We start from the raw sequence: 57,671 nt of genomic DNA, 5'->3' as shown, positions 1-57,671 counted from the left end.
CGTCTTTTCCGCGACTTCCTCGATGTCCATGCCGCCTTCGCTCGACGCCATCACGACGACCTTCTGCGACACGCGGTCGATCACGATGCCGACATACAGCTCCTTCTTGATGTCCGCGCCTTCTTCGATCAGCAGACGGTTGACCTTCTGGCCTTCCGGACCGGTCTGGTGCGTCTTCAGCTGCATGCCGAGAATCTGGTTCGCGTATTCGCGCACTTGCTCGAGCGACTTCGCGACCTTCACGCCGCCGCCCTTGCCTCGGCCGCCCGCATGAATCTGGGCCTTGACGACCCAGACCGGGCCGCCCAGCTCTTCCGCCACCTTGACGGCCTCGTCCACCGAGAACGCCGGCTTGCCGCGCGGTACCGCGACTCCGAATTTCCGCAGGATTTCCTTACCCTGGTACTCGTGAATCTTCATGCGTGATTCCTTCAGTCTGTGAGTTGGCTAAAAAAGTCGATTGACGATCGCTTCTTCTTACGATTTAAGCGTCCGCTCTCATTCCTTCGCACCGTCCGAGCCTTCGCGCGCGGGGCGGCTCGCGCCGTACCAACGCGGATAGAACTGCCGAACCGCTTCCCCGTCGAACCGCAGCGCGTGACAGCGGCCGAGCTGGAACGGCGGCTCGGCCGCCGCGCGATCGCGCCCGTCGGCTTCGCCGCCCAACTGCTCGCGCACATCCCATACGTCGCCCGCGAACGCCTGGATCGCGGCCGTCGGCAACACCCCGCACAGCTCGGTCAGGTGCGAGCAGCCGGCGACGCCCGACAGCAGCCGGGAGACGTCGCGACGGAAATGGCGGAAGAGATTGAGTCCGATGAGGACGCGGTAGGCGGGTTTGGCGGTTTCGCATTGACCGGGATAGGGCACCCAGTCAGACGACGCGTCGGCGTCGACGATGGTGAGTTCGCGATCGATCGTCACGCGCAACCAGAGTTCGTGGATCGGCAGGCCGTCCGGTCTGACGCCCGACGCCAGCGTGACGTCGCGCGGCTTGTGATCGGTCAGGCAGGCTTCGATGTCCCACAAGCCGTCGGCGCGCTCGTAGGCTTCCGCTCGAATTGCGCGGCGATGGCGCAACTGTCGGGGTACGGGCTCGGGTAGCGGCATGCGGGAAGGTGAAGCCGAAGAGGGAAACTCGTGGATTCTAACATACCGGCCGCACGGTCCCGGTCTGGCCCCGCGCGGGGCTTCGGGGGATTTTGAGGGGCTGGATTGGGGTGGTTCGCGGTCGGTGGTCGGTGGTCGGTGGTCGGTGGTCGGATGGCAATGTAACGATTGATTCGCCGGGCTATCGCAAGGCATTTGAGCTTGCAGCGTCGGCTCGATGCCGGACGCGAGCGCGCAAGACCGGCTCGCCGCGCTCAATCGCCGCCGAATTCGTTGACGTCGCCTTTCAGCAGCTTCGCGATCGTTACGCTCGAAAAACCGCGCATCGCGAGGAAGCGCGCCTGCTTTGCGCGCTCCGCGGGTGTTTGCGGCGCCGCGCCGAACTTCTTGCGCCAGACCGACTCCGCCCGCTCGAACTCGTTCTCGCGCAATTGCGCGCTGACGGCCTCGACGAGCGCGTCGCCGACCGCATGTCGCTTCAGCTCACTGACGATGCGCGCCGAGCCGACGCGCGCCGAGCGCCGATGCACGAGGCTTTCTGCAAACCGCGCGTCGGACAGCCAGCCCTCCCGTTCGAGCGCGTCGAGCAGCGACTCGAGATCGTCGCCTTCTTCGACGTACGGCGCGAGCTTGCGCGCGAGTTCCGCGCGACTGTACTCGCGGCGCGACAGATACGCGGTCGCACGCCCTTTCAGTGAGCGCGCGGGACGTTGCGACGCCGACGAACGCTCTGCGTCTTCGGGCGCGGACGAATCGAAGCGGAAAGGCGATGTCCGCCGCTTCGACCGGCCCCCGGCCTGGCTCGTGCGCGTATAGACGTCGCTCGCCGCTTCATCCCCGCCCGCCGCCGCCGAAAATGCCGCCGATGCACGCGAACGGCCGCCGGCGCGCAAACCGCCGAACGCCCGGCCACCGCCGGACGCATCGTCGTTCGCGCCAGCTACACCGGCCGACGCACGCCGCCGCGCGACGTCGTGCGCGTCGAACGACTCGTTCGAATCGAACGGATCGTCCGATTCGAACGCAACCGATCGCCCAAACGAAACGAGGGCATCATCGGATGCCCCCGCTGCCGGGCGGCCAGCCGGCCGCCCCTCGCTCGAAACCGGCGCGCGCGCTTCGCGTTCGATGCGGGCCTCGTCGGCGGACCTTGTCCGCGCGCTGTGCCCTACCTGCTGCGAATCCGCGCCCTCCCGGTGCTTGCGCATTACTCCTCTTCGTCCATGATCTTGGCTTCGGAGCCGCCATCCTGCGGCATGGCGACAACGCCGAGCGACTCGCGAATGCGATTTTCGATCTCGCGCGCGATTTCCGAATTCTCGCGCAGGAATTCACGCGCGTTGTCCTTGCCCTGGCCGATCTTCTCGCCGCTATAGCTGTACCACGCACCCGCCTTGTCGACGATCTTCGCCTGCACGCCGAGATCGATGATTTCGCCCTGACGCGAAATGCCTTCGCCGTACAGGATGTCGAAGATCGCCTCGCGGAACGGCGGCGACACCTTGTTCTTCACGACCTTCACGCGCGTTTCGTTGCCGATCACCTCGTCGTTCTTTTTGATCGAGCCGATCCGGCGGATGTCGAGACGCACCGACGAATAGAACTTGAGCGCGTTGCCGCCCGTCGTGGTTTCCGGGTTGCCGAACATCACGCCGATCTTCATCCGGATCTGGTTGATGAAGATCACGAGGCAGTTCGTACGCTTGATCGAGCCCGTCAGCTTGCGCAGCGCCTGCGACATCAGGCGGGCCTGCAGGCCGGGCAGCGCGTCGCCCATCTCGCCTTCGATTTCGGCCTTCGGCACGAGCGCCGCGACCGAGTCGATCACGATCATGTCGATCGAGCCCGAGCGCACCAGCGCGTCGACGATTTCCAGCGCCTGCTCCCCCGTGTCCGGCTGCGAGATCAGCAGTTCCGGCACGTTCACGCCGAGCTTCGACGCGTACTGAACGTCGAGCGCATGCTCCGCATCGATGAACGCCGCGGTGCCGCCGAGCTTCTGCATCTCGGCGACCACCTGCAGCGTCAGCGTCGTCTTGCCGGACGATTCCGGCCCGTAGATTTCGACCACACGGCCGCGCGGCAGGCCGCCGACGCCGAGCGCGATATCGAGACCGAGCGAGCCGGTGGACACCACCTGGATATCCTCGACCGCTTCGCCGTCGCCGAGCCGCATGATCGACCCTTTGCCGAACTGCTTCTCGATCTGCGCGAGCGCGGCGGCGAGCGCCTTGCTCTTTTCGGCAGTCAGCCCGGAGCCTTTCTTGCTTTCTTCCATGAATCGTCCTTTGCTATGATGAGCAGCGTCTGATACGGACGCACCGGCTTTGACACGGCCAGCAAGCCGTTAGGTGCGCGAATGCAGATACTGTATAAAAAAACAGTGGTTTGTGCAAGCCCGCGTTGCGGGCAGGCATCGCCCCATATTTCGGAGACAGCCGCGCGCAGCGCCATCGCCGCGGGACGGCAACCGGTTGCGCATCATGCGAATTCTCATCGCCGAAGACGACAGCATACTCGCGGACGGCCTCACCCGGTCACTCCGCCAATCGGGCTATGCCGTCGACCACGTGAGGAACGGCGCCGAGGCCGATACGGCCTTGTCTATGCAGACGTTCGACCTCCTGATCCTCGATCTCGGCCTTCCCAAGATGCCCGGCCTCGACGTGCTGCGCCGCCTGCGCGCGCGCAATTCGAACCTGCCCGTGCTGATCCTGACGGCCGCCGACAGCGTCGACGAGCGCGTGAAGGGGCTCGACCTCGGCGCCGACGACTACATGGCGAAGCCGTTCGCGCTGAACGAGCTCGAAGCGCGCGTGCGCGCGCTGACCCGGCGCGGCGCGGGCGGCGGGCCGACCGTCGTGCGGCACGGCTCGCTGTCGTTCGACCAGGTCGGCCGGATCGCCTACGCGAACGACCGCGTGCTCGACCTGTCCGCGCGCGAACTCGGCCTGCTCGAAGTGCTGCTGCAGCGGATCGGCCGGCTCGTATCGAAGGAACAGCTCGTCGATCATCTGTGCGAATGGAGCGAGGAAGTCAGCAACAACGCGATCGAAGTCTACGTTCACCGGCTGCGCAAGAAGATCGAGCCGAGCGGCGTGCGGATCACGACCGTGCGCGGCCTCGGCTACTGCCTCGAGAAGGCCGCGCCCGCCCCGGCGAACGACGCGCCGAACGCAACCGCGCCGCAACCGGCCGAAGCCGCCGCGAGCCAGTCGCTGCGCTGACGCCACCAAGGAAGGAGCGGCCGATGGCCACGCCGGCCCATTCCGCGCACACCGCGCACCGTCCGGCCACCGCCGCGACCGATGCGGACGCCGCGCGCGACGCGCGCTACGAAAACCCGTTCGCGCCGCCGGACGAAGGCGACGCCGCCGAAGGCCCCCGCCCCCGCTCGCTGTTCGGCGAGATTCTCGACTGGATGCTCGCGCCGCTCCTGCTGCTATGGCCGATGAGCATCGCCGTCACCTACCTCGTTGCGAAGACGATCGCGAACGGCCCGTTCGACCGTGCGCTCGAGACCGACGCGTACGTGCTCGCTCGGCAGATCACGCCCGTGAACGGCGTCGCCGAGCTGAAGCTGCCGCAGACGACGCTCGACTTCCTGCGCGCCGACAATGTCGACAGCCTGTACTTCCAGGTGCTCGGCACGCGCGGCGAGCTCGTCGCGGGCGAAGCCGACCTGCCGCTGCCGCGCGACGACGACCGCCCGCCGCCCGGTGTCGTCGTGTTCCGCGACGACCTGCTGCGCGGCAACGACGTGCGCGTCGCGTACACGACCGTCGCACTGCCGGGCGCGACGGGCTCGCAGCCCGTGCTCGTGCAGGTCGGCGAGACGCTCGACAAGCGCAACGCGCTCGCGAACGACATCATCAAGGGCGTGATCCTGCCGCAATTCGTGATTCTGCCGCTTGCGATCCTGCTCGTCTGGTTCGGGCTGTCGCGAGGGCTCGCACCGCTCACCGCGCTGCAGGCGCACATCCGCGGCCGGCGCCCGGACGACCTATCGCCCGTCGAAGCGCAGCGCGCGCCGCCCGAGATCGAGCCGCTCGTCACATCGTTCAACGACCTGCTCGCGCGCCTCGAACAGAACATCACGCTGCAAAAGCGTTTCATCGCCGACGCCGCGCACCAGATGAAGACCCCGCTCGCCGGATTGCGCACGCAGGCCGAATTCGCGCTGCGCCACGAAGTGCCGGACGACGTCGCGCGCTCGCTCGAACAGATCGCGACGAGCTCCGAGCAGGCCGCGCGGCTCGTCACGCAACTGCTTGCGCTCGCGCGCGCGGAAAACCGCGCGACGGGGCTCATGTTCGAGCCCGTCGAAATCGCGCCGCTCGCGCGCCAGGCCGTGCGCGACTGGGTGCAGGCCGCGCTCGCGAAGCAGATGGACCTCGGCTACGAAGGCCCGGACAACGACGCCGGGCCGCTTCGCATCGACGGCCATCCAGTGATGCTGCGCGAGATGCTCGGCAACCTGATCGACAACGCGATCCGCTACACGCCGACGGGCGGCCGCATCACCGTGCGCGTACGCGCCGACCGCGCGGCGGGCGTCGTGCATCTCGAAGTCGAGGACACGGGCCCGGGCATTCCGGCGAACGAGCGAGAGCACGTCGTCGAGCGCTTCTATCGGATCCTCGGCCGCGAAGGCGACGGCAGCGGCCTCGGCCTCGCGATCGTTCGCGAGATCGTCGCGCAGCACGGCGGCACGCTGACGATCGACGACAACGTGTATCAGATGTCGCCGCGCCTTGCAGGCACGCTCGTGCGCGTGAGCCTTGGCTTACGGCAAGAAGCCCCGGAATAACCCTTAAGAGCCGCTTCACGCGCCGTTCAAAAAATCACGAAAACGCACGTTGCCAACAAAATAAAGGAAAAAGAAAGGCGAAGCGCAACATAGCGCGCAAATTGCCGTTGCGCCATTTTGACTCGCCGAGTCAGTGCGCCGTAAGTTTGCCCTCCAATAATCGACACGGAGCCGCCCCGAGGGGCGCGCGCCCTTATATCAAAATTGGAGACATTCATGGCAACGGTAGGCGGACAAATTGCGCACGCGCCGATGACAGGCGACGAAAAGCGCGTGATCTTCGCATCGTCGCTCGGCACCGTGTTCGAGTGGTACGACTTCTATTTGGCCGGCTCGCTCGCGGCCTACATCAGCAAGAGCTTCTTCTCGGGCGTCAATCCAACCGCGGCGTTCATCTTCACGCTGCTCGGCTTCGCGGCGGGCTTTGCCGTCCGGCCGTTCGGCGCAATCGTGTTCGGACGCCTCGGCGACCTCGTCGGCCGCAAGCACACGTTCCTCATCACGATCGTCATCATGGGGATCTCGACCTTCGTGGTCGGCTTCCTCCCCGGCTATGCGACGATCGGCATCGCGGCGCCGGTGATCTTCATCGGGATGCGGCTGCTGCAAGGCCTCGCGCTCGGCGGGGAGTACGGCGGCGCAGCGACCTACGTCGCCGAGCACGCGCCCGCGCACCGGCGCGGCTTCTACACCGCCTGGATCCAGACGACCGCCACGCTCGGGCTGTTCCTGTCGCTGCTCGTGATTCTCGGTGTGCGGACCTCCATCGGCGAGGAGGCGTTCGGCGCGTGGGGCTGGCGAGTGCCGTTCGTCGCGTCGATCCTGCTGCTCGCGGTATCGGTGTGGATCCGGCTGCAACTGAACGAATCGCCGGTGTTCCTGCGCATCAAAGCCGAAGGCAAGACCTCGAAGGCGCCGCTCACCGAAGCGTTCGGCCAGTGGAAGAACCTGAAGCTCGTGATCCTCGCGCTCGTCGGCCTGACGGCCGGCCAGGCCGTCGTCTGGTACACGGGCCAGTTCTATGCGCTGTTTTTCCTCACGCAGACGCTGAAGGTCGACGGCGCAAGCGCGAACATCCTGATCGCGATCGCGCTCCTGATCGGCACGCCATTCTTCGTGTTCTTCGGCTCGCTGTCGGACAGGATCGGCCGCAAGCCGATCATCCTCGCCGGCTGCCTGATCGCCGCGCTCACCTACTTCCCGCTGTTCAAGGCGCTCACGCACTTCGCGAACCCGGCGCTCGAAGTAGCGACGCAGAAGGCGCCGATCACCGTCGTGGCCGATCCGTCGACCTGCTCGTTCCAGTTCAACCCGGTCGGCACGTCGAAGTTCACGGACTCCTGCGACATCGCGAAGAGCGCGCTGGCGAAAGCGGGCCTCAACTACGAGAACATCGCGGCGCCCGCGGGAACGACCGCACAAGTCAAGGTCGGCGACACTGTAATCGAGTCGTATGACGGCAAGGCCGCCGACGCGAAGGCAAAGGGCGCGGCGTTCGACAAGACGCTCGCCACGACGCTGAAATCCGCAGGCTATCCGGCGAAGGCCGATCCGGCGCAGCTCAACTGGCCGATGACGATCGCGATCCTGACGATCCTCGTGATCTACGTGACGATGGTCTACGGCCCGATCGCGGCGATGCTGGTCGAGATGTTCCCGACGCGGATCCGCTATACGTCGATGTCGCTGCCGTATCACATCGGCAACGGCTGGTTCGGCGGCTTTCTCCCGGCGACCGCGTTCGCGATCGTCGCGGCGAGGGGCGACATCTATTCGGGGCTGTGGTATCCGATCGTGATCGCACTCGTCACGTTCGTCATCGGGCTGCTGTTCGTGAAGGAAACCAAGGATTCGAATATCTACGCGCAGGATTGACGGAGCGTGTCGCGGGCGGATCGTCCGGCTGACGGCGGGCGGGTGGCGGGGTGGTCGGCAGGCAGTCGCAGGCGGACTGCCCGGTTCGCGGAACGGTCGAGAATGAAGCCCCCGCGATGTGCCGGCCCTTTTGGGAGAAATCGGCAAAAAGGGCTTGACACCTCCCGCACCGATCTCCATAATTCGCCTTCTATTGGCGAATTAGCTCAGTCGGTTAGAGCGACGGAATCATAATCCGCAGGTCCGGGGTTCGAGTCCCTGATTCGCCACCATATAAAACAAGGGCTTAGCGTTCGCGCTAGGCCCTTGTCACATCTAGCGGGCAACAGCCTATCAGCTCGCCGTTCTACTCATTCGCCAGACTCCTGCCGCCCAAGCTGCATCAGGCGATGATGCAACGAGATCTTGTCACCCGTAGCCGGTGAAATATCCCCTTCACGCCAATCGGGCATCGATACCTGCCCGTGCAGGACGCCCGCCGCAAACAGCCATTCGGCCATCTGTTTGGGATCGCTGGTAACGAAGGTTTCGCCGGTCGTCAGCACTGTCCCGATCAGCTCGTCCTTCGGGTAGTCGTAGACGACACGAGCACGGCAAAGGCCCGCGCCCCACTTCTCGTTGTCCGTATGACGCTCGACGATGAACGAGCGCGATGGCTCCACCTTACCCTGTGCAATGTCACGAGCTTCGCCCGAGCTATGCACCAGCTCATCGAAAAGCTGCTTGTCCATCGTCGTGCTCCCCCTAGATTCGCGGCCGTTTTGACCGCTACTGGCCCGCGTCAGGAAACGCAACCAGCCCCAATCATCCACTGCTAACACCGCCATTTTCGAGACACGCAACCGGATTCAGCCGACGTGTCTCCGCGAGATGCGGCTTCGAACAACTGGCTATGCATGAGTTCCCTTCGTCTTGTTATGCGCAAAACCGGACGATACCACCCACTCGGATTTCAACAGAGGCTAAACACAATTCATCGAATGTGAACAGACCCTAGGTTTGCGAGCGCGCGATCATGCGCATCGCGAAAAAAGCCGCCGATTGACGAAAATGTCGAGGGTCGCCGCAACGGAGCCAATCGGATCTCATGCAAAGTCGCGAAGCGCGCTGCGGCTGCGACGGTTCATCAGAACATCCACGCCGAAGCATGCCGCGCGCAATGGACATCACACCGTCCAGCACGCATACGTGCACACCGAATCGTGAAGACGTTTGACGACGCCAAAGCGCGGTCCCAGCGCCCCCTCCCACCGCGAATCGGCTCACGCCCGCCCGGGCATCGCATCCAGACGAAATTGACAAACGAGCTCGCCGCCTTCAGCGAGTTGTTCGAGTTGGGCACGCGTCATCGCGACAAGACGCGCCGCCAGTTCGTCCGATATGCCCAGCATCGACTGGCCTCGCTCGCCGTTCTCGTTCAGCAGACGCTGCGCGAGCCGGAGATACCGCTGATTGAATTCCGCGATCTCTTCGAGCACGTCCCTTTTTCCTTCCATGCCTGCCCCGTTTCGATGATGAACGCGCACGACGCCGCAAACGTTCGCGCAGACGCGATGGTTTATCCAATGCACGTCCGCAAGCGCAGACTAACGCATGCGGATCGCGGCCATCCGACAAAATGCCGCCGCGCTCCGACAAATGGCGAGTCGCTAGCGCATCCGAGACGCCATGGCGTCTCATGGGCCGCCCGAAGACGTCATCGATACAACGTGCGCCCCGCATCGACATGTCGTCTGCGACCGACTTGCAGTAACCATCGGTCAATTGCTACGCCGAATCAGACAGATCGATAGGCGTGCTTGCGCGTCCACCGTCATACTCGCTCCTGGTCAGCCGCTCCCCCGGGCGGCGAACCTTCCGATAGTTCGGAATTGGCCTGCCTGCACGCGCCGTTGCAGGCGGGCCTTTTTTTCGTTCGCATCGAGCCGCACACTTCGCGACATCCTCGCACCGAACACGCGCATCGCACACGCCGTTGCGTCCTACAACGTTTCGCTTCGCAAATCCCTTCGCAGATTTGATTGAATCGACATCGCGAGAAGTTTGTCCGATTGAACCTATATTTAGCGTAGCCAAACAATTCGAACGGCCCTACCATCGCTTTACCACGCACAAGTCGTCGGCGTCGTTCGTTCATAAGAGCGTCCCGCCGGCTCGCGCGCAAACGTTTAACTTCTTCGATGGAAGGTTCGACGCTCGATGCTGAAAGTCACAAAAGCCGTATTTCCCGTTGCCGGCCTCGGCACCCGCTTTCTGCCCGCGACGAAAGCGAGTCCGAAGGAAATGTTGCCGGTCGTCGACAAACCCCTGATCCAATACGCGGTCGAGGAAGCGATCGCGGCCGGCATCACCGAGATGATCTTCGTCACCGGCCGAAGCAAGCGCGCAATCGAGGATCACTTCGACAAGTCGTACGAGATCGAGGCAGAACTCGAAGCGCGCGGCAAAGAGAAGCTGCTGTCGCTCGTGCGCAGCATCAAGCCGCGCAACGTCGACTGCTTCTATGTGCGCCAGGCCGAAGCGCTCGGCCTCGGCCACGCGGTGTTGTGCGCAGAGAAGCTCGTCGGCGACAGTCCGTTCGCCGTCGTGCTCGCGGACGATCTGCTCGACGGCCGCCCGCCCGTGCTGCGGCAGATGATCGACGTGTTCAATCACTATCACACGTCGGTCGTCGGCGTCGAAGAGATCGCGTTGCAACACTCGAAATCGTATGGCGTGATCGACGGCAAGCGTTGGGAGGACGACCTCTTCAAGCTGTCGGGAATCGTCGAAAAGCCCGAGCCTGCGGTTGCGCCGTCGAACTTCGGCGTCGTCGGGCGCTACGTGCTGAAGCCGCGGATCTTCGATCATCTGCGCTCGCTCAAGCCCGGCGCCGGCGGAGAGCTGCAGTTGACCGACGCGCTTCAGTCGCTGCTGAAGGACGAGCAGGTGCTCGCCTATCGGTACGACGGCGCGCGCTTCGATTGCGGCAGCAAAATCGGCTATCTGAAGGCGACCGTCGAGTTCGCGCTGCGTCATCCGGAAGTCGCGACCGAATTCGAGCAGTATCTGAGCGAGCGCTTTCCCGAGCTCGTCGCGGCGTAACGCGCTGCGTTCATTGTGCGCGAGCGGCGGATGCGGCGCGACGGCGCGCCGTATGTGCCGTATGTGCCGTATGTGCCGTATGTGCCGTATGTGCCGTATGTGCCGTATGTGCCGTATGTGCCGTATGTGCCTTACGTGCCGCCCGTCGGCGGCTCACAAGCGAAGCGCGCGCATCCGTTGCAGCGACGACGCTCGACGAACGAACCGCGGCTTCCCGCATGAGAAAATTCTGCATCGCTCATGCATTCATCGTTCCATGAAGCGCCGGACGTTTCATACGGATCGCGAAATGTCCGGCCATTGCCCGTTAATTTCGCTACTTCTTGAACACGCCGACGACGTCGTCGCCGTCGAACACGAGCAGCGCGTTGATGTGCCGCGCCTCCATCAGCAGCAATGCGTCCTCGACGCGCGTGCCGACGCGCACCATCGCCGGATCGATCGACATCAGATCCGCCGCGACACGGCGAAACAACGCATCGCCATGTGTCTCGACTGCGCGCCGGATGTCGCCGTCGGTGATGATCCCCCAGCCCGTTTCGCATCGAACGATCGCAAGCCCGAGCCGGCCACGCGTCATCGCCTGCAGCACGTCGATCGCCTGCGCGTTCGCGTCGACGAACGGCAAGTCGTGCGCGGCCATTTCGTCGTCGACCTTCGACAGCAGGCGGCGGCCAAGCGAGCCGCCCGGATGAAACCGCGCGAAGTTCTCCGGCCGAAAGCCGCGCGCCTTCATCAGCGTGACGGCCAGCGCGTCGCCCATCGCGAGCGCCGCCATGGTCGACGACGTCGGCGCGAGCTGAAGCGGACACGCCTCCTGCTCGACGCCGACGTCGAGATGGCTGTGCGCCGCCTTCGCGAGCGTCGATCGCGCGTTGCCCGTCAACGCGACGAGATGGTTGCGGTTGCTCTTCAGAAACGGAATCAGCTTGATCACCTCATCGGTTTCGCCCGAATACGAGATCGCGAGAAACGTGTCGGCCGACGTCACCATGCCGAGGTCGCCGTGATACGCCTCCCCCGGATGCATGAAGAAGCTCGGCGTGCCGGTGCTCGCGAGCGTCGCCGCGATCTTGCGCCCGATGATTCCGGATTTGCCCATCCCGCACACGACTACGCGGCCGCTGGAATGCAGGATCGCGTCGACTGCGTCGCCGAACGACTCGCCGATGCGAGCGGACAAGCCCGCGAGCGCCCGCGATTCGATGTCGAAGACTTGTCGCGCGGAATCAAGATAGTTGTGATGGTTCATCGGAGAGCAATCGAAGGCCATGAGCCGTGTTATTGGATGTATTCGAGCGAGTCCGCATTCGTGGACTTGGCGCAGCACACCGGAGCGGCAACGTACCGCGCCGCGAGATCATTGAACGATGTCATGCATTCCCCATCGATCCATCAGCGGCCGATACGCTTCGTCGAGCGACAACCCCGAACGCATCAGCACGTGCTCGGCCACTTCGCGCGCGACGCCCTCGCCGCCCGCCCGCGAGACGACGTAGTCGACGCGCCGCTTGACGAGCGCGTGCGCATCGGCGGGCGCATACGAAACGCCAACCGCCTCGATCACCGGCAGATCGTTCACGTCGTCGCCGGCAAAGGCGATCGCATCGTCGGCGAGCGCATCCTCTGCCTTGATGCGTGCGTAGCCCGCGCGCTTGTCGTCGCAACCCGACACGAACACGTCGAAGCCGAGCTGCTGCGCGCGCCACGCGAGGGGCGCGCTGTGGCGGCCCGACAGAATGCCGCTGCGAATGCCGTGCGCGCGCAGCAGCGCGATGGCGATGCCGTCCTTCGCGTGAAAGCTCTTCATGAACTCGCCGTCGCCCGTCACGTGCAGCCGGCCGTCGGTCAGCACGCCGTCGACATCGAACAGCACGAGCCGGATCGCGCCGCGATACGCGGGCGCGCTCATCGGATATCGAGCGCCGGCATGCGCTTGACGAGATCATCGATCGCCTTCATCTGCGACAGGAAGCCTTCGAGCAGATGCAGCGGCAGCGCGCTCGGCCCGTCGCAGCGCGCGCGATCCGGATCGGGATGCGCTTCGAGAAAAAGCCCCGCGATGCCGACCGCCATGCCCGCGCGCGCGAGATCGAGCACTTGCCGGCGCCGGCCGCTCGACGCGTCGCCGAGCGGATCGCGGCATTGCAGGCTATGCGTGACGTCGAAGATCACGGGGCAGTCCGTCGTCTCCGCCATCTGCCGGAAGCCGAGCATATCGACAACGAGATTGTCATAGCCGAACGAGCTGCCGCGCTCGCACACAATCACCTGATCGTTGCCGGCCTCCCGGCATTTCGTCACCACGTGCTTCAGTTGCGCCGGGCTCATGAACTGCGGCTTCTTCACGTTCACCGGCTTGCCGGTCTTCGCGATCGCGACGACGAGATCGGTCTGGCGCGCGAGGAACGCGGGCACTTGCAGCACGTCCGCGACCTCGGCGACCGGCGCGGCCTGCTCGATTTCGTGGACGTCGGTAATCACCGGCACGCCAAAGCGTTCCTTCACCTCGTCGAAGATCTTCAGGCCCTCGTCGAGCCCGACGCCGCGATACGAATGGATCGACGAACGGTTCGCTTTGTCGAACGACGCCTTGAACACGAACGGGATCCCGAGCTTGCGCGTAACCGCGACGTACTCGCTGCACACGTCGAGCGTCAAGTCGAGACTCTCAAGCACGTTGATCCCGCCGAACAGCACGAAAGGTAGGTCGTTGCCGGCCGTCACGCCGGGACTGATTGCTACGTTCATAGGTCAAATCTCCGAATAAATCGTCCCGTACGCGCTGCGCGGCGATTTCGCACGGCAGGCCCGCGTTCGGGACGGCGAATCATCGAGACGCGCGCGCAAGATGCGCCGCGTAGACTGGCGCCAGTTGCCGGAAAAAGCGTTCTTCGCCGAAGCGCTCGCGGGCTTCGCGTCGCGCCGCGACGGCAAGGCGCGCGCGCAGCGCCGCATCGCGCTCGATCGACGCGAGCAGTTCGACCGCGTCTTCGGCGCCGCGAAATATCGCGCCAGTTTGCAAATGCCGTATGACATCGACGTTTCCCGCGCATGCCGACGCGACGACAGGCAAGCCGAGCAGCATCGCTTCGATGACCGACACGGGCATGCCCTCCCATGACGACGTCGACAAATATACGTCCACGCGCCGCAATCCTGCGACGACTTCCGCTCGGCCGAGCCAGCCGGCGACCTCGACGCCGGCGTAGCGCAGTTCCGTCTTGAGCGCGGCGTCGCCGTCGCCGATCCAGATGAAACGCATGCTCGAGCCTTGCAAGCGGCGCGCGATCTCGGCGAACAGCCGCGGATTCTTCTGCGGGCGGATGCCGCCGACCGTCGCGACCCGCATCACCGGCTCGCGCGTATCGGCCGAATCGGCGTTCGCGGGCGACGGCATTGCGCCGACCGCGTTCTCGACCACCACGACCGGCTGCCGCAAGTGCGCGCGAACCGCATCGCGTTCGCTGTCCGAGCAAGCGATATAGAGGCAACGCTTCACGCACGCGATCCGTTCGAGCGCGACGAACGCCAGCCGCTTCAGCGCCGAAATGTCGCGGCGCATGAACGAGATGCAGTGCGGGCTGTAGAAGAACGCCGCCTGCCGCAACGCGAACAGCGACGCGATTCGCCCGAGGAATCCCGCGAACGAAGAATGCAGATGCACGACGTCCGGCCCGATGCCGATTAGCGTGCGCCGGAGTTCGAGCAATGCCGGCAGCAGCGGCACACCCTTCATCTGGATGTGGCGCAACTTGACCGTCGCGTCGAACAGCGCATGAAAATCCGCGGGCGTATCGGGCCGGATCGAATAGACTACGTGCACGTCGTGTCCCTCGCGCGCGAAGCGATTCGCGATCAGGCACACCATCGACAACGTGCCCGTCGCGCTCGATTCGAGAACCTGGACGATCTTCATCCGCGCGCGCCCGCCTCGCGTCGCACCATCCTTCGACGGCATCGCGCGGCACCGTTTTTCCGCGACGTCGGCCGTCATCGCGCACCTCGCATCGAAGACACCGCGTCGAGATGCGCGGACACGCCCGATTGCGCGATCACCGCGGTCCATCCGAGCCGCTTCAGCCGCGCGGGATCGTTGCGCTGCGCGTGGAGCTGCGCCAACGGCAGCAACTCGTCGAATATCGATGCACCCGTGACGTGAGACCGGATGCCGAGCGCCTTCACCGCCTCGACATTGGACGGCGCATCGTTGCAGACGATCTTCTTGCCAAGCGCCGCGTATTCGAGCAGCTTCGTCGGCGTCTGATAGCAGTGCGGACGATGATACGGGAAATAGCAGACCGCATATTCGGAACGCTGCACGATCTTGAGCGCGTCGCGCTGCGGCACGCGTCCGACGAACTCGATGCCTTCGACGTGCCGGAATGCGTCGTGAATTTCCGGCTCCGGCTGGCCGACCAGCACGAGCGTGTCGCGCGCCGTGCGCGGCGCGTCGCGATACGCGGCCAGCACCTCGTGAAAGCCACGCTCGCGGCTCATCTCGCCGATGTAGCAGAAGCGTCCGGCCGGGCCGTCGCCCGCCGGTTCGTTCGCGATCCCGAAGATCCAGTCCGGCACGCCCATCGGCAGCAGCAGCGACGGCACGCCGTCGCAAAACGCCATCGCGTCGCGCATCCGCTCGTTCTGGAAGATTCGCAGATCCGGCCTCGCGTTCAACGCGCGCTTGACCGCATCCTTGACGGCCGCGAGCCGGCCGACCGACAGCGATCGGTAGTCGTGAATCACGAACCGCGCGGGCGGCAGCGAACGATAGAAGCCCATGATGCACCACAGGATGCAGTTGCTTCGGTTGCCGAACTGCGCATACGCGTTCGCATCGCCGTCGTGCACCTCGAATCCGCGCTGGCCGAGAAAATCCCGGTACGCGGCGATTTCCGGGTAGTTCGCCTTGCCAGGGTGGAGGATGAATACCTTCATGCTGTGCCCTTCTCCTTCTCGAGCACGCGCGCCGGCACGCCCACCGCGACGCCGCCGTCCGGCACGTCCCGCAGCACGACGGCGCCTGCGCCGACGCGCGCACGGTTGCCGATCCGAATCTCGCCGAGCGCGACGCTGTGCGCGCCGAACTCGACGTCGTCGCCGACGGTCGGCACGCCGCTGTATGTGCCGTCGGGCCGCAGCGTGTTGCCGATCGTCACGCCGTGCCGCATCACGCAGCGCTCGCCGATCTTGCAATAGCCGTTGATGACGAGCCCCGTGCCGTGATACAGCGTGAGACCCTTGCCGATTTTCGTCTTGACCGGGATCTCGATGCCCATGATCCAGTCGCAGACGACGATGTAGAGCGCGATCACCGGCGCGCCAAACGCGAGCGTCAGCTTGCTGCGGCACGCGAGATAGTTCGCGATCCGGAAGAACACGACGACGCAGCGCGTCTTGAAGAACGCGTTGCGCCGGCAATCGTCGACGATTGCTTCGATCGTCTGTTTCAAGGTCGTGCGCATGTCAGTGCTTCATCGAAAACACGTTCCTCGCCGCGCGCGGCGCGATCTCGCCCGTGCCGAAATAATCGATTCCGTCGATCAGGAACGAATGGATGTACTTGAGGAGCCGCGTGCGATCGAATTCCTTGTAGAAGCAGCGGCCGAGCGACACGACCGGCTTGCCGTACAGGAGCGCCTCGAGTCCGACCGTCGAATTGATCGTGACGACCGAATGCGCATGCTTGATGAGATCGGTGGTCGGCGACGTGACGAGGTCGAAATGATAAACGCGCTGCATGCGCAGCACTTCGTCGATCACCGTGGTGTCGCACTCGGCCGGATGCAGCTTGACGATCAGATCCGCGCACTCGTTCGCCGCGTGCTCGAACGCGAGCCGAATCGCCTTCAGATTGTCGACATCCGAATGCAGCTTGATCTGCGTATCGCCGGACACTTGCAGCGGCAGGAACACGTAGCGCAACGCCGACAGCTCCTTCACCGTCAACGCTTTCGCCTGAGTCGGCGCAACCGTCCCATTCGTCGCGCGCACCGTGTTCAAACGTTTGCGCGCGACGCCGCGCGTTGCGAGCTTCAGCGCATAGTTGACGGCCGATACCGCCTTGCGCTTCCACGACGTGCGCGCCTGCGGCAGCGGCCTTGCCTTGTATCGTTCGTAGCGCGCGAGCCAGCGGCGATGCGCGTCTTCGGTCGGCATCGGCAGCGCGTCGATCACAGCCGGGTTGCGGCTGATCGACGACAGCGCGTTGACGCCGAGCCGGTCGACGAACAGCTTGTCCGGCAGATTCGAGATTTCGACGAACTTCGCCGGAATCCCGTGCGCCGCGCACGCATGCGCAACCGCGCGGCAGACGAGCTGCTGACCGTTCCACATCAGGCACTGCGAAATCAGATGGCGGCGAAATAGGCCGGACATCGCCGCGAAGATCGCCGTCGCGTCGGCGCGTGCGAGCTCGGGCGTCATCTGCCCGTTCAGCACTTCGATCGACGCGTCGGAACGGATCGCGCCTGCGGCATCGCGCGCGGCGGATGCCTGCGCGCCGCGCCGCAAATAGACCGACCGGAATCCCGCACCCAGCGCCATCAGATGCGCGACCGGCTCGCTCGTCGCGAACAGAAAATCGAACTCCTTTCTGATCGACTTCACGAGCCGCGCGGCGAAGTAATAACGCTCCATGGAATCGACGACGACGACAATCATGATCTGCGCTCAACAAAAAAATGGAAGAAACGTCATGCGCCGGCACGCCGACGCGACACGCTGCCGTTCATCACGCCGAACGTCAGCGCGATGCCGGCGATCATCAGCACGGCGCCGGAAAACGAGAACAAGCGCACGCTCGCGAGTACCGACAGGTTCGCGAGCTTCGCCGTACACAGCGCGCCGGCGAGCACGGCGCCAGACCCGAGCTGAAACAGGAAATCGACGCGCTGCGCGCGCGCCGCAAGGAAGATCTGCGACAGCGGCACGTAGATCATCTGGAATGCGAAGAGCGGGATCATGCATTGGAAGAATGCGATCGCACCGCTCCAGCGCGCGCCGAAAAAGAGTTCGACGAGCGGGCCGAACAAGAGCGCGCCGCCTGCCGCATAGCCCGCCGCGAGCAGCGCGAGCGATCGCGCATATGCGCCGAACACTTTCGGCACCATCGCGCGCGCGTCGTCGCGCGCCATCGCGGCCATCGCATCGCGCCGGAATACGCCGCCCAGGCTCTGCGCGATCAGCGACACGGGAAAGAATCCGAGCCGGTACGCGGCCGCGAAATAGCCGGCGCTCTGCGCATCGAACCAATGTGGAATCACGATCGCGAGCGCATAGGTCAGCACCGAACCGCAGAGCGTCGAAGGCAGGATGTACTTCGCGAACCGGCTGTGCTCGACGAAGAACGCGCGCGTCACGGCAAACGAATAGCCGCGCCGCTTGCCGTGCAGCGCGACTGCGATCAGCAGCAGCAGCGCGACGAGCGCCGTCACCGCCGTATATGCGCCGAATGCGTCGATCGGCCCGAGCGCCGGCAGGAACACCGTGGCGGCGATGCAGACGAGAAACGACCCGTTCACGGCAATCCGGCTCGCGGCGATCCAGCCATAGCGTCTCAGGCTGTTCAGATAGCCGCCCGCCGCCAGTTGGACGAACATCGCAAAACCGTAAGCGGCGGCGACGTACAGCTCCGTGTGACCCGTGATGAAGATCGCCGCGCAGCCGAGCGCGACGAACGCGACGCTCAGCGCCATCACGTTGACGAACGCGTTGAACGAATCGGCCGGGCTGTCGCTCACGCAGGCGAGCTCGTAGCGGCACGCGAACAACGTGCCAGCGAACGTCGCCAGCGCGAGCAGATAGTTGAAGTGGCCGAGCGCCTCCGGCCCCTGAAAGCGTCCGATCAGCGAGATACAGCCGAAGAGCGCGATCTGCCCGGCGACGACGCCGCACAGCGACACGATCGAATCGCGGACACGGATCATCTTCGCGCCCCCTCGTTCGAATACGCGTGCGATGCGCACGCGATTCCGACCCGACGGCGACCGGCATCGCATCCGCTTGCCCGCATGTCGGCGTCACGCATCCTGCTTCGCTCCGTATTCGTACGCGACGTAGCGATAGCCGCCGTACTTCGATCCGTACCCGTACTGGCCGAGGCGCGGATTGATCCCGTTGAACACGACGCCGCTCAGGCGCACGCCGTTCTGCGAGAGCCGTTTCGTCGATTCGGCGATCTCGCCGAGCTTCGTCGAGCCGGCGAGCGCGACGAGGAACGCGGTGCCCGCCGTCGCGGCGAGGATGCCCGTATCGGCCACCGCGAGCACGGGCGGCGAGTCGATCACGACGACATCGTAGCGCTTCGAGAACGCATCGATCAGCGCCGGCACGCGCGCGTTGAGCAGCAGCTCCGCCGGATTCTTCGGCATCGCGCCCGTCGAGATGAAATCGAGTCCGTCGATCACGTCGCGATGCAGCACGTCGTCGAGCCGCACGGTATCCGCGATCAGCTCGGAAAGGCCATTGCCGCGCGCGAGGCCGAGATAGTCGTTCAGATGCCCCTTGCGGATGTCGCCGTCGATCAGCAGGACGCGCTTGCCCGCCATCGTCAGGACGGCGGCGAGATTCGCCGATACGAACGACTTGCCGACGCCGGGCGCGGGACCCGCGATCACGACGACGTTGTTCTTCGCTTCGAGCATCGCGAACTGCAGCGCCGTGCGCAGGCTGCGCAGGCTTTCGACGGCCGGCTCGTCCGGATGCACGACGGACAGCAGCGACATCACGTGCTCCTTGCGCTTCGCGCGCTCGGTCAACGCCCGCTGCTGTTCGCTGCGCGGCACGGTCGCATAGACGTTCAAACCCAGGCGGCGCTCGATCTCGTTCGGATCCGAGATGCCATGGAACAGCATCGACCGGCCGACCGCCGTCCCGCAGCCGGCGAGCACGCCGAGCAGCAGCGACGCGAGCGCGACGAACGCCTTCTTCGGCTTGACGGGCACCTCGGGCACTGCGGCCGTATCGACGAGCCTCACGTTGCCGACCTTGCCCGCGCGCACGAGCTGCAACTGCTGCATGTTGTTCAGCAGCGCCGTGTAGAGATCGGTGTTGACCTTCACGTCGAGCATCAGCCGCACGATCTGCTGCTGCAGGTCCGGCAGACGCCTGATCTGCTGCTCGGCCGTGCCGCGATAGCCGTCGAGCGCCGCGATCTGCCGATCGATCGCGACGACGTCCGGGTGTTTCGGCGTGAAGCGCGACAGCAGCTCGTGCCGCTTCTGCTGCAGCTCGAGCAGGCGCGTCTTCGCGTCGGCGGATTGCGCGAGCGCGAGCTTCGCCTCTTCGGTCAGATCGACCGTGCCGTGCTCGTCGCGCAATTTCGTCAGGCGTGCTTCGGAATCGGTGAGTTGCTGCTTGAGCATCGGCAGTTGCCCATTGAGGAACTCGAGCGATTGCGCGGCTTCCGCCGACTTGCGCTGGATGTTCTGCGCGATGTATTGCCGCCCGATCTCGTTGAGCGCGCTGCTGACGAGCTCAGGATCGATGTCGCGCAGGCTCGCGACCACGACGTCCGATTGCTTGACGCGCTCCTGCACGTCGAGGTTGTCCTGCAGATCCTCGATCGTCCGCAACCGCGAGTTGCGCACGAGCCTGAACGTCGCGCCCGGCTTCGCGGCGACCGAATCGACGCGCAGCGCGATCGCCCCGCCAGCCGCCGGAAAGCGTTCGAGCTTGCCGACGACGCCTTCGACGCTGCGCTCGAGATCTCCGCCGTCGAGCCGATAGCGGCGCCCATCGAGCAGCGTCAGCTCGAACGCATCGCCTTCGAGCGAGCGCGGCACGTCGAACACCGCGACGTCGATGCGCTCCTGGCCCCACGCGTAGCCGCCGAAGCCGGCGAAACCCGGATTCGACAGTCCTTCGTGGCGGCGGGCGAGCCAGTTGCCGATGACAGGGAAGCGCTTCGGCTTCGCGTCGATGAAGAGCTTCAGGTTGTCGACCGCGCGCGACACGACGAGCCGCGACGCGAGAATCTGCGTCTCGGCCGCCGCCGACGATTTCACGTCGAAGAGCGACGACACGTCGCCGAGCAGGCTTTTCGCGGCGGACGTGTCGGGGCTGTCCTCGACCTGGATCAGGATGTCCGCCTGATAGACCGGCTTGCTGAGCACCGCATACGCGCCGCCGATGACGAGACAGCCGGACGCGATCGCGGCGATCAGCCATCGGCTTTCGATCAGGATGTCGAGAATGGCGATGAAATCCGTATCGCCGTCGCCCTCGGCGGGCGCTTGTGTACCGGATGGATTGGAATTCATGTATCGGGATCTTGGGGATTCGGTTCCGCGCGTGCGCGCGGTCGTTCACACGAGCCGCAGCCGCGACAGCCAGCCGTTCACGCCGAGCTCGATGAGCCGTGCGGAACGCTCGAACACGAAGCGCGGTTGACGATAGGGATCGCGTACATCGAAGTTCTCGTGCTCGCCGATGCGAAACACCTTGCCGCGCGCAAGCGGATACTGATCCTCGACGAGCCGGCGCTGACCGCGGTCCATCACGAGAATCAGATCCGCCGAAGCGCATTGCGCGCGGCCGAGCTGCTGCGCGCGATGCGCGGAGAGATCGATGCCGCGCTCGCGCATCACGTCCTGCGCGAGCGGCGCGGCCGGCATGCCGACGAGCGCGTTGAAGCCCGCCGACGTAACCGTGCGGCCCGGCAGCGCCGCGGCAAAGAACGCGGCCGCCATCGGGCTGCGGCAGAGATTGCCTTCGCAGACGACGAGAATCGATTCGATCATTTGGTCACGACCGCCGCGGTCAGGCCGGCGTTGATCGCCGGCAGCAGCAGGCTGAGCACGCGGCTGAACCGGACGAGACCGTTGCCGTCGACGTAGACGATGTCCTTCGGCTCCAGCTCGAACTGGTTCGCGAGCACCATCGCAACGGGCGAACTCGCGTCGAGCCGGTAGACGTGCGGCTTCGCATCGAGCGAGCCGCGGATCACGTACATCTGCGCCGCATCGGCCGTCGACGCGTTCAGGCTGCCCGCCTGCGACAGCGCCTCGCTCAGCGTCAGCCGGCCGTTGCGCATCGGCAGCGCGGTAACCGGCTTGTTGACTTCGCCCATCACGAACACGCCGCTCTCGTCGCGCGGCGGGATGCGCAGCAGGTCGCCGTCCTTGAGGACGACTCGCGGCGCATGGGTCCCTTGCGCGGCGCCCGACAGATCGATCCGCTGCTCGACGCCGTTGCGCACAAGGATCACGCGGCTCTGGTCCGCGCTCGCCGAGAAGCCGCCGGCGCGACCCACTGCATCGTACAGCGTCATCGGAATGTCGTTGAGCGGCTGCGAGCCCGGCGTACGCACTTCGCCTTCGATGTAGACCTGCTTCGCGCGGAACGACGCGACGCGCACCGTCACCTGCGGGTCGCGGAACGTCTCCGCGAGCTTGCGCGCGAGCCGCGCCTGGACCTGCTCGGGCTTGAGACCCGCGACGGCGAGGCGTCCCACGTACGGATACTGAAGCGTGCCGTCCTGATCGACCACGAAGCCCGCCGGCGCGTCGGCCGCGCGCGCGGTCGTCTGCTGCTGCGTGCCGAGCGCCGCCGCGAGCTCGGGATGATCCCAGACCGTGATCTGCAGCACGTCGCCGCGCCCGATCGTGTAGCCGGACACCGGCGACGCGAGATCGGGCGCGGCTTGCGCGCCGCGCTGCGTATCGCGCAGCGTCCGGATCAGATTCAGGTCGATGTCGGTAATCGGAATCGGCAACTGCTCGCCGTGCGGCTCGCGGCCGGCCTCGGCCGGCGCGCCCGCTGCCGCGCTCGATACCGGCACGTTCGGCGGCTGCTTCATCCGCATGCCGGGCGCGATGCCGCATGCACCGAGCGCCGCGCATAACGGCACCCACATCGTCAACAAACGCACGCGTGCGCCGTACGTGCGCCTCGGCGGCACGTCGCCGCCGGCTTCCCCCAGACTACCCATCTATACCTCGATCCACTTTCTGGTTCTGGCCTGTTCCGGCCGCCGATCATCGTGCGCAAGGCGCTCAATACGCGCCCGATCCGCGCAGGACCACGTTGACCGTCTTCAACAGGATGTACAGGTCGCGGCGAAGCGACCATTCCTTCACGTACGACACGTCGAGCGAAACGCGTGTCGCGTAATCGGTGTCGTTGCGGCCGCTTACCTGCCACAGCCCCGTCATGCCGGGCTTCGCCGCGAGGTAATAGCGAACGTCGTCGCCGTAGCGCGGAAGCTCGGCCTCGACGATCGGTCGCGGCCCGACGAGACTCATCTCACCCCTCACGACGTTCAGTAATTGAGGCAGCTCGTCGAGACTGCTGCGACGCAGGAAGCGGCCGATCCGCGTGATCCGCACGTCGTGCTTCAACTTGAATTCACGCTCCCACTCCGCGCGCGCCTGCGGATCGCGCTCGAGCAGCGCCTTCAGCACGGCGTCCGCGTTCATCACCATCGAGCGAAACTTCAGGCACTTGAAGCGGCAGCCGTCTCGACCGATCCGCACATGTCCGAACATGGCCGGCCCGCCGTCGCGCTTGACGAGAAACGCGATCACGGCAAGCACGGGCGACAGCACGGCGATCAGGCACGACGCCGCGGTGACGTCGAACGCACGCTTGATGATCCGCTTCGCGACGCCCGACGTCCTCATGCGTTGCGCGACGTGCCCCATCTGGTCGAACGTCGCGGCCTTCACCTTGTGGCTCGCGCGCTCGACAAGGCCGAAGATCGCGAGCGTGACCGCGCGAAAGATCAGCAGCCCGATGCCGCTCGTCACCGTCCAGTACATGAACCACGCGCTCGACAGGATCTGCGCACGGCGCAGCACGTATAGCAGCGCAACGGTGCCGCCCTGCACGACGAGCCAGGCGAGTGCGGTGCGGCTGATCAGATGCACCGGCGAGCGTCGCTTCGACGTCTCGTAGATCCCGCACGCGGGAAAAACCGACAGCGACAGCGCGGCGGCAAACGCCACCAGCGATCCGTCGAAGATCTGCGCGTGCGAACTGCCGGACGCCTCGATCAGAATCGGGAGGAACGCGCCGATTACGATCAATGCAATGTCGACGACTCGGGGAAATATCGCTGGCATAGGTGAACCTCAATTGCGCTTCGTCAATAATTTGCTTCGTACTTCTACATTCATGCCCGATGTTCGCGCGTCTCGCACATCGCCTCATCGATGAATCCGAATTGACAGAGGTCCGGCCTTCATCGCCCGAAATCGATCGAGCGTCGCCCGCGGCTTCGAACGCGAGTGCGGTGAAACGCGGGTTGGGGACGAAGCGACGGACGCGGCGTACCGCTCGTTATGAAACCGACCTGCTCAGGTGCGAGACAAAGTCGGCGCATGCAAGATCCGCGTCCAAGCCGCGGCTGCGCTCAATCGCGCGATATTCGGTCGGCGACATCGACAGATGCTGGCGAAACAGCTTCGCCAGTCGATCGCCGCTGCCGAGACCGGTGCGCCGCGCAATCTTGTCGACCGGAAGATCGGTGTGCACGAGCATGTGGCGTGCGTGTTCGAGCCGGACTCTCTGCACGAACTCCGACGGCGTCACGCCGATCTCCTGCTTGAAGCGCCTCAAGAAATTTCGCTCGCTCATCGCCGCCGCATGCGCGGTGTCGGCGATCGAAATGCGGTTTGCACTGTTGTCGCGCAGTTGCTGGACTGACGTGCGAATCAGTTTGCTCGCACGCGCCTCGCGCGACGCAAATGCCGGCTCGGCTGGCCGTGCGTTCATCGCCGGACACAGGCACTCCGCGACTTCGTGCGCGGGGCCATCGCCGCAATCGTGCCGAATGATCGCCAGTGCGGCCGAGAATGCCGCGCGCTCCGCCGCCGTCGGACGGGATTTTCCGGACGAAGCGGCGCCGGAGAGCATCGCGTCGATCGACAGGTCGTCCGCCGCCGCGTCGCCGCGCTCTCGGTTCACGAGTCCCATCAAGCGCTTCGTGCGGCCCGAGGCTCCGATATGGGCACGCGCGCAACGCAACCAATCGGATACCTTCTCGTCGTCGCGATCGACCGCATCCGGCTCGCCGATCGCGAAGATCGCATGCACGCTTTCGATCGCGCACTCATGCAGCGGCCGGGTCCAGACAGGTATGCCGGACGACGAATACACCGCGCCGCCCTTCGCCGACAGCAGCAGCATCTCGTAATCGCTGCTGGGATCCGCACCGGCATGTCGAATGCGATTGGCGAAATTGAATATTTCCGCCATGCGGCCCGCCTGCATCAACGAAAAGCCCTCAAACAAGACGACAGCGATTCCTTTTCGGTAGCACACGCCTCCGAAAGCTGCACCACGACTCACGTGTGCTCCCATCCGACCAATGTTGAACGCGCATTCCATCCCGCCGGCCCTTTCCACTCATTCAGCAATGTCCATTCTGCAGCGCATCATATTCCTTCAAATAGATGCAACAACCTTTCTGTCTGATTACGATGCAATGTTGGCGGATTAAATCTGGATGCCGATTCCGCCATTTATCCGTCGCGTCAATTCGAGTTGGTGCGAACTTCGATCCGAAAGGCGCTTGCGGGCCAGTCGATTTCGGACAATCTTTCGGCAACCGAACCATCGTCGGCATCCTAAGCTGCCGATAAAGACGACGGATAAGCGCGGACACCGCGGATGCTGCGCCACACCGCCGTCCGGGCGAATCAGACGTGTCGTTCGGGCTCGATGGATCTGCAGGTCCGCCACTTTCGCGGCCTTCCGTCACCGCGCCGCGTGGTTATTTCGTGTCGGAGGAATATGACGGCATCGCGCGCCGGGAAGTACGCCGCATACGTCGCCGCGGCGCCGACTTTATCGAATTTGTCCCCATATCGCATGTTTTTTTACATTTAGAATTGATCTTTCATTACCAGTCCGCCAATCACCGTTGTGTATTTTTTCGATATCGATCTCATGCTTTTCGATAATCGACGGCCGAAGCAAATTTCACATCGAACACAATGGGCTCGGTCGTCACGGCTCGGTAATTTCATTTACACCCGCTACGGTGCGTCACACGCGCGAATTAGCACGATGTGCACCAATCGAACAATGCGGCCACTGCAGGCGCTTTCGCCGCACGAAACTACAGTCATTCGCGTGATCCCCCTACAATAAGGCGTTTTTTCCCAAGCGAATGCAAGCAATGTGGTCTGCCATCAGCGATCTCGGCGATGCCGCCTTGACTCTTCCTCTTTCCGCCGTCTGCTGCGCGTGCCTCGTCCGCTCGTCGCCCGAGCGGCGCCACGCGATGTCGTGGCTCGCGTTGCTCGCGGCGGGCATGCTCGTCGTCGGATTGACGAAGATCCTCTATGCGGGCTGCGGCGTGCAGATTCGCGCGATCGACTTCCGCGTCGTCAGCGGCCACACGATGCTCGCATCGGCGGTGTGGCCGATGGCGCTCCTGCTCGGCCTGCAATGGGTGCGCACGGACATCGCGCTGACGGTGGGTCTCGCGCTCGCCGCGCTGATCGGCACGGCGCGCGTGTTCGACGAAGCGCATACGGCGTCCGAAGTGATCGCCGGCTGGGCAGTCGGCACGCTCGTCACGCTGTCGTTCGTGTGTTGGAAAGGGACGCCGGCCATAGCGCCACGCTTGCGGCCTTATGCGTCGGTTTCGATGCTGGCAGTGCTGGCCATTGCCTACGGCAGGCACGCGCCGATTCAGTCGGCGATCGAGCTGTATTCGCCGTTCCTGTGCCGTCAACTCCCATGGTGACTGGCGGCTGCGCCCAAGGCTAGGCGCCGATCGCCAAAACCCTGTCTCGATCGGACAGTCGCGCTTGCGCCGTCGCACGCATCGCTATACTCCCAGGCACCGCGCCGCATCGATGCCCGAAGCGGGACGACGACGTATTTCGCACGTCATGCAAAGCCCGCCGTCGACGTACGACGCATATGAAGACGCACGCGGAAGACGCGCGCGCCAGGCGTCGGCGGCACGCGGAGCGGCGCAGCGTCCGCACCGAGTGCGTGCGTGCCGACGGCCTCGCTTCGGCAGCTCGCCGCACGGCGCACGCGCGTTCGACGCGCCACCTTCGAGCGACGCAGTTCGGGGATGCGCGCGCCGCTCACGAACCACGGAGTTTCCATGCGACGCACGAGCGTTCCCACCCTGCTCTTCGCCGCCAGCGCCTGCTTCTTCTCGCTGAACGCGTTCAGCGTGCGCGCAACCTTCGCGGCCTATGCGCTGCTCGCCATCCTCGCACTGTTCCGCGCGCCGACGCTGTTCGCGCGCCAACGCCGTCTACCCGCCATCGCCGCGTACTGGATGCTCAGCGTGAGCGTCGCATTCATCGTGTCCGCATTCGGCGATTTCTACGCGAACTTCTACGTCAAGTTCGTGCTGATCGAAACCTACATTGCGCTCGCGTTCTGGTTGTTCGCAAGCGGCGTGCTGTCGATGGGCTCGCTCGAACGGACATGCGAAACGCTGATCTACGTGCACGCCGCGTTCTTCGTCGTGCAGCTCGGCTGCTACCTGATCTCCGGGCATTTCATCGACTTCGACAGCTACATCCGCGAAAGCGATTCGGAAGCGCTCTACGCGACGAAAGCGCTGAGCGACAGCCTCATCTCGATCCGCGCGCTCGGCCTCTACTCGGAACCGTCGTTCTACGCGATGACGGTCGTCCCCGCGGGCGTCGTGCTGCTGCTTGCGAAGCGGCGCATGACGGCGGCGCCGATCGTCGCGTTCGCGACCGCGCTGCTGTCGTTTTCGATCGCGGCAATCATCATCTGCGCGCTGCTGTTCGGCGTGCACTTCCTCGCAGGACGCACGTCGATCCGGATCAAGCTCGTGATCGTCGCCGTCGCGCTCGCGATCGCGCCGGCGATGTACGGCGTGTACGACAAGCGCGTGAATCAGTCCGCCGACTACGACGCGGTCGGCAGCCGCACGCTCGTGCTGCGCGAGCTGAGCGCGCGCGACGCGCTCGCCGACGTGTTCGGCAACGGCCTCTTCTGGGACGAGCGCAACAACGTCGGCAAGACGCATCTGCGCGGCTATCAGGTGCGCGACAGTTCGTTCTATGTGTATCTGCTGTTCAGCACCGGCATCGTCGGCGTCGCCGCGTTCTTCGGCACGCTGTTCCTGCTGTTCCGTCGGCGCGGCCGCCGACGCTACCTGCTGTATCTGCTGCCGCTCCTGCTCTTCAAGTTCCACGCGCTATACGGCATGCTGTGGCTCACGCTGTTGATGTTCGTCGTCGTCGCCGGACACGCCGAACGTTCGCCCGAGCGCCGCGAGCGGCCTGGTACCGGTACCGGCCGGCTGAGCGCGACGGGTGCATCGGGCCCTTAGCGCCTGCCGCCGCGTGCGTGCCGATTCGCAAAGGAGAATATCGATGACAACCCGCTGGATGCTAGCCTGCCTGTTCTGCGCATCCGTCGTTGCATCGTCGGCCGCTCAAGTGCCACCCGCCGCGCCGCCCGGCAGCGTGATCGCGCACAGCGCGGCGGCGACGCGCGTGTTCCTCGGCTCGCCGTCGCTCGCGATCCTGCCGGACGGCACCTACGTCGCGTCGCACGACATGTTCGGACCGTCGGCGCTGCCCGACGAGGTGCACGTGTTCGCGTCGCACGACGAGGGGCAGACCTGGGAAAAGCTGAGCGTCGTGTCAGGTCAATACTGGTCGTCGCTCTTCGTCGTCGACGGCGCGCTCTACCTGATGGGCACCGATCGCTCGATGGGCACGCCGGTGATCCGCCGCTCGACCGACGGCGGCGCGACATGGACGACGCCCAGCGACGCGCAGACCGGACGCTTTGCGCTTACCGGACGCTACATCACCGGGCCGGTGCCGGTGCTCATCGAGCGCGGCCGCTTGTGGCGCGCATTCGAAGTCATCGAAGGCGGCGACCTGCGCTCGCTCGTGCTGTCCACGCCCGTCGACCGCGATCTGCTCGACACGCGCAACTGGCGCGCGACCAAACCGCTGCCATCCGACCATTCGTGGCTCGACAACAACTTTCTGACGTGGGAGGAAGGCAGCGTCGTGTCGACGGGCGAGCGCGACCCGGTGATCGTGCTGCGCGTGAACACGAAGCACGGCCCGGAGAAGGCAGCGCTCGTCCATGTGCTTGCGGACGGCCGGTCGCTGTCGTTCGATCCCGCGCACGACTTCGTCGACTTTCCAGGCGGCGGCAAGAAATTCACGGTCCGGTTCGATCCCCGCTCGGAACGCTACTGGTCGCTCGCGAACGCGGTGCCGAACTCAGACGGCACGGCGAATCTCGAGCGCGTGAGAAACACGCTCGCGCTCACGTCGTCACCCGATCTACGCCACTGGACCGTCGAGCGCGTGCTGCTGCAGAGCGCGGACCGCCTGCGGCACGGCTTCCAGTACGCGGATTGGCAATTCGAAGGCGACGACATCATCGCGGTCGTGCGGATGGCGTTCGACGACAGTGAAGGCGGCGCGCAGAGCCAGCATGATTCGAACTACGTGACATTCGTGCGGGTGCGCGATTTCAGGCACGCGGCGTCGCTGAAGCACGTCGAAAACGGTTCGCGTTGACGGGCGGCATGCGCCTTTCGCCGAGCGATGCAGCAACGTCCGGCGCATCGCGCGCCGGACGTTGCCGAACTCAGCCGACGGCCACCGCGAGTCCTGCGTCGGCTTGCTGATTCGCGAGCGGCTCGATCCTGAGCGTATCGACGCGCACATTCGCCCCCGTCGGCACCCACACGCGAACATCCAGATCACTGATCGATGCCGGAAGCTCGAAATCGAACTCGGCGATCGGCCCGTTTTTCTCGCCGGGCGTCACGTCGTAGCGCGTCAGCACCTGCGCGCCGCAATTCCACGTGACGTCCATCCAGCCGCCGTCTCGATACGAGCGCGCCGACCGGACGCGTCGAAGGCCTCGAATGCAGTGCATGCCAAGAACACGAGCGGCGGGCTCTTCAAGGCGGCGCCGCAGCACGGGATCGTGCCTGCCGGCGACAATGCGGGCGTGCTCATCAGCGGCAACGATTTCAGCGGCTCGAAGACACCGGTCGCGGGCGCGCCGACAGGCAACAGCATCGTGTCGTCGAGTCTCGGCATCGACACCGCGTCCGCGGCGATCGCGAGCGCCGCAACAATCGACGTGCACACGGCGCCCATCGTGATGCTGACCGGCAGCGCGAAGATCAACACGATCAAACCGACGTGGAACGGGCACACACCGAAGCTGATTCCGACGAAGGGCGCGGCCAGCTTCGCGACAGGCGGCAATCTTTGCAATGCGGTGACGTCCGAGCAGAACGTGCCCGTCGATGCGTATTTCAACGGAATTTGCTGGAATCTGAAGTGAGCGACGCGATCGATGCGCCGTGTGCACACTGTGCACCGTGTGAGCAGCGCCGCTTGCGCGATGGTTCACACAACGCAATACCCGTCGCCTTCGATGCGAGCGCATCGGCATCGCGCGATCGTGTCGATTGTTCGGCTGTCCTTGAAGACTGCCGTCGGCGAATACACTGCATCGTGCGTTCGCCGTCCGCGGACGCCGCCGATTTTCCGGCTCAGCGCGTCGACTGCGCACGCAACGCGGATTGCCGCGGCACGCCGCCGAAGCGCATCCGATTCGACGCGAGCTCGCATGGCAGGCGCGCGGACCGCGGACGCGAACGCGGCATCTCGACGAAGCCGAGGCGTTCGTAGAGCGCGCGGGCACGCACGTTGCTCGTCAGCACGTCGAGCACGACATCCCTGCCCGCTTCCGCACGAAACGTGCCGGCCTGCATCGCATCGTCGAACAGCGCGCTGAATGCGCCGCAGCCGCGTACGCGCTCGTCGGTCGCGCAGTGCGCGATCAGCGTCTGCGTGCGCTTCGGCGCGGGCAGCTCGCTTTCGAGCACGAGCCCGCGCAGCAGCATCCGGATCGTGCGCACAGGGCCGAAGAAGCGCAGCAGCATCCACGCGACGTGCAGATCGTCGAAGGCGGTCGCGCGCCCGTCGTGCGCGGCGAGAACGGCGCCGACCGCGCCGTCCTCGGCGACCGCGACGCGATGACGCCGCCACGAAAAGCGCCCGTACTTCGATGCAAATGCGAACGCCAGAAATGCGATGCATCGCGAGGGCGGCTCGCCGAGGAAGTAGCCGAATTCCTTCACGCCGGATTCGAATACGAGCGGCGCGCACGCATGCGCATCGCTCGCGGCGGCCGCGCGAAAACGCCACGAAAACATGCGCGGCACGGCTTCGCCCGACGCGCTGCTATCGCTGCGATCGCCGTCGGCAGGCCGCCTCGTCATCGGCGCTTCAGCGTGCGAGCCGCGCGAGCGCCGCGATCGTGCGCTCGATTTGCCCGGGCTCGTGCGTCGAACAGATGAAAAAGCGCAGGCGCGCAGCCTTCTCTTCGACGGCCGGATAGAAGATCGGCTGCACGTTGATGCCTTCGTCGAAGAGCGCGTTCGCCCATTGCGCGGCCTTCAGCGAACTGCCCGTGATGACGGGCACCACCGCATAGCCTTCGCTCGTGCCCGTATTGAGGCCGGCGTCGCGCGCCTGCGTGAGGAACTGCAGTCCGCGCTCGCGCAACGTCGCGATCCGCTGCGGCTCGGCCTGCAGGCGTTCGAGCGCGGCGAGCGACGCGGCCGCGAGCACGGGCGACAGCCCGACGCTATACAGAAAGCCCGGCGCGAGATGGCGAAGAATATCGATGAGCGGCTGGCAGCCGGCGATGAAGCCGCCGCAACCGGCGAGCACCTTGCTCAGCGTGCCCATCCAGAGATCGACGTCCGCGGAACGCACACCGCAGTGCTCGCGTATGCCCTTGCCGTTTTTGCCTAGCACGCCGAACGAATGTGCTTCGTCGACCATCAGGAACGCGCCGTAGCGCTGCTTGATCTCGACGAAACGCGCGAGGTCCGGCAGATCGCCGTCCATGCTGTAGAGCCCTTCGATCGCGACGAGCACGTGCCGGTATTCGCGCCGCACGCGCGCGAGCAACGCGTCGAGCGCGCGCCAATCGTTGTGCGGAAAGCTCAGGCGCTTCGCGCCGCTCAGCTGCGCGCCCTGCACGATGCTGTTGTGCGCGAGCGCATCGTGCACGACGAGGTCGCCCGGCCCGAACAGCGAGCCGATCACGGTCACGTTCGTCGCATGGCCGCTCACGAACACGACGCAATCGTCGGTCTCGTAGAACGACGCGAGGCCGCGCTCGAGCTCGCGCTGCACGGGCCGCTCGCCCGCGACCATCCGGCTCGCGGACGCGGACGTGCCGTAGCGGTCGATCGCGTCCTTCGCACGCGCCGACACGATGGGGTCGCCCGCGAGGCCCAGGTAGTTGTAGTTCGCGTAGTTCAGGTATTCGCGGCCGCCGATGTGCGTCGTCGCGCCGGCGACGCCCTCGTGCACGCGAAAGAACGGCGATTCGACGCGCAGCTTCTCGCCCATCTCGCGGATGATCCTGACCTGCTGGTACTGCGGCATCGCCTCGAACCAGCTTCGCGGATCGCTTGTCGCGTGCGTGGTGGCTGAAGGCGGCGCACGGCGCGCGTCGCCGTCGTCGGAGACGCGATCCAGTTGCCGCTTCAGTGCTTTCGCCGCGAGCTGCTGGCGCAGGTGATCACCCAATCCCATCTGAACCGTTCGCCTGTTTCGTCAATGGAGACCACATATTACGCGACGAACTCGGCCCATTCCCACGCGCCCTTCGTCGACAGCAGTTTCTCGACGAGCCGGAAGTTCATCTCATGGCTCGGCCTGAACGCCGACACGCGGCCGAGCAGCGGCGCGCCGGCAAGCGCGAGGTCGCCGATCAGGTCGAGCACGCGATGGCGGACGAACTCGTCCGGCTGCCGCAAACCGCCGACGACGCGCGAGCCGACGATCGACGCCGTGCACGACGGTCGCGCGCCGCGCAGGATCGGCACGCCGCGCAGATAGCCGCCGACGATCGCGGGGATCGCCCATTTGACGCGCCCGTACGAGCGCGACGGCGCGATCTCGGCGGCGAACACGTCGGGCGTCAGCACGCCGCTCCAGTGCATGTCGCCGAAGCCTTTCAGGTCGTTGCGCACGCTGAGCTCATAGTGCGCGGCGGGCTCGATGCGCATTTCACGGCGTGCGGCGCCGTCGCCTTCCGCTGCGACGACGGGCTGCAGCACGCGAATGAAGCGCTTCGGCGCCGGCAGCGCCGCACGTCCGCATCTGCGCAGCGCGTCGACCCACGGCTGCGCGCTGCCATCGAGGATCGGCACCTCCTCCGCATCGAGTTCGACGGTCGCGTGATCGATCTCGCAAGCGAGCAGCGACGCGAGCAAATGCTCGACCGTGCGCACGCCGACGCCGTCCGCGTTGCGCAGCATCGTGCAAAGCGGCTGCGCGCGGCGCAGCGCGGGGTCGGCTGCGAGTGTCGCGAGCGCGCGGCCGTCCTGCATTCGCCGGAACACGACGCCGTGCGCACACGCGCGTCCGTCGGCAGGCAGGATCCGCACGCGCACGCGCCGCCCGGTGTGCAGCCCGTGGCCCGACAGCGCAAGCTCGCGCGCGAGCGTGCCTTCGCGCGCCTGCCAGCCGTCCGGCGCGCTCATGCGGTCACCAGCGTCTTCGGCGCGCCTGCCGCGGCGGCGGCGGGCCCGTCGTCCCCGACTTTCAGTACCTTGCGCGCGTCGCAGTCGAGCGCATGCTGCGCGGCGATCGCGGCGAGCCGCGCGTCGTCGCCATCGCCCGAGCCCGACGGGCCGGCCGCCGCGCCCGAGATCATGTCGGCGATCCGCCCGGCGAGCGAATGCACGGTCGCACCGTCCGCGATCGACATCACCGACAGCTTGACCTCGAACGTCTCTTCGACCGCCATCCCGAGCTCCATCCCCATCAGCGAATCCATGCCCATCTCGAGCACCGACTTGTCGAGCTCGATCCGCTCGGTCGACAGATGCAGGATGTGCGCGATCTGCGCGCGCAGATTGTCTTCGACGACGCCGACCGCCTCGTCGCGCGGCAGTGCAGCCACTTGCGCGCGCAGCCGCGTGCCGCCGTCGCGCGCGGGCTCGCTCGCGCCGCGCGCGCGCAAGAGCGCATAACGGCGCGCGCCGGCGGCGGGCATCCCGCGCGACACCGCGTGCCAGTCGAGCCGCACGACGGCCTCGCCCGCGTCGCCCGCGAGCAGCACGCGCTCGAGCGCGGCGAGCGCCTCATCGGACGTGATCGACACGCCGCCGATCCGCGCCTGCAGCGCCTCGCGCGTCTCGGCGTTGCGTGCGAGAAAACCGACATCCTCGAGCGGCCCCCACGCCATGACCGTGCCCGCGAGGCCCGCCGCGCGGCGCTGTTCGACGAGCGCCTCGACGAAGCTGTTCGCGGCAACGTAGCTCGCCTGCCCCGGATTGCCGAGATAGGTCGTCGCCGACGAATAGACGATGAAGAAGTCGAGCGCGCACTCGCGCGTCGCGCGATGCAGGTTCCACGCGCCCGCAACCTTCGGTGCGAGCACCGCGGCGAAGCGTTCGTCGTCGAGATTGCGCACGAGGCTGTCGTCGATGTGCATCGCCGAATGCAGCACGCCCTTCAACGGCGCGCCCCGCGCGCCGATCTCGCCGATCGCGCGGGTCAGCGCCGCCGCATCGGTCACGTCGCACGCGACGACGTGCGTCCGCACGCCGAATTCGTCACGCCAGCGCCCGACTTCTTCGCGCAACGGTTCGGCGAGCGCGCCGCCGCGGCTTGCGAGCGTCAGATGCCGCGCGCCGCGCGACACCATCCAGCGCGCGCTCGCGAAGCCGAGACCGCCCGTGCCGCCGACGACGAGATACGCGGCGTGCGGATCGAGCCGCAGCGAGAGGGCGTGCGTGGAAGCCGTGCCGCGCGTCGGCGCGGGCGTGCCCGCCGGATACGTGACGAGCACCTTGCCGATCTGCCGCGCCTGCTGCATGTAGCGAAACGCGTCCTCGACGCGCGCGGCCGGGAACGCGCGATACGGCAGCGGATGCAGCGCGCCTTCGGCGAAGCGCGCGATCACGTCGCCGAACAGGCGCTGGGTCAAATCGGGCCGCGCGCCCATCAGTTGATCGGCGTCGATGCCGAAGTAGCTGATGTTGTTGCGGAACGGACGCAGGCCGATGTAGCTGTTCTCGTAGAAGTCGCGCTTGCCGAGCTCGAGGAAGCGGCCGAATGGTCGCAGCGTGTCGATGCTGCGAACCATCGCCTCGCCCGCGAGCGAATTGAGCACGACGTCGACGCCCTCGCCGCCCGTCGATGCGCGAATCTCGTCCGCGAACGACAGGCTGCGCGAATCGAGCACGTGATCGGCGCCGATGAGCCGCACGAACTCGCGCTTCTCGTCGCTGCCCGCCGTCGCGAACACTTCCGCGCCGAAGTGGCGCGCGAGCTGGATCGCCGCGATGCCGACGCCGCCCGCCGCGCCGTGCACGAGCACCCGCTCGCCACGGCGCAGCCGCGCGAGCTCGGCGAGTGCGTAGTATGCGGTGAAGAACGTCGTCGGAATCGTCGCCGCTTCTTCGAACGACAGCCGCGACGGCTTGTGCGCGATCGCGGCCGCGCGCGTCCTCGCGCGCGTCGCGAACGACGCGGGCGCGAAGCCGAGCACCGCGTCGCCGGCCGCGAAGCCGTCGACGTCGCGGCCGACGCGCACGACGCGCCCCGCGAGCTCCATGCCGATCGTCGCGCCGGCGAAGCCCGCCTCGACCGCCTCGTCTGACAAGAGTCCCATTGCGTACATCACGTCGCGGAAGTTGAGGCCCGTCGCCACGGGCTCGATCTCGACTTCGTCCGGCTCGAGCTCGCCCGCCCGCAGCGGGAACCACTCGAGATTGCGCAGCGAGCCCGGCGCGTCGAACGCGAGCACCGCGGGCGGCCGCTCGCCGATCGCGTCGGCCGCGCGCGCGTCGATCTGCGCGGCGCTCAGCATCCGCGGCACGAAGCGTCCGCGCGGCGTGAGGAGCACCTCTTCTTCCGCGTCGTGCGCGAGCAGCTCGCGCACGAGCGCATCGAGCGCGGCGCCGCAATCGGGATGCACGTCGATCAGCCGGCACGACAATTCGGGATGCTCGTTCGCGAGCACGCGGCCGAGCCCCCAGAGGCCCGCCTGCGTCGGATCGAGCGGCGCATCGAGCGCGAACGGCGCGCTGCCGCGCGTGACGACAGACAGCCGCACGCTCGCCGTCGCATCGACGACGCCGAGCTCGCGCACGAGCCGTGCGAGCGCGACGACGCCCGTCCGCTGTGCGTGCATCATCGCAGCGCCGTCGGCGTCGGCGCCGAGCGCCGCATCGGGCGCGACGAACACCAGATGATGCGGCTGCGCGGGCGACGCGACCGCGACAATCTCGGTCATCCGGTGCAGCGACATGGCCTCCGCATAGCAGCCGGTGCGCGCGAGCGCGCCGGCGAGCGCCGCGCCCGCGTCGCCGTCGCCGCCCGTCGCGACGAGCCACCGCTCCGCATACGCGGCGGTGTCGAGGCTGTCCCATACGCCGCCGTCGAGCGCCTCGCGCGCGTCGCCCGCCTTCGCGGCCGGCTTGCGCGCGACGACGAACGTCGGCGCGCCTTCGAGATCGAGCGATTGCTCGAGGTGGCGCGCGACATCGCGGAAACCCGCGTGCGAAAGCAGCGACTGGATCTCGGCCGGCGCGAGCGGCGCTGCAAGCGACGCGCTCGCGCCGCTTGCAGCGAGCGCGAACACGATGTCGGCGAAGCGGCCGCCGCGCGTCTCCGCGAGCACGGCGAGGCCGCCCGGCGCGAGGCGCTCGAACACGACGCTCAGGAATGCGAGCGGATCGTGCTGCGCAGCGAGCGCGCGATCGATCAGCACGATGTCGTAAGGCGTGTGGTCGTCGGTGACGATCGCCGCGCCTTCGCCCGTCAGCAACGCGACTGTCTGCATCGACGGATGCGCGGCGGCGTCGAAGCCGGCGAGCTGCTGCGGCGTGCCTGCGATCGTGTAGTCGCAGCGCGCGGCGGACGGCGCGACACCGAGCGGCTGCAGCACGTCGCGGCCGGGCGCGCCGATCTCGAGCACGCGCAGCCGGCGCGGTTCGCGCCAGGCGGCGAGCGCCTGCTCTACGCAGGCTGCGATCAGCGCATGCGCGTGGCCCCATGTCGGCGACGCTTCGTGGAAATGGTCGACGAGACTGCCGCCCGTCGGCGACAGCGCCTGCGCGGCCGCCGTCTCGCCGCGCAGCACCGCGGGCAGCACCGCGCCGCAGTGCGCGAGCAGCGTCAGCTCCGCGACGTGCGCGGGCGACTCGGCGAGCAGACCGCGCCATAGTTCGTCGAGCGCGGGCATCGCCGCGCACGCCGTATCGTTGCGCACGAGACGCGTGCCGGCCCATTGCGCGAGCCCGTCCTCGACGAGCATCGCGGCAAGGCGCGCGACGAGCCCCGCGCGCTCGTCCGCAGGCGGCACGGGCTGCCGGAACACGTCGATCGCATCGAGCGCGCGCAGCGCATACGCGCTTGCGAGCACGTCGAAGAGCGGCAGCATCTCGGTCAGGTGGCACGTGCGCCGCGCGAAGTCTTCGCGCGACGCGAGCGTCGCGATCGCGCTCTCGACGAGCCGCCCGGGCGCGGGCAGCGCGCTCGCGTCGAACGACGACGGCAGCGGCTTCGCGTCGAGCGCATAGACGAAGCGCGCGGGCGGATTCAGCCGGCGGCCGACGAGGTCGACGCGCCGGAACCGGCACGCGGCAAGACGCGCGACGATCGCGCCGCTCGCGTCGAGGAAGTCGAACGACGCGACGATCGAGTGCGGATTGCGCCGTTCGATTCGCGCGAGCACGCGCGCGACGACGTCGCCGCGCAAGAAATCGATGCGCCCGAGCTGGACCGGCACGTATGCCGCGTGCGGCGCGCGCGCGTCGTGGCCGCCGCTTTGCGCGAGCAGCGCGAAGAGCGGATGAAAGCCGCTGTCCATCAGCGCCGGATGCAGCAGGTAGGCGGCGAGCTCGGCGGCGTCGCCGCAGGCCTGCGGCGCGGCGACGTCGGCGAGCGCCGCGCCGCCCGTCATCCTCAGCGCGCGCACCCAGCGGAACGCCGGGCCGTATGCGAGGCCGAGCGCGGCCGCGCCGTCGTACAGCGCGTCGGCGCTCGACGCGGGCTGGGCGAAGAGATGCGCGAGCGCCTCGGGCGACACGGCGCTCGACGCATTCAGCGTGTTGCCGCTCTCGAGCAGCCGGCCGACGACGTTCTCGATCCACGGCGCGTCGCACATCCGGTCGCGCGTCTCGATCTTGAACGACGCGGTGCGCGGCTCGATCGTGAAACGAAACAGCTTCGCCTGCTGCCCCTGGAACACGACGGGCACGCGGATCTCGAGATTCTCGAGCGCGCAGTCCGACGTGCCGAAGAACGCGCACGCGGCCGCGAGCGCCATCTCGACATAGCCCGCGCCGGGAAACGTGACGCCGCCGTCGACGACGTGATCGGCGAGCATCGGCACGTGCACGGGATCGAGCTGGTTCTCCCACGCGAACGCATGCTCGCGCAGCCGGTAGCCCAGGAGCGGATGCGCGCGGCGGCGATTGACGAGGCCGTAGCCTTCGGGGCTCGGATCGAGCCAGTAGCGCTCGCGCTGCCACGGATAGGTCGGCAGCGCGACGCGCGGCGCGTCGGGCGCGAAGCGGTCGGGATCGATCCGCGCGCCGTGCGCGACCGCCGAGGCGATCGCGTGGCGCAGCATCTGCGCGCCGTCCTGCTGGCGCTTGAGCGTCGGCAGCGTCGTGCCGGACAGCTTGAGCGCGGTCAGCGTCTGCTTCACGTACGTGCGCAGGATCGAATGCGGCGATACTTCGATGAACAAACGAATGCCGTCCGCCGCGAGGTGCGCGATCGCATCGCCGAAACGCACCGGCTCGCGAATGTTGCGCCACCAGTAGCGCGCGCCGAGCGCATCGCCCGGAAAACGCTCGCCCGTGACGGTCGATACGAAGCCGCCCGTGCCCGCGCGCGGCGCAACGCCCGCGAGCTTTTCGAGCACGACCGGCTCGATCCGCTCCATCTGCTTGCTGTGGAACGCGTAATCGAGATCGAGCAACTGGAAGAACTGACCGTTCGCGCGCAGCGATGCCTCGATCGCCTGCAATCCGTCGAGCGAACCCGCGAGCGTCACCGACTGCGGACTGTTCACGCCGGCGATCTCGACGCTCGACGCGAGCGACAACTGCGAGATCAGCGCACGCGCGGCGTCCTCGCCGACGCCCGCCGCGGCCATGCGTCCGCTGCCGCGGGTCAGCGCCTGCGCGCGGCTGCGGATCTTGATGACCCGCACCGCGTCGGCGAGCGACAGCGCATCCGTCGCCCATGCGGCGGCGATCTCGCCGACGCTATGGCCGGCGACCGCGTCGAAGCGCACGCCGTGCGCGTCGAGCACGCGCACGATCCCCACTTGAATCGCGAACAGGAGCGGCTGCGCGTGCTCGGTCGCGGCGAGCCATTCGGCGCTCGCGCCCGCGCACATCACGTCGACGAGCGACGTGCTGCCGTCTGCACACCAAAGCGCGTCGACTTCGGCGAGCGCGGCGCGGAACACCACGTCTTCCGCGTACAGGTCCCGGCCCATCCCCGCCCACTGCGAGCCGTTGCCGGAAAACAGGAGCGCGACGCGCGCCTCGTGCTCAGACGCATGCGCCTGCGCGACGCACGCGGGCACCGACGCCCCGCCCGGCTGCGCGAGCGCGGCGAGCGCCGCGCGGCCGTCTGCAACGGTCGCAGGCGCGACGACCGCGCGCGCTTCGAACCATTGTCTGCGCCGCACCGCGTTGGCGGCGAGCGCGTGCCACGCGCAGCCGTCGTCGAGGCGCTGCAGATAGCGCGCGGCCAGCGTGGCGAGCGCCTGCGGCGCACGCGCCGTCAAGACGAGCGGCGGCGGGACCACGTCGACATCCGGCGCGTTCTGCCTCGTCGCGTCACCCGGCCCTTCGTCCGCTGCGGCTGCGGGCGCTTCCATCAGCACGACGTGCGCATTCGTGCCGCCGAAGCCGAACGAGTTGACGCCGATTGTGAGCGGCGCGTCGCGTTCGTCGAGCGGCGTGTAGCGATCGACGACGCGCAGCCGCCCGCCCGCGAAATCGATATTGGGATTCGGCGTCTCGAAATGCAGCGAGCGCGGAACCGCGCGGTGCTTGAGGCAGCACACGGCCTTGACGAGGCCCGCCATCCCGGACGCGGTTTCGAGATGGCCGATGTTGGTCTTCACCGAGCCGATCAGGAGCGGATCGTGCGCCGGGCGCTGCGCGCCCGCGACTTCGATCAGTGCGCGCGCCTCGATCGGATCGCCGACCGCGGTGCCGGTGCCGTGCGCTTCGAGATAGACGAGCGAACGTGGATCGACGCCCGCGCGCCCGTACACATCGCGCAGCAGCGCGGCCTGCGTCGCGGCGCCCGGCACGCTGATGCCGCCTGGCGAGTAGCCGTCCGAATTCACGCCGGAGCCCGCAATGATCGCGTGGATCGTGTCGCCGTCGGCAAGCGCGCGCTCGAGCGGCTTCAGCAGCACGAACGCGCCGCCTTCGGCGCGCACGTAGCCGTCGCCCGTCGCGTCGAACGCGCGGCAGCGGCCGCGCGGCGACAGCATCGACGCCTTCGAGAAACTGACGAAGCCGAACGGATGCGCGAGCAGATTCACGCCGCCCGCGAGCGCAAGCTCGGCGTCGCCCGATTGCAGCGCCTGGATCGCCTGGTGCAACGCGACGAGCGACGACGAGCACGCGGTGTCGACCGACATGCTCGGCCCGCGCAGATCGAACAAATAGGACACGCGATTCGACGCGATGCTAAGCGTATTGCCAGTCGCCGAATACGGATCGACCGAATTCAGGTCGTCCATGCTGCGATTGCCGTAGTCCGGGCTCGCGACGCCGACGTACACGCCGCAATTGCGCCCGCGCATGTCGGCGGGACGCACGCCGGCATCCTCGAACGCTTCCCACGCGAGTTCGAGCAGCAGGCGCTGCTGCGGATCCATCTGTGTCGCCTCGCGCGGCGAAATGCCGAAGAACGCCGCGTCGAAACCGGCAACATTGTCCAGGACGCCTGCGGCAAACGTGTAGCTTTTACCCGGTTCGCGCTTCGACGGATGTCGATAGAAGTCCGTACCGAATCGCCCCGCAGGCACCTCGGTGACCGCGTCACGCTCGTCGCACAGCAGCCTCCAGAACGCGTCCGGACTCTCCACGCCACCGGGAAAGCGACACGCCATCCCAACAATTGCAATCTTTACATTCATCGTTGTGTCGTTTTTTCAGATGCATTCGTCGCAGGGCTGCCCGTCTCTTCCGCTTCGGTCGCGCGAAGCAGGATCGAACCGAGCTCTTCGACACGCGCATCTCGCCGACAGGCGTCCGGGGTTCCGAAATTCCGCCAGATAAAGTAGTCGCTGCGCTCGGGCGCGACACCCAGCTTACCGAAAATATGCGGTAGCGCCGGGACATGGTCGCCATAAAAGCACACGACCGTGTCACGCCGTCGAGCGCGCAGATGCTCGAGCAGTCGCCCGATCATTGCATCCGCATTTACGACGTGACGCAAGTAAACAGTTAAATCGCGCCATTCGGCGCCGTCGCCGAATGCATGGCGCGAGCGCGATTCGCCGGGCTCCACCGTCTCCAGATGCAGCGGGCCGTGGTTCTCCATCGTCATCGCGAACGCGAAGAGCGGCTTGGCGCGCGGCGCGTCGAGCTCGGCGATCAGCGCGTCGGCGACGGCTCCGTCGGCCACGTACGGGCCGGCGCGCGGCGCACGAACAAAATGCCGAATGTCGAGGAAGCGCTCGAAATGCATCAGCGGGAACACGCGGTCGCGGCCGAAGAAGTCCGCGTAATACGGATGGATCGCGACCGTCCCGTAGCCGCCGCGCCTGAACCAGCCGGCGAGCGAATCGCAGGCGCGGCGCAGGAACGCGTAAGGATAGAAGCGCGCATAGCCGAGGCGCTCTGACGCGAGCCCCGTCAGCATCGCGAACTCGGTGCGCATCGTGTTGGCGCCCCACGCAGGCACTGCAAGCTCGCCGTAAAACATCGACTCGCGCCGCGCGCGATCGAAATGCGCGAAGAGCGAAGGCTCGATGCCGCTCACCGCGCGCCGCGCATCGAAGAACGATTCGCTCTGGATCACGATCACGTCCGGATACGCGGCGGCCCGGCCGTCGGCGAACGGACTCGCCGCCGCCGCGCGCTCGAACGCGCGCAGCGTCGCCGGCCGCAGCCCGTTGAGCAGATACGCGACGAACGTCGCGAAGAAGCCGTTGCGCCGCTGGTCGACGCTCGCGTCGAGCGTGAGCGTCAGTCGCTTCGCAAGCAGGCAGCCGCAGACGAAGCACGCGGCGATCGCGGCGGCGGCCGCCGCGAACGGCCGCGGCGCAAGCGGCGTCTCGGCCCGATAGCCGGCCGCGAGCAGCGCGATGCCGACCGCGATTGCGGCAACCTTGCCCGCGCTCAGGTACGGCAGATACAGGCGCGGATGCGAGAACAGCTGGCTGAAGAGACTCAGATCGGTGAACACGAACGGCTCGCGCAGCGATTCATGCTTCGCGTTGCTGACGACCGCCATCAGGCCGACGAGCGCGACGGCGACGAATGCCGAGAACAGCACGCGCGCAGTGACGAACAGCACGCAGCCGCCGACGAACGCGAATGCGAGCACGTGCAGTGCGAAGGCCGGCAGCGGCCGGCGCCACGGCGCGCGCGGTATCGCGAGCGCATCGAGGGCGAACGACAGCGCGGCAGCGATCGAGAAGGTGAGCGCGAGCCCGCCGCCCACGCTAGCGCTCCTCGCGCGGCAGATACGACAGTCTGCCGAGGATCGCGTCCGCGAGCGTAGCGGGCAGCAGCGGCAGCAAACGCATGCCGAACGCGAGCAGCCCCGGAAACGCGATCTCCGCACGTCCGGCCGCGAGTTTGGCGCGGATGTGGGCGGCCGCCTTGTCGGCGGGCCACAGAAACGGCTTGTCGCCCGGAAACACGTCGCTCATCGCGGTCTTCACGAAGCCCGGCAGGATCACGGACAGCCGGACGCCGTCGCGCGCGAGCAACGGACGGACCGAATCGGCATATGCCTTGATCGCTGCCTTGCTCGCGCAATAGGCGGGAGAAATCGCCATGCCGCGCAGCGCGGCGAGCGAGCTGACGAGTGCGACTTGGCCACGCCCACGTCTACGCATGCGCTCAAGAACCGGCAAAATCGTGTGCATCGTGCCGTAGAAATTCGTGTCCATGACTTCGCTTATTCGTGCAAAGTCTTCACATTCGCCAGACGATGCAAGGGTACTCGCAACGCCGGCATTCGCGATTAAGAGATCGATTGGATGTGACTGGTCGAGGCGCGATAACCACTTCCGCGTCTTCTCGGAATCACGCACGTCGAGGATCGCAGCGACCACTTCAGCCCCGGCATCGCGACAGATCTGCGCGCAGGCTTCGAGACGCGTCGCGTTCCGCCCCACAAGCCCCAACACCACACCACGTTCGGCATAACACCTGGCGAGCGCTTCGCCGAGCCCCGCGCTGGCGCCGGTGATCACTATGCAGCGAGAAGAACGCGCGGTCATCGGTCGACGTATCCTGCGGGTTCACTAGCCACGAGCGGCCTCTTTCAATTGAGGAGGCAGTATATGTTGCTGGGGCAAAAAGCTTGGCTCGGAGGATAGGGACGTCTGTCCGGCAGCAAACGGAGACATGGCCGCCTCAAGACGGCGAACCGCACCGGCTACCGCCATCGCGATGCCCGAGCGGCTGTAGAAATCACCGTTAATCTGAGTATGGCGGATCACATAGTCGATGAACGCCTGATACAGCGCCGTGTCTGGGCCTTCAGCCTGTTGCCAGAAGCTGTCCAGACTTCCCTGCCAGGTCATACCAGGCATCGAATAGACCGCCGTCCCAAGTGTCATCAGCGGTCGATCGTGATGGAGTGCGGACAAACCGACCGTGCTGTTGACGACAACTACACCGCGTGCATGCTCGAGTAACGTCGGCAGGTGACCGGCCTCTATATAACGTACTCGGTCCGCAACTCCTAGTCGCTCTGCAAGGGATCGGACCTGGTGGCGGAAACCTATCAGGCCAGTATCGAGCGGATGATTTTTGACCACAAGCAGCGCATCGGATGACGCATGATCCGCAAACGAATGCAACACCTCGCTGATGACCTCGCGAATTCCAGAGAACGGCGAATGCTCGATGATCTGACTATCCGAATCCAGTTGCAATGGGAATAGATAGTAGGGGCGCCGCTCAGTGACGAGTGCTGAAGTGACTCGACGCGCTTCCGCCCGGTACCTGCCGAGCCGGGCAAAACGATTGGTGAGACCGGCATATTCGATGAGGCCATTATATGGGCGATGGCTCTGGTAATTCGGGAAACGCCATGCATGGAACGCGTTAGCCATTCGATAGCGGATGTCGTGCCATGCTCGAGTCTGAAGACTATATCCAGTTGGCTGCCCCGGAGGATTGGTTTCACGCTGCCCCCTATACCACTCCGGATCAAGAGGCAGCATAGAGCGGCCATTGACGCCAAATGGCTCCAGCGTAATCCAATCCGGTCGCACATAGCCTTCTTCGAATACATGCACCTTAACACCAAGCGACTGCGCAACGGCATGAGCAGGCCGATGAATCGCGCGGCAGTCGCCGAACATGAGCACGTCGCTAAAGTCCCCAGCGCCCAGCACATCGCCATACCAAAGCGCGAGGTCACTTTGCGGCCCAACGTAGTTCCACTTGGGCTCTTTGCCGGAATACGCCAAATCGCCACCACAAAAGTTGACGCGCCGAACAACGTGGCGGCGGTCAAGCAACGTAGTGCATAGCGCCTCAAAAAATGGCGATGCGGGCCCCTGCAACACTAGGAACGAGCGTCTCATCGAAAGAGCACGAAGATTAAGAAAGCTTCAGAGGGAGAACAATTGTTCCAGCAGCGGCGCTCCTAGACTTGAAGATGCCACCGGCGCTCGCGGACCACATGCCGCGGGCAGTATAAATCAACGACAGCCGGTCTAGCGTATGAAATTCACAACGCGAACTACCAGGTCCGCCTGGAGAAGCTTGCCGACCATATATTTTTCATGTGTATACTGGTCGCTTGAGATGTAGCTCTTTCCTCTCCGATGGACCGGCACGGAAAAGATTGCGGTAGCGCATAGGTGGGAGGTCTTGATTTGGCGTGTACCGGATTAGGCGACATCATCCGGCAGTTGTCAGTTTGTCACGCTGACACGCATTGCGGCTTCGGCTATCCCCTTCGTGATGAAACTGTCAGGAGATCGCTATGCCCCCAGAGCAGAAAGTTGTCCGCGCCGGGGTCGACATGTTCGAACTACCCAACCGACTCGGCAATGTCAGACAGCCCCACCCTCCGACGGTCTTTCCCTACGACGGCGCCTACCGCCCCCAGGATGCAGTGACGCGCCATACCGTCTTGAAAGCCTGTCACCCAACAGTTCGAGGTCGTCGCCGATCTGGTATTTGAACGACCCTACCTGTGGCTAGTATGCTGCTGCGCCCATCGTCTCGCCACGCCGCGGATCGCAAGGTAGCTGGAGATTAATGGAAGCCCCAAGCCCCCCCCCCAAGACGGATGGCCTTCGTGGAACGGCGCTGGAGTGCCCCAAACAGTTGGATTCCTAGCTAAACTTGCAGCGTCTTCAGTTACAACCGGAAAGAGCTTTGGAAAATCAGATCTTCCTGAAGCGGTCCCGCGCAGGCTTCATCAAACTGCAACATACTCTTGGCATGATCAGTAGAGTAAACGCTCTGCTCCTGATCATAGTTGTAGTTCCAACGATAGCTTCCACGATCTATTACGGCCTAATAGCATCGGATATCTATGTCTCCGAGGCCAAATTCTTGGTTCGCAGCCCTGACCGCCAAAGCGCATCACCGTTGGGGTTTTTTCTAAACCAGGCAGGTTTCAGCCGGTCACAGGATGACGCCTACACGATCCAGGACTTCATTCTTTCTCGCGACGCACTCATCTCGGCAGATCGAGATCTACATATCAAAACCGCCTTCTCTGCATCGTCTGTCGACATCGTGAGTCGCTTCGATCCGTTCGGCCGAAACGATAGCTACGAAAAATTCTATCGCTATTACCAGAAGATGGTCGACGTACAAGTCGAATCGGCTTCTTCGATTTTGACCTTAAAAACAAGTGCCTTCACGGCCAAAGACGCTCATGCGTTAAATGAACGCTTACTTGAGATGAGTGAAGCGCTTGTCAACAAGCTAAACGAACGTGCTCGCCTCGACATGATTCGGTTCGCTTCCGAAGAAGTTGCAAAGGCGGAAGCAAGGTCGAAGGCCGCCGCAGTAGCCTTGGCGCACTACCGGGACAAGCAAGGCGTTATAGACCCCGAAAAACAATCAGGCATCCCTCTCCAGCAAGTCGCAAAACTGCAGGACGAATTGGTTGCTACCAAGGCGCAAATTGCCCTACTGGAAAAACTCGCAAAAGACAGTCCACAGCTACCGGCATTTAGGCAACGCGCGCAGTTGCTCACTGAAGCCATCAATACCGAATCCGCGCGCATCGCCGGAGCGTCAGACCGTTCGCTGGCAAGCAAGGCATCCGAATATCGACGCCTAGAACTTGACAAGGAGTTTTCAGACAAGATGCTGGCCAGCGCCATGAGCACGCTCGAGCAGGCTCGCAACGAAGCACAGCGCAAGCAACTTTATCTTGAGAGAATTTCGCGCCCAAGCTTTCCAGATGCCTCTCTCGAACCGCATCGTTTCACCAATGTCATTATCACTCTGGTTATTTCATTGATAATTTGGGGGATTTTGACGCTCTTGATTCATGGCATCAACGAGCACCATGAATGACGATTTTGAACACAAGCACCAATCGATCTGGTCCGCATTGAGGATTCAATCGCGCGTGATCGGCGCACTGCTAATGCGTGAGATTATCACACGTTATGGCCGTCACAATATTGGCTTTCTTTGGTTGTTGCTGGAGCCCATCATCTTTACGGTGGGTGTCGTCATCCTCTGGAACATCACGCATAGCCTGCACGGCTTCCGTGTCCCGGTCACGCCGTTTGTCGTGACCGGCTATTCTAGCTTGCTCTTGTGGCGAACTTGCTCGTTTCGCGGGCTAAAAGCAATCGAGCCGAATCGCAGTTTGCTGCACCATAGACCAGTGAAGATCCAGGACATTTTTTTTGCACGGATGTTGCTGGAAGTGGCTGGCGTTACAGCGTCGTTTGTGCTTTTGATCATAGTGATGGTTGGAATCGATTTGATGAACTTTCCAGCCGATCTGCCTTTGCTCGTCATCGGCTGGCTTTTCTTATGCTGGTTTAGCGCATGTCTCGGCATCATTCTTGGCTGCCTCAGCGAACATAGCGATTTGGTCGAACGACTGTGGCATCCGGGCAGTTATTTTTTGCTGGCGGTGAGCGGCACTTTCTTTATGGTCGACTGGCTGCCCCAGACCTTTCAGAAGGTAGTGCTATGGTTTCCGATGACGAATGCGGTTGAAATGATGCGCGCCGGCTATTGGGGATATTCGAATCACTTTCATTTCAGTGTTGCTTATACATTTCTTTGCTGCCTTTCCATGACTCTCGTTGCGCTCTTGTTGATGGGCGACCGACGCATGAAGATGCTCACATAACTCATGGACATCGAGATGCTCGTGTTGCGAAACGTTACGAAGCGATATAAGTCGAGGACCGGTAGCCATACGGTGCTCAATGGGATAAGTTTAACTGTTGAACGCAGTGAAAAGGTAGGCATACTCGGGAAAAACGGAGCCGGCAAATCGACGCTTGTCCGCCTGATCAGCGGCCAGGAATCTCCTGATAGCGGCTTGATTCAGCGAAAGATGGCTGTATCTTGGCCCTTGGCTTTTGCAGGAGGTTTTCAGGGAAGCCTGACTGGTCTCGATAATCTTCGCTTTATCTCTCGAATTTATAATATCGATCACGAATCAATTCGTGAATTTGTAGAGAAATTTGCAGAGCTTGGCAAATATTTTCGCGAGCCAGTCAAGACATATTCCAGCGGCATGCAAGCGCGCCTCGCGTTCGCACTTTCGCTCGCCATCGAATTTGATTGTTACTTGATTGATGAAATTATTGCGGTCGGCGATGCCAGATTCCATGAGAAATGTGTCTATGAACTGTTCGAAAAACGCAAAGATCGAGCATTCATCATCGTTTCTCATGATGCTGGATTCATTATGAAATACTGTAATAGTGCCGCCGTTCTTGACCAGGGTACAATCACACGCTTCGGCGACGTATCCAAAGCATACGAGCACTACAGCCATCATATTCTCGAGTTAGGGCAATGACGACAATGACCACATCGACATCAGCCGTAGTCGCGAGCCTGCCCATTACGCCGGAAGGTAAGTACGGGAACGAGACAATCGACTCGATGATCTCGCTCGATCTAAGCGGAATAGCCTACGAAAATCACCATGCGCCTGTTTTTCACGCATGGTTGAAGTTAAATCAACAAGAACGTAGGCAAGCGCTGCATGACCGTTACGTTTTTCTTTCCGTTGCATGCTGCATTGATCAGCATTTGACAGATTTGCTACGACTGGATTTTCAGAAAGCAAATGAATTCACAAGAGATGTACTGAACGACATTTCATACTTATCTCAAGGTTTTATCAGTCATAGTGAGGAATGGTTTCGAGGCCTTAATCAACTTGCCGGCACATTTACCGACCACAATTACTTACCCGAAGCGAGTGCTGTTGTCGACATAGCATCGCGAACGGGTGTGGTGAAGTTTCCTCGCATTGCTCAATCAATCAGCTTACATCGCGCATATCTCGATGCCGTTGCTGGCCGGCGCGAACAGGCGTCTGAGGTCGCACTACGGTTAGTACGCAGGCCTTTCCTATTGCCTAATCGCCGGGAATTACCGAAGCTGTACCAAAAATTAATGTATATCCTTGCGTCGAGCAATCACCTCGACGAATATAAAACCGTCCTCTGGAAAGGGATTTGCAGCTTCCATTCGAATGAACAGCTTCGAATCGGTTTTACTTCGCAAATTGTTAAGACCTACCGAGGTGCTCTTCGTGCCTTCCTTCGCAACGAAGTTCCACTACGTTACCGTCTTCCATTTCTCCTGGCCAATGTCGCGAGACTCGCCGGGTCCAGTCCAGTGGTGCGATCCCTACGCGCTCATAAGCTGCTATGGTGGGTTTATTTGGGTACGTTATATCTGCTTCATTCGTCCAAATCGTCGGCGACATTCCAGCCGACCAGCGTTCAGCATAAGACCGATCATGCCAGCAGACGATGGCGCATTCCCCTCCCCGCCTCGATGCAGAAACGTAGGATTTTGATCACGCGGGCGATGGGTGGAATTGGTGACGTGCTCATGATGACTGCAGGTCTTCGAGCTCTCGCAAAAAAGTATCCGAAAGCACAGATAGATTTTGCTGTGCCGAAATCATTTCACCCGATCTTCGAGGGACTAAATGAAATACGAATCGTTGATGTAAACAGCGACGACGTGAGTTTAGCGCAATATAATCGCTGGATCAATCTTACGGACTGCCCGGCGGGACGCGTCGAGGCGAGACAATACCCGAACGTTCGGAGCAATCGTATTGAAGTTTTTGCACGCGCCATGGGCGCATCAAAATCGTATGTCAGGCGCTCGGTTGGATTTTTGCCTTTCTATCGAGTTACTGCCGAAGAAAGGAAATGGGCTACGTCGTATCTGAATAAAATTAACCCCGATGGCCTGCCCGTCGTAGGAATTCAGCCCTTTTCTGTCGACAGCTACAAGAATTGGGTAGATATGGAGAACTTGGCAAAGCACCTGAGCCGAGATCATTGCGTTCTTATTTTCCACCATGAAGCCATTTCTGGTTACGCCTCCTCCAATATTCATAAGATATTAACTCCCTTAAGGAAAAGCGTAGCCTTGCTTGCCGAGTGCCAACGGCTTGTTGCTGTAGACTCAGCATTTGTTCATCTATCGGCAGCGCTGGGCGTCAAAACGGTGGCAATCTTTGGTCCTACTAGTGGGCACGTTTTCTGCCGCTATTATCCTCGTGTGAAATACGTAACCCCCAAAAAATCAGATTTCCCATGTGCCCCGTGTTGGCGCAATGAGCACAAACCTTGTCATCTGACGAAGGGCCGCGAAAGTATATGTTTACACTCCATCACTACAGAGCGAGTTTTAACAGCTCTAGAAACAGACTTCGGTCAACCAAACCCGAGAACCAACATATTGACTCGCATTCGAAACTGGGCCCTCTATGGCAGAGAATAAAAGAACATACCCGCGTTGCGAAACCATTTGAACATAAGCAACCATATATTTATGGCGGCGGCAGCACATCAAATGGTTAGTTCATCAGCGAATCCGCAATTTATTAATTACGCCTCGTATTTATTTTTTAACTTAAAGATTGAGAGTTATTATTCATGACGGACAAGAACCTTGATGAGACCCAGTTGAGAGAATTGATAACGCTCATTACACGGAACGGCCAACCCAACATAAATCCGCTCGCCGAAATAACGCGAAATGACCTTGCAATTCGCTGGAATTTAAAGGTGTATGGGTATCTACTTGCACGACTCCTTCTAGAGAAAGAACCCTCGCACAAATCGATTAGTGTCGAGGAATCTCCATTTCCTGGGAACTGGAAAGCAACGGAACTGAAAGACTTCGATCAAAGCTGGTTTCGCACGGTCTGCCACGAGCTACATATCGAGCCAATTCTTCACAGAAAGGTCTGGGAACTCGCGTATGTCGTATCGACACTGCACTCCTTCGATCTTCTGCGACATGGCGTGAAGGGGCTCGGCTTTGCGTGTGGCGAAGAACCGCTTCCCTCACTCTTCGCCAGCAAGGGCGTTGAGGTAGTCGCTACCGACCTTATGCCACAAGCGGCTGCGGCTTCTGGCTGGAAAGATACCGCACAGCACGCATCCAGTTTGGACCTTCTTTGGAAACCCGACTTGGTATCACGCAACGTGTTCGACAAGCACGTTTCGCTTCAGTTTGTCGATATGAATGACATACCGTCCTCCCTGCACGGACAGTTTGATTTCTGCTGGTCTATGTGCGCGTTTGAACATCTTGGCTCTATCGAGCGCGGGTTGTCGTTCGTTGAAAACTCTTTGAAAGTCTTAAAGCCGGGAGGTATCGCGGTCCACACGACGGAATTCAATTTTGCAAGCGATTCCGACACTATTGACAACTGGGGCACGGTGCTTTTCAGACGGAGCGACTTCGAACGTCTTCGGGAGCATCTTGCCCGACAAGGCTTTAACGTTCCACCTGTTTCCTACGAGACCGGCGACCACCCGGTAGACTGGTTCCTCGATGTGCCGCCGTTTCCAGGAGATCCCGAATATCTCACGGAAAAGTTCCCCCAGTATCCGCACTTGAAACTTGTTGTAGACGGCTTCCCGTCTACTTGTTTCGGCTTATTTGTTCAAAAGCCGCTCTGATTGAGATTATGACAACTTCGTCAATGCGGGCCATTGCCGTTACGATGCTGGTTTTGGTGACGGGAGGCTGCAGCACCACCCCAACCTGGCTCCCGGCGTCCGGGCCAAGCAAGAAGGACATCACTGAGCAAAAGGCGGCACTCCCGATACCCGTCATTGACATCAATGAAAGTGTCACACAACGCCTGTTGAGCGAACGGAAGAACACGACCTTCGCCCAGGTTTTTTCCAGCCAACCAGTAGCCGAGTATCTGGTCGGCCCAGGTGACGTACTCCAGGTATCCATTTGGGAAGCCCCGCCCGCAACGCTGTTCGGCCAGTTATCGATTAACCTGGGCGACGAGATGGGCACAAGCCGGGCCACGACTTTTCCAGAGCAGATGGTAAATGCCGAGGGCACTATCAGTGTGCCCTTCGCAGGGTCTGTAAAGGCCGCCGGCAAAACGCCGCGCGAGATTGAGGAGGCGATCACCCAGCGGTTGACTGGCAAAGCCCATCAGCCGCAAGTGCTGGTAAGAATCATAAAAAACACCAGCTCGAACGTAACCGTTGTTGGAGAAGTCAACGAAAGTACGCGAATGCCACTGACCGCCAAAGGAGAACGACTGCTGGATACATTGGCAGCAGCGGGCGGCGTAAAGCAGGCGGTAAGCAAAATAACGATCCAGCTCACGCGGGGTGGTCAACACTTTTCCATGCCGCTCGATTCGATCATCCGGAATCCGAGTCAGAACATCATGCTCCGGCCGGGTGACGTCGTAACCGCCATCTACCAGTCGTCGAGCTTCATCGCACTCGGTGCGACCGGCAAAAATCAGGAAGTTGATTTTGAAGCGAAGGGAATCAGCCTGACGCAAGCGCTTGGACGAATCGGCGGACCGGACGATCAACGAGCAGATGCGCAAGGACTCTTCATATTCCGCTTCGAAGATCCCAGTGCCCTTGGAGGGCAAACTGGGGCGTGGCCACGTACGGCCGAAGGCAAGGTGCCCGTTATCTACCGACTCGATCTGAAAGATCCTCGCAGTTTCCTGGTTGCCCAGGACTTTCCGATCAACGACAAGGATGTGCTCTATGTGGCCAACGCACCCGCTGCCGAGCTGCAAAAATTCCTCAACATATTGACGTCGTCGATCTTCACGGTAAGCAGCCTGGTTAATACAGCACGGTAGCAGTGGAGACGCGTTCACGTGAGCAACGTATTGATTGATGTGACGAGGCTGGTGGATCGCCGCCTTCAAAAAATGCTGCCTACTGGCGTCGACCGGGTGAGCCTGGAGTACGTCGAGCACTTTCGCGCGCGCGCACACGCCGTGGTGAGGTTCGCGGGGCGCTGGGTCGTCTTGAGCGCCCCGCAATCTCAGCGTCTGTACGACTCACTGCATTGTCCTGACAGCGGTTTCACCAGTATGGTTCGTCGCTGTCTGGGCAGCGCGTACGTATGCAATTGGGATCGCGGGAGCACTGCATCAATATTGATCAATACCGGCCATAGCGGGCTCGATCGGCCCGCCTATGTCGAACAGGCAAAACGCCGCAATTGGCGATTGGTTCTGTTTCTTCACGACCTGATACCCGTCACGCATCCCGAATACTGTCGCCCTGGCGAAGCAGTCGTGCATCGGCGACGACTCGAGACGATGCTCTCGCCGGAAGTCGGGATCATTATGAACTCGTACGCAACGCACCGAGAGCTGAAAGAATACGCAGCTAAAAATCGAAAGCCGATTCCGCGCTGCGCCGTTGCGCCGCTGGCGCCTGCGCGCCTGCCGAAGCCGAGTCCAGTTCGCCCGATGGCAGAGCCATATTTCGTCGTGTTAGGCACAATAGAGCCACGAAAGAACCATTGGTTCCTCCTCCACGTCTGGAGGCGGCTGGTCGAACGATTGGAAGAGCGCGCGCCGGTGCTCGTTATCATCGGCCGGCGCGGATGGGAATGCGAAAACACCATCGACATGCTCGACCGTTGCGAGAACCTGAACTCCAAGGTCGTCGAGCTCGCCCATTGCAATGACGCGAGCTTGGCCACATATCTGCATCACGCGCAAGCGCTGGTGTTCCCGTCGCTGGTCGAGGGGTACGGCATGCCGCTTATCGAGGCCCTATCAGCTAATGTGCCGGTGATTGCCAGCGATCTCGACGTATTTCGAGAAATTGCGGGAGAGATTCCCGACTATCTGGACCCACTCGACGGTCCGGCGTGGATGGACCGCATTGACGCCTACACGTGCCACGACTCCAAAGAACGCAAAGCGCAAATCGCCCGATTGGCGAGATTCCGCACACCGACGTGGAAACAACATTTTGAAATTGCGGAACACCTTATTTTGGAGTTGGCCTCATGATCGCGAACTTCTCATCAGCAAAGGTTCTGGTTGCCGGAGACGTCATGCTCGATCGATATTGGTTCGGCGACACACAGCGCATTTCACCTGAAGCACCGGTGCCGGTCGTACTCGTGCGCGACATTCGTACGACGCCCGGCGGTGCGGCCAACGTCGCGGTCAACGTCGCCAACCTCGGCGCAAAAACCATGATCATGTCGGTGGTCGGCGCGGACGCGGCAGGAGACGACCTCGTGGAGTTGCTTCATAAAGCGAACATCAGATGCGGCTTTCATCGCGATTCAAGGTTTCAAACGACGATCAAGCTTCGTCTGCTCGCACGGGGGCAACAAGTCGTACGCGCCGACTTCGAAGAACGACCGGATCATGAATTGTTGTTGCCGCTCGTATCGTCGTTTGAAGCAGCGTTGGACGGGTACAGTGTCGTCGTATTCTCCGATTATGGGAAAGGCGGACTTGCGCACTTGCGCACGATGATGCAAATGGCTCTGAAGCGAGGGAAAACCGTGCTTGTCGATCCGAAAGGAGCGGATTACTCGCCATACGAGGGAGCAACGCTACTCACGCCGAACCGTGAGGAATTCGCAACGGTCGTCGGTACGCCATCGTCGGAGACCGATTTCGAAGACAAGGCATTTGCTCTGCGGAATCGGCTCGGTCTTAAAGCCCTCCTCGTCACGCGATCGGAAGAAGGCATGAGTCTGTTCCTTGGTGACCGGCACATTCGCATCCCGGCACAAGCCCGCGAAGTCTACGACGTGTCGGGCGCCGGCGACACCGTGATCGCGACAATGGCTGTCGCATTGGGAGTGGGCTACGGTTTGGAGGATGCGGCGCAACTGGCCAATCGCGCCGCGAGTATCGTTGTCGGCAAGGTAGGTACGGCGCCCATTTCACTTGAGGAGCTCAGCGCGCTATAACCGTGTCGTCATCACACGCGTTGTCGGTCTCATGAAAATTCCTGCCTGTGTTCGAGCCCGTGCAATCCGGGCGGACCACCGTCTCGGCCGGCTCCTGCTCGAGCTTGCGCGCATCGTTCGCGATGACGTGATGGCCATGATGCCGGGACCGGTCTGGTCAACAGGAGCAGCCGGTGTGCCAATGCTGTCGTGGTTCGCACTGCCATATCGCGGAAATTCTCAAACAACGATGTGCGACGCGCTAAGCCGACTCTTTGCGAATGATAGGGAATTGGGTGAGTCGCCCGATGTGGTGCGGCTCATGAAACGCCTCGTCCTCGCCGGAGCGGGGCGTAACCGCGCCATAAAGTGCGGATGCCCTGCGGAATTGTCTGCCATGCCAGGCCTACGCAAGATTCTGCTCATCGATCAGCGAAAATATGCCGGTTTAGGGGCGGGCGCACCATTCCAGCGGATGCTCGCCACGGCGAAGGCCGAACATCCTGACGCGGAACTATGGCTGTGGCCATCTTCGGACAACGCTTTCGGGTCGTGGCAGCTGTCGCCGATGTTGCCCGAAGTCACACGCAAGATCGGGCAGGGATACCACTTCTTTTCCATCTTGAGCCAAATTGACTATGTCTACACGGTTGACGCTCCGGAAGGTATGGAGGCTCTGGTTGCCGGCATGCCAGTACGAGTTTTCGGCACGCCTTTTTACGCGGGCTGGGGCTTGACACACGATGATATTGCCTTGCCCGAGCGCCGCGCGCGTCCGACTGTCGCCGCACTGTTCGACGCAGTCTACCTGCGACTGGCGCGCTATGTGGCCCCGGACAGCGACGAACCGGGCAGCCTCGATCAAGTGCTTGATAGTATCGAGTTGCAGTACGCAGTACGCGAGCGCTTCGGTGATTGCACGAATATCGCCGGTGTGCGCTTTCAGCTCTGGAAGCGTCCGTTTGCGACGCCATTCCTCGCCGCCGGTGGGGGCCCACTGCGTTGGCTGCGTTCTCCCGACGCAGTGAAACCGAACGAGTGTATTGCATTGTGGGGCGATAAACACGTCGAAGGCATTACGCCAGGTACTCGCATCATTCGAATGGAAGATGGCTTTTTCCATTCACTGGGCCTGGGCTCGGACATGAGTGCACCGCTGAGTCAGGTCATCGACCGGCGCGGTCTCTATTTCGATGCGCGAGTGCCTAGCGATCTGACGGACATCCTCAATGAAACGCAGTTCAGCGATGCTGAGCTTACGCGTGCAGAGTCTCTCCGGGAGTTGATCGTGCGCTCAGGCGTCACGAAATATAATCTCGGTCGACGGAAACCGGCTTGGCACGCGCCGGCCAGCAAGACACTACTGTTCGTGCCCGGCCAAGTAGCCGACGATGCTTCGATCCGCTTAGGCACAAGTCTGTTTGGTTCCGCCGAGGCCCTGCTTCGCGAAGTACGCGCACGCAACCCCGATGGATTCATCGTATATAAGCCACACCCGGACGTGCTTTCCGGCAACCGGATTGGCCTCATTGACGCGCACCGGTTGGCCGATATCGTCGACACCGACGCTGATGTGCTCTCACTCATCGAGCGCGCAGATGAAGTGCACACGCTATCTTCCCTCGCTGGCTTCGATGCGCTCCTACGCGGGAAAAAAGTCTTCACGTACGGCCTGCCTTTTTACGCCGGATGGGGGCTCACATCGGATGCAATCCAGCCGATACCGTGGCGACGGCGCACGCTTACACTTGAGATGCTGGTCGCTGGCGCCCTGCTGCGTTATCCGATCTATTGGAATTGGAAGACTAGACTTTATGTGACGCCTGAGTCGGTGGTGCACAAGCTCGCCCCGTTCGCGGCGCGTCCACTGGAACGCGTGCGCGGCGACCGTCGCCGCGCCCTTCGCAAGGCATTTCGCTGGACCCGCAACATATTCCGGCATTTGCTTTGGACAGTCGCCCAGTACCGACAGGCGCAAAAAAGCAATGTATGAACGCTCGTTGAAATCAATTTTCAAGCAAAACCCAAGCAAAACCTGTACCGCGCGCGATGAATATGGACATTTACCCTGCCGTCCGACGTGGCGGCGCTGGTACCCGACTCTATGCCGATGTCGCGCAGTGGTTATCTCAAACGGTACTCGAAACAGATCCGCGAAAACACCTTGGCTCAACAAACCGCGCTTCGCCTAGACTGCATTCCGTAGATCTCCACACCCATTGTTATCGCCCACCAAGAGCAGTGTTTCCTCGACAACGATCAACTGCGCCAGATTGACATAAGCCCGCCGCCAATCGTACTCGAACCGGTAAGCCGCAACACGGCAGCGGCAATTGCGACCGCCGCCTTGCTGGCGGCTGGCGTGCTGCTATGCAATCCGCTGTGCCGGGACTGGCAACTGCACGTGTTTACGACGCCGGAGGCCATCGTCGAGCAGCTCGCGGCCCCCGCTGCACGGGGCTGCTCGAGCCGGTGCGCGGCAATCGCGCTCGGCCGTTTCTGAAGGCTTTCCGTTGGATGCGTCATGTACTATTACACGCCGGATGGCGAATCGTGCAGCGAATCGCGATTCGACGAGATCGCCCTGACAGTTGAAAATCGGCCGAAACGGAACGATGGATCGGTTCATCGACGAGATCGAAAATTCGCTGGTCCAGCGAAACGAATCAGCCCAGCTTTATAAACCGTGACCCTTCATGAACATTTATCCGGTGATCCTTTGCGGCGGCAGCGGTACGCGCCTCTGGCCGATGTCGCGCGGCGGCTATCCGAAACAGTATCTGAAGCTCACGGGCGACAACACGCTCGTCCAGCAGACCGCGCTGCGCGCGCGCGACATCGATGGCGTCCGCGCGCCGATCGTCGTCACCAACAACGAACAGCGCTTCCTCGTCGCCGAGCAACTGCATCAGGTCGGCATCACGCCGTCGTCGATCGTGCTCGAGCCGATGGGTCGCAACACCGCGCCCGCGATCGCGATCGCCGCCCTCCTCGCACTGCGCGAATCGGTCGATTCGCTGCTGCTCGTGCTGCCGTCCGATCACGTGATCGATAACGATCCCGCGTTCGCCGACGTCGTAAAGGCGGCGGCGACCATCGCATCCAACGAGCATCTCGTCACATTCGGCGTCACACCGACGCAAGCGCACACGGGCTACGGCTACATTCGCCGAGGCG

45 protein-coding genes and 1 tRNA gene (2 of these 46 running past the window's edge) are annotated in these 57,671 nt (G+C 63.5%); 19 read left to right on the top strand and 27 right to left on the bottom strand.

Annotated elements, in window-relative coordinates; translation table 11 throughout:
- From sucC to recA, 4 genes are all read right to left on the bottom strand, one after another.
- A protein-coding gene (gene sucC / locus WS70_RS04320; protein WP_257791890.1) for an ADP-forming succinate--CoA ligase subunit beta crosses the window boundary here: on the bottom strand, positions 1-435 show its start. The gene continues 747 nt to the left of window position 1, outside the view; the window shows 435 of its 1,182 coding nt (coding positions 1-435); its start codon is at positions 433-435; the stop codon falls past the left edge of the window.
- 63 nt (positions 436-498) lie between these two features.
- Complete coding sequence (locus tag WS70_RS04315; RefSeq protein WP_059473596.1) at positions 499-1,110, bottom strand: DUF2889 domain-containing protein; 612 nt, start codon at positions 1,108-1,110, stop codon at positions 499-501.
- A 254-nt stretch (positions 1,111-1,364) separates the two neighbouring features.
- Positions 1,365-2,318: a recombination regulator RecX gene (gene recX, locus WS70_RS04310; protein WP_059473595.1), complete on the bottom strand. Its 954-nt coding sequence runs from the start codon at positions 2,316-2,318 to the stop codon at positions 1,365-1,367.
- The gene (gene recA / locus WS70_RS04305) at positions 2,318-3,388 is read right to left on the bottom strand and encodes a recombinase RecA (RefSeq protein ID WP_059473594.1); all 1,071 of its coding nucleotides are present in this window, start codon (positions 3,386-3,388) and stop codon (positions 2,318-2,320) included. Before recA ends, recX begins: the two co-directional genes overlap by 1 nt.
- Positions 3,389-3,593: 205 nt before the next feature.
- On the opposite strand from recA, the gene WS70_RS04300 reads away from it, so the two are divergent.
- The 4 genes from WS70_RS04300 to WS70_RS04285 all read left to right on the top strand — a co-directional run bounded on the left by WS70_RS04300 (position 3,594) and on the right by WS70_RS04285 (position 8,067).
- Positions 3,594-4,337 carry a response regulator transcription factor gene (locus WS70_RS04300; protein ID WP_059596410.1) on the top strand — a complete coding sequence of 248 codons (744 nt, stop codon included), beginning with the start codon at positions 3,594-3,596 and terminating at the stop codon, positions 4,335-4,337.
- A 23-nt stretch (positions 4,338-4,360) separates the two neighbouring features.
- Complete coding sequence (locus tag WS70_RS04295) at positions 4,361-5,920, top strand: sensor histidine kinase (RefSeq protein WP_059473593.1); 1,560 nt, start codon at positions 4,361-4,363, stop codon at positions 5,918-5,920.
- A 216-nt stretch (positions 5,921-6,136) separates the two neighbouring features.
- Positions 6,137-7,795, top strand: a complete 1,659-nt coding sequence (locus WS70_RS04290; protein ID WP_059473592.1) for an MFS transporter — start codon at positions 6,137-6,139, stop codon at positions 7,793-7,795.
- 195 nt (positions 7,796-7,990) lie between these two features.
- Positions 7,991-8,067: transfer RNA gene (locus WS70_RS04285), tRNA-Met, on the top strand.
- Positions 8,068-8,145: 78 nt separating this feature from the next.
- Here WS70_RS04285 and WS70_RS04280 read toward each other — a convergent pair.
- Together WS70_RS04280 and WS70_RS04275 are read right to left on the bottom strand one after the other, a co-directional pair.
- Positions 8,146-8,526 (bottom strand): hypothetical protein, encoded by a 381-nt coding sequence (locus tag WS70_RS04280; protein WP_108033896.1) that lies wholly within the window; start codon positions 8,524-8,526, stop codon positions 8,146-8,148.
- A gap of 531 nt (positions 8,527-9,057) precedes the next feature.
- The gene (locus WS70_RS04275) at positions 9,058-9,291 is read right to left on the bottom strand and encodes a flagellar transcriptional regulator FlhD (protein WP_059470884.1); all 234 of its coding nucleotides are present in this window, start codon (positions 9,289-9,291) and stop codon (positions 9,058-9,060) included.
- Between the two features lie 703 nt (positions 9,292-9,994).
- On the opposite strand from WS70_RS04275, the gene galU reads away from it, so the two are divergent.
- Positions 9,995-10,879 (top strand): UTP--glucose-1-phosphate uridylyltransferase GalU, encoded by an 885-nt coding sequence (galU, locus tag WS70_RS04260; RefSeq protein ID WP_059470883.1) that lies wholly within the window; start codon positions 9,995-9,997, stop codon positions 10,877-10,879.
- 316 nt (positions 10,880-11,195) lie between these two features.
- On the opposite strand, the gene WS70_RS04250 is transcribed toward galU, so the two are convergent.
- From WS70_RS04250 to WS70_RS04190, 13 genes are all read right to left on the bottom strand, one after another.
- Positions 11,196-12,131: a KpsF/GutQ family sugar-phosphate isomerase gene (locus WS70_RS04250; protein ID WP_059470881.1), complete on the bottom strand. Its 936-nt coding sequence runs from the start codon at positions 12,129-12,131 to the stop codon at positions 11,196-11,198.
- 108 nt (positions 12,132-12,239) lie between these two features.
- Positions 12,240-12,791 (bottom strand): KdsC family phosphatase, encoded by a 552-nt coding sequence (locus tag WS70_RS04245; protein ID WP_059470880.1) that lies wholly within the window; start codon positions 12,789-12,791, stop codon positions 12,240-12,242.
- Positions 12,788-13,630, bottom strand: a complete 843-nt coding sequence (gene kdsA / locus WS70_RS04240; protein WP_059470879.1) for a 3-deoxy-8-phosphooctulonate synthase — start codon at positions 13,628-13,630, stop codon at positions 12,788-12,790. Before kdsA ends, WS70_RS04245 begins: the two co-directional genes overlap by 4 nt.
- Before the next feature lie 79 nt (positions 13,631-13,709).
- A complete protein-coding gene (locus WS70_RS04235) occupies positions 13,710-14,876 on the bottom strand; it encodes a glycosyltransferase (RefSeq protein ID WP_059596382.1) in 1,167 nt (388 codons plus the stop codon).
- A complete protein-coding gene (locus WS70_RS04230; RefSeq protein WP_059470877.1) occupies positions 14,873-15,817 on the bottom strand; it encodes a glycosyltransferase in 945 nt (314 codons plus the stop codon). The genes WS70_RS04235 and WS70_RS04230 overlap by 4 nt, the downstream gene beginning before the upstream one ends.
- Positions 15,814-16,344, bottom strand: coding sequence for a serine O-acetyltransferase (locus tag WS70_RS04225; RefSeq protein WP_059470876.1), 531 nt, complete (start codon positions 16,342-16,344; stop codon positions 15,814-15,816). The genes WS70_RS04230 and WS70_RS04225 overlap by 4 nt, the downstream gene beginning before the upstream one ends.
- 1 nt (position 16,345) lies before the next feature.
- On the bottom strand, positions 16,346-17,542 hold the full coding sequence (locus tag WS70_RS04220; protein ID WP_059470875.1) for a capsular polysaccharide export protein, LipB/KpsS family: 1,197 nt from the start codon (positions 17,540-17,542) through the stop codon (positions 16,346-16,348).
- A gap of 32 nt (positions 17,543-17,574) precedes the next feature.
- Positions 17,575-18,807 (bottom strand): lipopolysaccharide biosynthesis protein, encoded by a 1,233-nt coding sequence (locus tag WS70_RS04215; RefSeq protein ID WP_059596409.1) that lies wholly within the window; start codon positions 18,805-18,807, stop codon positions 17,575-17,577.
- A 93-nt stretch (positions 18,808-18,900) separates the two neighbouring features.
- Positions 18,901-21,141 (bottom strand): polysaccharide biosynthesis tyrosine autokinase, encoded by a 2,241-nt coding sequence (locus WS70_RS04210; protein WP_059596381.1) that lies wholly within the window; start codon positions 21,139-21,141, stop codon positions 18,901-18,903.
- 45 nt (positions 21,142-21,186) lie between these two features.
- On the bottom strand, positions 21,187-21,621 hold the full coding sequence (locus tag WS70_RS04205; RefSeq protein WP_059470873.1) for a low molecular weight protein-tyrosine-phosphatase: 435 nt from the start codon (positions 21,619-21,621) through the stop codon (positions 21,187-21,189).
- Positions 21,618-22,811, bottom strand: a complete 1,194-nt coding sequence (locus tag WS70_RS04200) for a polysaccharide biosynthesis/export family protein (RefSeq protein WP_059596380.1) — start codon at positions 22,809-22,811, stop codon at positions 21,618-21,620. The genes WS70_RS04205 and WS70_RS04200 overlap by 4 nt, the downstream gene beginning before the upstream one ends.
- Before the next feature lie 64 nt (positions 22,812-22,875).
- Positions 22,876-23,943 (bottom strand): sugar transferase, encoded by a 1,068-nt coding sequence (locus tag WS70_RS04195; RefSeq protein WP_059470871.1) that lies wholly within the window; start codon positions 23,941-23,943, stop codon positions 22,876-22,878.
- 217 nt (positions 23,944-24,160) lie between these two features.
- The gene (locus tag WS70_RS04190) at positions 24,161-25,093 is read right to left on the bottom strand and encodes a helix-turn-helix domain-containing protein (protein ID WP_059470907.1); all 933 of its coding nucleotides are present in this window, start codon (positions 25,091-25,093) and stop codon (positions 24,161-24,163) included.
- Between the two features lie 910 nt (positions 25,094-26,003).
- Here WS70_RS04190 and WS70_RS04185 point away from each other — a divergent pair.
- From WS70_RS04185 to WS70_RS04170, 3 genes are all read left to right on the top strand, one after another.
- Positions 26,004-26,576, top strand: coding sequence for a phosphatase PAP2 family protein (locus WS70_RS04185; protein ID WP_059470870.1), 573 nt, complete (start codon positions 26,004-26,006; stop codon positions 26,574-26,576).
- Between the two features lie 372 nt (positions 26,577-26,948).
- A complete protein-coding gene (locus tag WS70_RS04175; protein ID WP_059596408.1) occupies positions 26,949-28,160 on the top strand; it encodes a hypothetical protein in 1,212 nt (403 codons plus the stop codon).
- Between the two features lie 43 nt (positions 28,161-28,203).
- Positions 28,204-29,376 carry a sialidase family protein gene (locus WS70_RS04170; protein ID WP_059596378.1) on the top strand — a complete coding sequence of 391 codons (1,173 nt, stop codon included), beginning with the start codon at positions 28,204-28,206 and terminating at the stop codon, positions 29,374-29,376.
- 70 nt (positions 29,377-29,446) lie between these two features.
- Here WS70_RS04170 and WS70_RS04165 read toward each other — a convergent pair whose 3' ends face one another.
- Positions 29,447-29,677: a hypothetical protein gene (locus tag WS70_RS04165; RefSeq protein ID WP_059470867.1), complete on the bottom strand. Its 231-nt coding sequence runs from the start codon at positions 29,675-29,677 to the stop codon at positions 29,447-29,449.
- Positions 29,678-29,734: 57 nt separating this feature from the next.
- Between WS70_RS04165 and WS70_RS04160 the strand changes: the two genes are divergently transcribed.
- A complete protein-coding gene (locus WS70_RS04160; RefSeq protein ID WP_226382808.1) occupies positions 29,735-30,157 on the top strand; it encodes a hypothetical protein in 423 nt (140 codons plus the stop codon).
- A 211-nt stretch (positions 30,158-30,368) separates the two neighbouring features.
- On the opposite strand, the gene WS70_RS04155 is transcribed toward WS70_RS04160, so the two are convergent.
- The 7 genes from WS70_RS04155 to WS70_RS04125 are packed head-to-tail and all read right to left on the bottom strand — an operon-like array spanning position 30,369 to position 44,668.
- Positions 30,369-31,100 carry a GNAT family N-acetyltransferase gene (locus tag WS70_RS04155; protein WP_059470866.1) on the bottom strand — a complete coding sequence of 244 codons (732 nt, stop codon included), beginning with the start codon at positions 31,098-31,100 and terminating at the stop codon, positions 30,369-30,371.
- Positions 31,101-31,107: 7 nt separating this feature from the next.
- Complete coding sequence (locus tag WS70_RS04150; protein ID WP_059596377.1) at positions 31,108-32,430, bottom strand: aminotransferase class I/II-fold pyridoxal phosphate-dependent enzyme; 1,323 nt, start codon at positions 32,428-32,430, stop codon at positions 31,108-31,110.
- A 38-nt stretch (positions 32,431-32,468) separates the two neighbouring features.
- Positions 32,469-33,383: a UDP-3-O-acyl N-acetylglycosamine deacetylase gene (locus tag WS70_RS04145; protein WP_059596376.1), complete on the bottom strand. Its 915-nt coding sequence runs from the start codon at positions 33,381-33,383 to the stop codon at positions 32,469-32,471.
- Complete coding sequence (locus tag WS70_RS04140; protein ID WP_059596375.1) at positions 33,380-41,032, bottom strand: type I polyketide synthase; 7,653 nt, start codon at positions 41,030-41,032, stop codon at positions 33,380-33,382. The genes WS70_RS04145 and WS70_RS04140 overlap by 4 nt, the downstream gene beginning before the upstream one ends.
- Positions 41,029-42,564, bottom strand: a complete 1,536-nt coding sequence (locus WS70_RS04135) for an LTA synthase family protein (RefSeq protein WP_059596374.1) — start codon at positions 42,562-42,564, stop codon at positions 41,029-41,031. Before WS70_RS04135 ends, WS70_RS04140 begins: the two co-directional genes overlap by 4 nt.
- A 1-nt stretch (position 42,565) precedes the next feature.
- The gene (locus tag WS70_RS04130; RefSeq protein WP_059596373.1) at positions 42,566-43,351 is read right to left on the bottom strand and encodes an SDR family NAD(P)-dependent oxidoreductase; all 786 of its coding nucleotides are present in this window, start codon (positions 43,349-43,351) and stop codon (positions 42,566-42,568) included.
- Between the two features lie 24 nt (positions 43,352-43,375).
- On the bottom strand, positions 43,376-44,668 hold the full coding sequence (locus tag WS70_RS04125; RefSeq protein ID WP_082716115.1) for a capsule biosynthesis protein: 1,293 nt from the start codon (positions 44,666-44,668) through the stop codon (positions 43,376-43,378).
- Positions 44,669-45,470: 802 nt separating this feature from the next.
- Between WS70_RS04125 and WS70_RS04120 the strand changes: the two genes are divergently transcribed.
- From WS70_RS04120 to WS70_RS04070, 10 genes are all read left to right on the top strand, one after another.
- Positions 45,471-46,628, top strand: coding sequence for a KpsE/RkpR family capsule polysaccharide export protein (locus WS70_RS04120; protein ID WP_226382807.1), 1,158 nt, complete (start codon positions 45,471-45,473; stop codon positions 46,626-46,628).
- On the top strand, positions 46,621-47,424 hold the full coding sequence (locus WS70_RS04115) for an ABC transporter permease (RefSeq protein WP_059470859.1): 804 nt from the start codon (positions 46,621-46,623) through the stop codon (positions 47,422-47,424). The genes WS70_RS04120 and WS70_RS04115 overlap by 8 nt, the downstream gene beginning before the upstream one ends.
- Positions 47,425-47,439: 15 nt before the next feature.
- Positions 47,440-48,105: an ABC transporter ATP-binding protein gene (locus WS70_RS04110; protein ID WP_066577139.1), complete on the top strand. Its 666-nt coding sequence runs from the start codon at positions 47,440-47,442 to the stop codon at positions 48,103-48,105.
- On the top strand, positions 48,102-50,060 hold the full coding sequence (locus WS70_RS04105; RefSeq protein WP_082722120.1) for a glycosyltransferase family 9 protein: 1,959 nt from the start codon (positions 48,102-48,104) through the stop codon (positions 50,058-50,060). The genes WS70_RS04110 and WS70_RS04105 overlap by 4 nt, the downstream gene beginning before the upstream one ends.
- A gap of 155 nt (positions 50,061-50,215) precedes the next feature.
- Positions 50,216-51,250 carry a methyltransferase domain-containing protein gene (locus tag WS70_RS04100; protein ID WP_082722119.1) on the top strand — a complete coding sequence of 345 codons (1,035 nt, stop codon included), beginning with the start codon at positions 50,216-50,218 and terminating at the stop codon, positions 51,248-51,250.
- Positions 51,251-51,273: 23 nt separating this feature from the next.
- On the top strand, positions 51,274-52,422 hold the full coding sequence (locus WS70_RS04095) for a polysaccharide biosynthesis/export family protein (RefSeq protein WP_059470856.1): 1,149 nt from the start codon (positions 51,274-51,276) through the stop codon (positions 52,420-52,422).
- An 18-nt stretch (positions 52,423-52,440) separates the two neighbouring features.
- Complete coding sequence (locus tag WS70_RS04090) at positions 52,441-53,595, top strand: glycosyltransferase family 4 protein (RefSeq protein ID WP_059470855.1); 1,155 nt, start codon at positions 52,441-52,443, stop codon at positions 53,593-53,595.
- On the top strand, positions 53,592-54,515 hold the full coding sequence (rfaE1, locus tag WS70_RS04085; protein WP_059470854.1) for a D-glycero-beta-D-manno-heptose-7-phosphate kinase: 924 nt from the start codon (positions 53,592-53,594) through the stop codon (positions 54,513-54,515). The genes WS70_RS04090 and rfaE1 overlap by 4 nt, the downstream gene beginning before the upstream one ends.
- 31 nt (positions 54,516-54,546) lie before the next feature.
- Positions 54,547-56,487 (top strand): capsular polysaccharide biosynthesis protein, encoded by a 1,941-nt coding sequence (locus WS70_RS04080; RefSeq protein WP_059470853.1) that lies wholly within the window; start codon positions 54,547-54,549, stop codon positions 56,485-56,487.
- A gap of 703 nt (positions 56,488-57,190) precedes the next feature.
- A protein-coding gene (locus WS70_RS04070) for a mannose-1-phosphate guanylyltransferase/mannose-6-phosphate isomerase (protein ID WP_059470852.1) crosses the window boundary here: on the top strand, positions 57,191-57,671 show its beginning. The gene runs 950 nt beyond the window's last position; 481 of the gene's 1,431 nt are visible here — the first part of the coding sequence; its start codon is at positions 57,191-57,193; its stop codon lies off the right edge, out of view.

It is taken from the genome of Burkholderia mayonis, from assembly GCF_001523745.2.
Taxonomy (GTDB): Bacteria; Pseudomonadota; Gammaproteobacteria; order Burkholderiales; family Burkholderiaceae; genus Burkholderia; species Burkholderia mayonis.
This window is presented reverse-complemented; position numbering and strand designations above follow the sequence as displayed.

What these genes read in the sequence shown, in the direction of transcription:
- WS70_RS04315 (WP_059473596.1), bottom strand. Translation starts at nt 1,110, where the DNA reads ATGCCGCTACCCGAGCCCGTACCCCGACAGTTGCGCCATCGCCGCGCA.
- recX (WP_059473595.1), bottom strand. Translation starts at nt 2,318, where the DNA reads ATGCGCAAGCACCGGGAGGGCGCGGATTCGCAGCAGGTAGGGCACAGC.
- recA (WP_059473594.1), bottom strand. Translation starts at nt 3,388, where the DNA reads ATGGAAGAAAGCAAGAAAGGCTCCGGGCTGACTGCCGAAAAGAGCAAG.
- WS70_RS04300 (WP_059596410.1), top strand. Translation starts at nt 3,594, where the DNA reads ATGCGAATTCTCATCGCCGAAGACGACAGCATACTCGCGGACGGCCTC.
- WS70_RS04295 (WP_059473593.1), top strand. Translation starts at nt 4,361, where the DNA reads ATGGCCACGCCGGCCCATTCCGCGCACACCGCGCACCGTCCGGCCACC.
- WS70_RS04290 (WP_059473592.1), top strand. Translation starts at nt 6,137, where the DNA reads ATGGCAACGGTAGGCGGACAAATTGCGCACGCGCCGATGACAGGCGAC.
- WS70_RS04280 (WP_108033896.1), bottom strand. Translation starts at nt 8,526, where the DNA reads ATGGACAAGCAGCTTTTCGATGAGCTGGTGCATAGCTCGGGCGAAGCT.
- WS70_RS04275 (WP_059470884.1), bottom strand. Translation starts at nt 9,291, where the DNA reads ATGGAAGGAAAAAGGGACGTGCTCGAAGAGATCGCGGAATTCAATCAG.
- galU (WP_059470883.1), top strand. Translation starts at nt 9,995, where the DNA reads ATGCTGAAAGTCACAAAAGCCGTATTTCCCGTTGCCGGCCTCGGCACC.
- WS70_RS04250 (WP_059470881.1), bottom strand. Translation starts at nt 12,131, where the DNA reads ATGAACCATCACAACTATCTTGATTCCGCGCGACAAGTCTTCGACATC.
- WS70_RS04245 (WP_059470880.1), bottom strand. Translation starts at nt 12,791, where the DNA reads ATGAGCGCGCCCGCGTATCGCGGCGCGATCCGGCTCGTGCTGTTCGAT.
- kdsA (WP_059470879.1), bottom strand. Translation starts at nt 13,630, where the DNA reads ATGAACGTAGCAATCAGTCCCGGCGTGACGGCCGGCAACGACCTACCT.
- WS70_RS04235 (WP_059596382.1), bottom strand. Translation starts at nt 14,876, where the DNA reads ATGACGGCCGACGTCGCGGAAAAACGGTGCCGCGCGATGCCGTCGAAG.
- WS70_RS04230 (WP_059470877.1), bottom strand. Translation starts at nt 15,817, where the DNA reads ATGAAGGTATTCATCCTCCACCCTGGCAAGGCGAACTACCCGGAAATC.
- WS70_RS04225 (WP_059470876.1), bottom strand. Translation starts at nt 16,344, where the DNA reads ATGCGCACGACCTTGAAACAGACGATCGAAGCAATCGTCGACGATTGC.
- WS70_RS04220 (WP_059470875.1), bottom strand. Translation starts at nt 17,542, where the DNA reads ATGATTGTCGTCGTCGTCGATTCCATGGAGCGTTATTACTTCGCCGCG.
- WS70_RS04215 (WP_059596409.1), bottom strand. Translation starts at nt 18,807, where the DNA reads ATGATCCGTGTCCGCGATTCGATCGTGTCGCTGTGCGGCGTCGTCGCC.
- WS70_RS04210 (WP_059596381.1), bottom strand. Translation starts at nt 21,141, where the DNA reads ATGAATTCCAATCCATCCGGTACACAAGCGCCCGCCGAGGGCGACGGC.
- WS70_RS04205 (WP_059470873.1), bottom strand. Translation starts at nt 21,621, where the DNA reads ATGATCGAATCGATTCTCGTCGTCTGCGAAGGCAATCTCTGCCGCAGC.
- WS70_RS04200 (WP_059596380.1), bottom strand. Translation starts at nt 22,811, where the DNA reads ATGGGTAGTCTGGGGGAAGCCGGCGGCGACGTGCCGCCGAGGCGCACG.
- WS70_RS04195 (WP_059470871.1), bottom strand. Translation starts at nt 23,943, where the DNA reads ATGCCAGCGATATTTCCCCGAGTCGTCGACATTGCATTGATCGTAATC.
- WS70_RS04190 (WP_059470907.1), bottom strand. Translation starts at nt 25,093, where the DNA reads ATGCAGGCGGGCCGCATGGCGGAAATATTCAATTTCGCCAATCGCATT.
- WS70_RS04185 (WP_059470870.1), top strand. Translation starts at nt 26,004, where the DNA reads ATGTGGTCTGCCATCAGCGATCTCGGCGATGCCGCCTTGACTCTTCCT.
- WS70_RS04175 (WP_059596408.1), top strand. Translation starts at nt 26,949, where the DNA reads ATGCGACGCACGAGCGTTCCCACCCTGCTCTTCGCCGCCAGCGCCTGC.
- WS70_RS04170 (WP_059596378.1), top strand. Translation starts at nt 28,204, where the DNA reads ATGACAACCCGCTGGATGCTAGCCTGCCTGTTCTGCGCATCCGTCGTT.
- WS70_RS04165 (WP_059470867.1), bottom strand. Translation starts at nt 29,677, where the DNA reads ATGGACGTCACGTGGAATTGCGGCGCGCAGGTGCTGACGCGCTACGAC.
- WS70_RS04155 (WP_059470866.1), bottom strand. Translation starts at nt 31,100, where the DNA reads ATGACGAGGCGGCCTGCCGACGGCGATCGCAGCGATAGCAGCGCGTCG.
- WS70_RS04150 (WP_059596377.1), bottom strand. Translation starts at nt 32,430, where the DNA reads ATGGGATTGGGTGATCACCTGCGCCAGCAGCTCGCGGCGAAAGCACTG.
- WS70_RS04145 (WP_059596376.1), bottom strand. Translation starts at nt 33,383, where the DNA reads ATGAGCGCGCCGGACGGCTGGCAGGCGCGCGAAGGCACGCTCGCGCGC.
- WS70_RS04140 (WP_059596375.1), bottom strand. Translation starts at nt 41,032, where the DNA reads ATGAATGTAAAGATTGCAATTGTTGGGATGGCGTGTCGCTTTCCCGGT.
- WS70_RS04130 (WP_059596373.1), bottom strand. Translation starts at nt 43,351, where the DNA reads ATGACCGCGCGTTCTTCTCGCTGCATAGTGATCACCGGCGCCAGCGCG.
- WS70_RS04125 (WP_082716115.1), bottom strand. Translation starts at nt 44,668, where the DNA reads ATGAGACGCTCGTTCCTAGTGTTGCAGGGGCCCGCATCGCCATTTTTT.
- WS70_RS04115 (WP_059470859.1), top strand. Translation starts at nt 46,621, where the DNA reads ATGAATGACGATTTTGAACACAAGCACCAATCGATCTGGTCCGCATTG.
- WS70_RS04110 (WP_066577139.1), top strand. Translation starts at nt 47,440, where the DNA reads ATGCTCGTGTTGCGAAACGTTACGAAGCGATATAAGTCGAGGACCGGT.
- WS70_RS04105 (WP_082722120.1), top strand. Translation starts at nt 48,102, where the DNA reads ATGACGACAATGACCACATCGACATCAGCCGTAGTCGCGAGCCTGCCC.
- WS70_RS04100 (WP_082722119.1), top strand. Translation starts at nt 50,216, where the DNA reads ATGACGGACAAGAACCTTGATGAGACCCAGTTGAGAGAATTGATAACG.
- WS70_RS04095 (WP_059470856.1), top strand. Translation starts at nt 51,274, where the DNA reads ATGCGGGCCATTGCCGTTACGATGCTGGTTTTGGTGACGGGAGGCTGC.
- rfaE1 (WP_059470854.1), top strand. Translation starts at nt 53,592, where the DNA reads ATGATCGCGAACTTCTCATCAGCAAAGGTTCTGGTTGCCGGAGACGTC.
- WS70_RS04080 (WP_059470853.1), top strand. Translation starts at nt 54,547, where the DNA reads ATGAAAATTCCTGCCTGTGTTCGAGCCCGTGCAATCCGGGCGGACCAC.